The 55,546-nt window shown below is 70.9% G+C and carries 51 protein-coding genes and 3 pseudogenes (2 of these 54 running past the window's edge); 35 read left to right on the forward strand and 19 right to left on the reverse strand.

The annotated features are described in order from the left end of the window. From ACZ4UU_RS23115 to ACZ4UU_RS23130, 4 genes are all read left to right on the forward strand, one after another. Nucleotides 1–250, forward strand: partial view of a roadblock/LC7 domain-containing protein gene (locus ACZ4UU_RS23115; RefSeq protein ID WP_062722698.1) — the 3' portion only. Its footprint begins 158 nt before the window's first position; the window shows 250 of its 408 coding nt (coding positions 159–408); the start codon falls outside the window, past its left edge; the stop codon is at nt 248–250. After that, the gene (locus ACZ4UU_RS23120) at nt 247–648 is read left to right on the forward strand and encodes a DUF742 domain-containing protein (RefSeq protein WP_471905283.1); all 402 of its coding nucleotides are present in this window, start codon (nt 247–249) and stop codon (nt 646–648) included. The genes ACZ4UU_RS23115 and ACZ4UU_RS23120 overlap by 4 nt, the downstream gene beginning before the upstream one ends. Then, entirely contained in the window at nt 629–1,249 is a 621-nt protein-coding gene (locus tag ACZ4UU_RS23125; RefSeq protein WP_471905284.1) for a GTP-binding protein, read from the forward strand. The genes ACZ4UU_RS23120 and ACZ4UU_RS23125 overlap by 20 nt, the downstream gene beginning before the upstream one ends. 69 nt (nt 1,250–1,318) lie before the next feature. After that, nucleotides 1,319–2,785: a cytochrome P450 gene (locus ACZ4UU_RS23130; protein WP_471905285.1), complete on the forward strand. Its 1,467-nt coding sequence runs from the start codon at nt 1,319–1,321 to the stop codon at nt 2,783–2,785. 18 nt (nt 2,786–2,803) lie between these two features. Here the strand turns inward: ACZ4UU_RS23130 and ACZ4UU_RS23135 are convergent, their stop codons facing one another. The 5 genes from ACZ4UU_RS23135 to ACZ4UU_RS23155 form a co-directional block, all read right to left on the reverse strand. Further along, the gene (locus ACZ4UU_RS23135; protein WP_471905286.1) at nt 2,804–3,745 is read right to left on the reverse strand and encodes an RluA family pseudouridine synthase; all 942 of its coding nucleotides are present in this window, start codon (nt 3,743–3,745) and stop codon (nt 2,804–2,806) included. 149 nt (nt 3,746–3,894) lie between these two features. Then, complete coding sequence (locus ACZ4UU_RS23140; protein WP_471905287.1) at nt 3,895–4,920, reverse strand: terpene synthase family protein; 1,026 nt, start codon at nt 4,918–4,920, stop codon at nt 3,895–3,897. Between the two features lie 284 nt (nt 4,921–5,204). After that, entirely contained in the window at nt 5,205–5,420 is a 216-nt protein-coding gene (locus ACZ4UU_RS23145) for a DUF6192 family protein (RefSeq protein ID WP_471905288.1), read from the reverse strand. Nucleotides 5,421–5,882: 462 nt separating this feature from the next. Continuing rightward, nucleotides 5,883–6,728 carry a siderophore-interacting protein gene (locus tag ACZ4UU_RS23150; RefSeq protein ID WP_471905289.1) on the reverse strand — a complete coding sequence of 282 codons (846 nt, stop codon included), beginning with the start codon at nt 6,726–6,728 and terminating at the stop codon, nt 5,883–5,885. Nucleotides 6,729–6,916: 188 nt separating this feature from the next. Then, complete coding sequence (locus ACZ4UU_RS23155) at nt 6,917–7,846, reverse strand: 5'-3' exonuclease (protein WP_471905484.1); 930 nt, start codon at nt 7,844–7,846, stop codon at nt 6,917–6,919. A 190-nt stretch (nt 7,847–8,036) separates the two neighbouring features. Here ACZ4UU_RS23155 and ACZ4UU_RS23160 point away from each other — a divergent pair, with 190 nt between their 5' ends. The 4 genes from ACZ4UU_RS23160 (at nt 8,037) to ACZ4UU_RS23175 (ending at nt 13,544) form a co-directional block, all read left to right on the forward strand. Continuing rightward, nucleotides 8,037–9,125, forward strand: a complete 1,089-nt coding sequence (locus ACZ4UU_RS23160; RefSeq protein WP_471905290.1) for a quaternary amine ABC transporter ATP-binding protein — start codon at nt 8,037–8,039, stop codon at nt 9,123–9,125. After that, on the forward strand, nt 9,118–11,742 hold the full coding sequence (locus tag ACZ4UU_RS23165; RefSeq protein ID WP_471905291.1) for an ABC transporter permease/substrate binding protein: 2,625 nt from the start codon (nt 9,118–9,120) through the stop codon (nt 11,740–11,742). Before ACZ4UU_RS23160 ends, ACZ4UU_RS23165 begins: the two co-directional genes overlap by 8 nt. 513 nt (nt 11,743–12,255) lie before the next feature. Beyond that, the gene (locus ACZ4UU_RS23170) at nt 12,256–12,825 is read left to right on the forward strand and encodes a helix-turn-helix domain-containing protein (protein ID WP_471905292.1); all 570 of its coding nucleotides are present in this window, start codon (nt 12,256–12,258) and stop codon (nt 12,823–12,825) included. Then, on the forward strand, nt 12,825–13,544 hold the full coding sequence (locus ACZ4UU_RS23175; protein ID WP_471905293.1) for a helical backbone metal receptor: 720 nt from the start codon (nt 12,825–12,827) through the stop codon (nt 13,542–13,544). Before ACZ4UU_RS23170 ends, ACZ4UU_RS23175 begins: the two co-directional genes overlap by 1 nt. On the opposite strand, the gene ACZ4UU_RS23180 is transcribed toward ACZ4UU_RS23175, so the two are convergent. Next, nucleotides 13,456–14,580 (reverse strand): TDT family transporter, encoded by a 1,125-nt coding sequence (locus tag ACZ4UU_RS23180; RefSeq protein WP_471905294.1) that lies wholly within the window; start codon nt 14,578–14,580, stop codon nt 13,456–13,458. The genes ACZ4UU_RS23175 and ACZ4UU_RS23180 overlap by 89 nt on opposite strands. A 70-nt stretch (nt 14,581–14,650) precedes the next feature. On the opposite strand from ACZ4UU_RS23180, the gene ACZ4UU_RS23185 reads away from it, so the two are divergent. After that, complete coding sequence (locus ACZ4UU_RS23185; protein ID WP_471905295.1) at nt 14,651–15,574, forward strand: LysR family transcriptional regulator; 924 nt, start codon at nt 14,651–14,653, stop codon at nt 15,572–15,574. A gap of 372 nt (nt 15,575–15,946) precedes the next feature. Here the strand turns inward: ACZ4UU_RS23185 and ACZ4UU_RS23190 are convergent, their stop codons facing one another. The 3 genes from ACZ4UU_RS23190 to ACZ4UU_RS23200 all read right to left on the reverse strand — a co-directional run bounded on the left by ACZ4UU_RS23190 (nt 15,947) and on the right by ACZ4UU_RS23200 (nt 19,085). After that, nucleotides 15,947–16,618 (reverse strand): gamma-glutamyl-gamma-aminobutyrate hydrolase family protein, encoded by a 672-nt coding sequence (locus ACZ4UU_RS23190; RefSeq protein ID WP_471905485.1) that lies wholly within the window; start codon nt 16,616–16,618, stop codon nt 15,947–15,949. A gap of 37 nt (nt 16,619–16,655) precedes the next feature. After that, nucleotides 16,656–18,107, reverse strand: coding sequence for an ethanolamine permease (gene eat / locus ACZ4UU_RS23195; RefSeq protein WP_471905296.1), 1,452 nt, complete (start codon nt 18,105–18,107; stop codon nt 16,656–16,658). 195 nt (nt 18,108–18,302) lie between these two features. Then, nucleotides 18,303–19,085: a FadR/GntR family transcriptional regulator gene (locus tag ACZ4UU_RS23200; protein ID WP_471905297.1), complete on the reverse strand. Its 783-nt coding sequence runs from the start codon at nt 19,083–19,085 to the stop codon at nt 18,303–18,305. 86 nt (nt 19,086–19,171) lie between these two features. Here ACZ4UU_RS23200 and ACZ4UU_RS23205 point away from each other — a divergent pair, with 86 nt between their 5' ends. The 4 genes from ACZ4UU_RS23205 to ACZ4UU_RS23220 are packed head-to-tail and all read left to right on the forward strand — an operon-like array spanning nt 19,172 to nt 23,622. Then, a complete protein-coding gene (locus tag ACZ4UU_RS23205) occupies nt 19,172–20,542 on the forward strand; it encodes a glutamine synthetase family protein (RefSeq protein WP_471905298.1) in 1,371 nt (456 codons plus the stop codon). A gap of 8 nt (nt 20,543–20,550) precedes the next feature. Beyond that, nucleotides 20,551–21,915 (forward strand): aldehyde dehydrogenase family protein, encoded by a 1,365-nt coding sequence (locus tag ACZ4UU_RS23210; RefSeq protein WP_471905299.1) that lies wholly within the window; start codon nt 20,551–20,553, stop codon nt 21,913–21,915. Nucleotides 21,916–21,922: 7 nt separating this feature from the next. After that, nucleotides 21,923–22,705 (forward strand): 3-oxoacyl-ACP reductase, encoded by a 783-nt coding sequence (locus tag ACZ4UU_RS23215; RefSeq protein WP_471905300.1) that lies wholly within the window; start codon nt 21,923–21,925, stop codon nt 22,703–22,705. Nucleotides 22,706–22,725: 20 nt separating this feature from the next. Continuing rightward, the gene (locus tag ACZ4UU_RS23220) at nt 22,726–23,622 is read left to right on the forward strand and encodes a DUF2510 domain-containing protein (protein WP_471905301.1); all 897 of its coding nucleotides are present in this window, start codon (nt 22,726–22,728) and stop codon (nt 23,620–23,622) included. Between the two features lie 20 nt (nt 23,623–23,642). Here the strand turns inward: ACZ4UU_RS23220 and ACZ4UU_RS23225 are convergent, their stop codons facing one another. Beyond that, nucleotides 23,643–24,845 carry an amino acid deaminase/aldolase gene (locus ACZ4UU_RS23225; protein ID WP_471905302.1) on the reverse strand — a complete coding sequence of 401 codons (1,203 nt, stop codon included), beginning with the start codon at nt 24,843–24,845 and terminating at the stop codon, nt 23,643–23,645. Nucleotides 24,846–25,124: 279 nt separating this feature from the next. Between ACZ4UU_RS23225 and ACZ4UU_RS23230 the strand changes: the two genes are divergently transcribed. Both ACZ4UU_RS23230 and mycP read left to right on the forward strand, forming a co-directional pair. Then, nucleotides 25,125–26,726, forward strand: a complete 1,602-nt coding sequence (locus tag ACZ4UU_RS23230) for a hypothetical protein (protein WP_471905303.1) — start codon at nt 25,125–25,127, stop codon at nt 26,724–26,726. A 20-nt stretch (nt 26,727–26,746) separates the two neighbouring features. Beyond that, nucleotides 26,747–27,910: a type VII secretion-associated serine protease mycosin gene (mycP, locus tag ACZ4UU_RS23235; RefSeq protein ID WP_471905486.1), complete on the forward strand. Its 1,164-nt coding sequence runs from the start codon at nt 26,747–26,749 to the stop codon at nt 27,908–27,910. A gap of 18 nt (nt 27,911–27,928) precedes the next feature. Here mycP and ACZ4UU_RS23240 read toward each other — a convergent pair whose 3' ends face one another. Continuing rightward, nucleotides 27,929–28,810 (reverse strand): serine hydrolase, encoded by an 882-nt coding sequence (locus ACZ4UU_RS23240; protein ID WP_471905304.1) that lies wholly within the window; start codon nt 28,808–28,810, stop codon nt 27,929–27,931. An 88-nt stretch (nt 28,811–28,898) separates the two neighbouring features. On the opposite strand from ACZ4UU_RS23240, the gene ACZ4UU_RS23245 reads away from it, so the two are divergent. After that, nucleotides 28,899–29,630, forward strand: a complete 732-nt coding sequence (locus tag ACZ4UU_RS23245; RefSeq protein WP_471905305.1) for an SseB family protein — start codon at nt 28,899–28,901, stop codon at nt 29,628–29,630. 1 nt (nt 29,631) lies between these two features. On the opposite strand, the gene ACZ4UU_RS23250 is transcribed toward ACZ4UU_RS23245, so the two are convergent. Continuing rightward, nucleotides 29,632–29,997 carry a DUF1844 domain-containing protein gene (locus tag ACZ4UU_RS23250; RefSeq protein ID WP_383450085.1) on the reverse strand — a complete coding sequence of 122 codons (366 nt, stop codon included), beginning with the start codon at nt 29,995–29,997 and terminating at the stop codon, nt 29,632–29,634. 335 nt (nt 29,998–30,332) lie between these two features. On the opposite strand from ACZ4UU_RS23250, the pseudogene infC reads away from it, so the two are divergent. From infC to ACZ4UU_RS23300, 10 genes and pseudogenes are all read left to right on the forward strand, one after another. Beyond that, a pseudogene (gene infC / locus ACZ4UU_RS23255) lies at nt 30,333–31,014 on the forward strand (translation initiation factor IF-3). A 110-nt stretch (nt 31,015–31,124) separates the two neighbouring features. Further along, entirely contained in the window at nt 31,125–31,319 is a 195-nt protein-coding gene (rpmI, locus tag ACZ4UU_RS23260; protein WP_234762671.1) for a 50S ribosomal protein L35, read from the forward strand. Nucleotides 31,320–31,430: 111 nt separating this feature from the next. After that, on the forward strand, nt 31,431–31,814 hold the full coding sequence (gene rplT / locus ACZ4UU_RS23265) for a 50S ribosomal protein L20 (protein WP_004002577.1): 384 nt from the start codon (nt 31,431–31,433) through the stop codon (nt 31,812–31,814). Nucleotides 31,815–31,927: 113 nt separating this feature from the next. Beyond that, complete coding sequence (locus ACZ4UU_RS23270) at nt 31,928–32,776, forward strand: TrmH family RNA methyltransferase (protein ID WP_471905306.1); 849 nt, start codon at nt 31,928–31,930, stop codon at nt 32,774–32,776. Between the two features lie 53 nt (nt 32,777–32,829). Next, nucleotides 32,830–33,975 carry a sensor histidine kinase gene (locus tag ACZ4UU_RS23275; RefSeq protein ID WP_471905307.1) on the forward strand — a complete coding sequence of 382 codons (1,146 nt, stop codon included), beginning with the start codon at nt 32,830–32,832 and terminating at the stop codon, nt 33,973–33,975. A 146-nt stretch (nt 33,976–34,121) separates the two neighbouring features. Continuing rightward, entirely contained in the window at nt 34,122–35,243 is a 1,122-nt protein-coding gene (gene pheS / locus ACZ4UU_RS23280) for a phenylalanine--tRNA ligase subunit alpha (RefSeq protein WP_471905308.1), read from the forward strand. Then, nucleotides 35,243–37,756: a phenylalanine--tRNA ligase subunit beta gene (gene pheT / locus ACZ4UU_RS23285; protein WP_471905309.1), complete on the forward strand. Its 2,514-nt coding sequence runs from the start codon at nt 35,243–35,245 to the stop codon at nt 37,754–37,756. The genes pheS and pheT overlap by 1 nt, the downstream gene beginning before the upstream one ends. A gap of 225 nt (nt 37,757–37,981) precedes the next feature. Then, nucleotides 37,982–38,938, forward strand: a complete 957-nt coding sequence (locus ACZ4UU_RS23290; protein WP_471905310.1) for a PP2C family protein-serine/threonine phosphatase — start codon at nt 37,982–37,984, stop codon at nt 38,936–38,938. A 286-nt stretch (nt 38,939–39,224) separates the two neighbouring features. Further along, nucleotides 39,225–40,565 (forward strand): transcriptional regulator, encoded by a 1,341-nt coding sequence (locus ACZ4UU_RS23295; protein ID WP_471905311.1) that lies wholly within the window; start codon nt 39,225–39,227, stop codon nt 40,563–40,565. Nucleotides 40,566–40,661: 96 nt separating this feature from the next. Further along, nucleotides 40,662–41,192: an NUDIX hydrolase gene (locus ACZ4UU_RS23300; RefSeq protein ID WP_217214472.1), complete on the forward strand. Its 531-nt coding sequence runs from the start codon at nt 40,662–40,664 to the stop codon at nt 41,190–41,192. Here the strand turns inward: ACZ4UU_RS23300 and ACZ4UU_RS23305 are convergent. Both ACZ4UU_RS23305 and ACZ4UU_RS23310 read right to left on the reverse strand, forming a co-directional pair. Further along, nucleotides 41,189–41,446, reverse strand: coding sequence for a hypothetical protein (locus ACZ4UU_RS23305; protein ID WP_383450092.1), 258 nt, complete (start codon nt 41,444–41,446; stop codon nt 41,189–41,191). The genes ACZ4UU_RS23300 and ACZ4UU_RS23305 overlap by 4 nt on opposite strands. 193 nt (nt 41,447–41,639) lie before the next feature. Then, nucleotides 41,640–42,512: a 3-hydroxybutyryl-CoA dehydrogenase gene (locus tag ACZ4UU_RS23310; RefSeq protein WP_471905312.1), complete on the reverse strand. Its 873-nt coding sequence runs from the start codon at nt 42,510–42,512 to the stop codon at nt 41,640–41,642. 199 nt (nt 42,513–42,711) lie between these two features. Between ACZ4UU_RS23310 and ACZ4UU_RS23315 the strand changes: the two genes are divergently transcribed. Continuing rightward, complete coding sequence (locus ACZ4UU_RS23315) at nt 42,712–43,974, forward strand: glycoside hydrolase family 10-like protein (RefSeq protein ID WP_471905313.1); 1,263 nt, start codon at nt 42,712–42,714, stop codon at nt 43,972–43,974. A gap of 13 nt (nt 43,975–43,987) precedes the next feature. On the opposite strand, the gene ACZ4UU_RS23320 is transcribed toward ACZ4UU_RS23315, so the two are convergent. Together ACZ4UU_RS23320 and ACZ4UU_RS23325 are read right to left on the reverse strand one after the other, a co-directional pair. Next, on the reverse strand, nt 43,988–44,182 hold the full coding sequence (locus ACZ4UU_RS23320) for a DUF1918 domain-containing protein (RefSeq protein ID WP_234762681.1): 195 nt from the start codon (nt 44,180–44,182) through the stop codon (nt 43,988–43,990). A 94-nt stretch (nt 44,183–44,276) separates the two neighbouring features. Continuing rightward, complete coding sequence (locus ACZ4UU_RS23325) at nt 44,277–45,191, reverse strand: DMT family transporter (RefSeq protein WP_471905314.1); 915 nt, start codon at nt 45,189–45,191, stop codon at nt 44,277–44,279. Between ACZ4UU_RS23325 and ACZ4UU_RS23330 the strand changes: the two genes are divergently transcribed. The 3 genes from ACZ4UU_RS23330 (at nt 45,190) to ACZ4UU_RS23340 (ending at nt 47,891) form a co-directional block, all read left to right on the forward strand. Continuing rightward, nucleotides 45,190–46,653: an aminotransferase-like domain-containing protein gene (locus ACZ4UU_RS23330; protein ID WP_471905315.1), complete on the forward strand. Its 1,464-nt coding sequence runs from the start codon at nt 45,190–45,192 to the stop codon at nt 46,651–46,653. The genes ACZ4UU_RS23325 and ACZ4UU_RS23330 overlap by 2 nt on opposite strands. A 63-nt stretch (nt 46,654–46,716) precedes the next feature. After that, the gene (locus ACZ4UU_RS23335) at nt 46,717–47,157 is read left to right on the forward strand and encodes a GNAT family N-acetyltransferase (protein ID WP_471905316.1); all 441 of its coding nucleotides are present in this window, start codon (nt 46,717–46,719) and stop codon (nt 47,155–47,157) included. 140 nt (nt 47,158–47,297) lie between these two features. Then, nucleotides 47,298–47,891 carry a histidine phosphatase family protein gene (locus tag ACZ4UU_RS23340; RefSeq protein ID WP_471905317.1) on the forward strand — a complete coding sequence of 198 codons (594 nt, stop codon included), beginning with the start codon at nt 47,298–47,300 and terminating at the stop codon, nt 47,889–47,891. Here ACZ4UU_RS23340 and ACZ4UU_RS23345 read toward each other — a convergent pair. Next, a pseudogene (locus tag ACZ4UU_RS23345) lies at nt 47,873–48,354 on the reverse strand (DUF6314 family protein). The gene ACZ4UU_RS23340 and the pseudogene ACZ4UU_RS23345 sit on opposite strands and share 19 nt — an antisense overlap. Before the next feature lie 126 nt (nt 48,355–48,480). Between ACZ4UU_RS23345 and ACZ4UU_RS23350 the strand changes: the two are divergent. Next, a complete protein-coding gene (locus ACZ4UU_RS23350) occupies nt 48,481–50,961 on the forward strand; it encodes an alpha-L-arabinofuranosidase C-terminal domain-containing protein (protein ID WP_471905318.1) in 2,481 nt (826 codons plus the stop codon). Nucleotides 50,962–50,976: 15 nt separating this feature from the next. Here the strand turns inward: ACZ4UU_RS23350 and ACZ4UU_RS23355 are convergent, their stop codons facing one another. Further along, nucleotides 50,977–51,231, reverse strand: coding sequence for a hypothetical protein (locus tag ACZ4UU_RS23355; RefSeq protein WP_471905496.1), 255 nt, complete (start codon nt 51,229–51,231; stop codon nt 50,977–50,979). Between the two features lie 97 nt (nt 51,232–51,328). Next, nucleotides 51,329–51,745: pseudogene (locus tag ACZ4UU_RS23360) on the reverse strand (DUF6215 domain-containing protein); the annotation flags it as partial. Nucleotides 51,746–51,766: 21 nt separating this feature from the next. Between ACZ4UU_RS23360 and argC the strand changes: the two are divergent. The 4 genes in view from argC to ACZ4UU_RS23380 are tightly spaced (each overlapping or abutting the next) and all read left to right on the forward strand, a layout consistent with a single transcriptional unit that may run on beyond the window. Further along, nucleotides 51,767–52,795 (forward strand): N-acetyl-gamma-glutamyl-phosphate reductase, encoded by a 1,029-nt coding sequence (argC, locus tag ACZ4UU_RS23365; RefSeq protein WP_471905319.1) that lies wholly within the window; start codon nt 51,767–51,769, stop codon nt 52,793–52,795. Further along, nucleotides 52,792–53,943 carry a bifunctional glutamate N-acetyltransferase/amino-acid acetyltransferase ArgJ gene (gene argJ, locus ACZ4UU_RS23370; RefSeq protein WP_471905320.1) on the forward strand — a complete coding sequence of 384 codons (1,152 nt, stop codon included), beginning with the start codon at nt 52,792–52,794 and terminating at the stop codon, nt 53,941–53,943. Before argC ends, argJ begins: the two co-directional genes overlap by 4 nt. Continuing rightward, complete coding sequence (gene argB / locus ACZ4UU_RS23375; RefSeq protein WP_471905321.1) at nt 53,940–54,854, forward strand: acetylglutamate kinase; 915 nt, start codon at nt 53,940–53,942, stop codon at nt 54,852–54,854. Before argJ ends, argB begins: the two co-directional genes overlap by 4 nt. Further along, nucleotides 54,851–55,546, forward strand: the 5' portion of a protein-coding gene (locus tag ACZ4UU_RS23380) for an acetylornithine transaminase (RefSeq protein WP_471905322.1). It continues 501 nt past the right edge of the window; only the first 696 of its 1,197 coding nucleotides appear in the window; the start codon lies at nt 54,851–54,853; the stop codon falls past the right edge of the window. Before argB ends, ACZ4UU_RS23380 begins: the two co-directional genes overlap by 4 nt.

Below are 55,546 nucleotides of genomic sequence, written 5' to 3' on the forward strand. Positions count from 1 at the left end.
CGGGCTGCAGAGCCTGGCCAGCGCGGTCGCCACGGAGATCCCGAACAGCGACGGCAAGATGAAGATGGTCCTCATCGAGATCAACGGCGGCTACTTCTATCTGATGGCCGCCGGAGCCAACGCCTACCTCGCCGTGCTCTCCGACACGTTCGCCGAACCCGGCCGGATGAGCAACCGCATGTCCGACCTCGTCGCCCGCATCGGTGCCCATCTCACCAGTCCGCCCAGGCGTAACGGGCAGACCGTATGACTCCTCCGCAACGCCAGCGGCGAACCCCCAAGGAACAACCGCCCTCACCACCCCCCGGGCCCGGGAAGCAGAAGCACCCGGAGCGGCTCTTCGTGGTCGCCGGACCGGACGGTGGCGAGCGCGACGGCGACCTCGACCTCGTCACGTTAATCGTGGCGCGCGCCGACCCCCCGCCCTCCGCCACGCCCGAGCAGTCGGCGCTGCTCCGGCTCTGTTCCACCCCCCTGTCCGTGGCCGAGCTGTCGGCCTACCTCAACCTGCCGTTCAGCATGATGACGGTGCTGCTCACCGACATGCTGACGGCCGGACTGGTGACGGCCCGCAACCCGATCGTGCGCCAGTCCGTCGCCGACCGTTCAATCCTCGAAGCGGTGATGCATGGACTTCAAAGGCTCTGACACCGTCCCCGGCCCCCGGACCGAGGACCAGCTGCCGCACACGGCAGAGGCCGCGGTCAAGATCGTGATCGTGGGCGGCTTCGGTGTCGGCAAGACGACCATGGTCGGTTCGGTCAGCGAGATCAGGCCGCTGACCACCGAAGAGACCATGACGCAGGCGGGCATCGGCGTCGACGACAACTTCGGCTCGGAAACCAAGACGGCCACCACCGTCGCGATGGACTTCGGTCGCATCAGCATCACCGAGCAGCTCGTGCTGTACCTCTTCGGCACCCCCGGCCAGGAGCGCTTCTGGTTCCTGTGGAACGGGCTGTTCGACGGTGCGCTGGGCGCGGTCGTGCTGATCGACACCCGCCGCCTGGAGGTCAGCTTCGACGTCATGGGGCGACTGGAGGAGCGCGGCGTGCCCTTCGTGGTGGCCGTCAACACCTTCCCGGACGCGCCCCGTTACCCCGTCTCCGAACTCCGTACGGCACTCGACCTGCCCGAGGAGATCCCCATCGTCGAGTGCGACGTACGCCGCCGGGCCTCCAGCCGGGACGTCCTGATGACCCTGATGCACTTCCTGCACGCGCTGGCCATGGCGAAGGCCCCCGCCTAGCCGCACACCACCCACACCCCCCACTCACCCTCTGTACACCGGATTCACCTCAGCTTCGGAGCGACCATCGTGACGCCTGAATCCCTCTTCCCCACCGGTACGGACGACCCCACGGCCGCCCCGCCTCCCGGCTGTCCCGCGCACGGCATCGGCCCCGGCGGACTGCGCCGGCTGTACGGCCCCGGCGCGGAGGACCTGGGAGCCGTGTACGAAGAACTCCGCGCCGAGCACGGCCCCGTGGCTCCCGCACTGCTGCACGAGGACGTGCCGGTCTGGGTGGTGCTCGGCCACGCCGAGAATCTGCACATGGTGCGCACTCCTTCGCAGTACTGCCGTGACACTCGGCAGTGGAGCGCCCTGCAGGACGGCACGGTCAAGCCCGACCATCCGCTGATGCCGCATTTCGCCTGGCAGCCCGTCTGCAGTCACGCCGAGGGTGACGAGCATCTGCGGCTGCGTGGTGCGGTCAACGGCGCCGTGTCGACCATCGACCACCGGGGCATCCGCCGCTATATCAACCGTGCCACCCAGCATCTCGTCAACGAGTTCTGTGAGGAGGGCGGCGCCGAGCTGGTCAGTCAGTTCGCCGAGCACCTGCCGATGGTGGTGATGTGCGAGATCCTCGGCATGCCCGAGGAGTACAACGACCGGATCGTGCATGCCGCTCGCGACATGCCCAAGGGCACCGAGACCGCGATCGCCAGCAACGCGTACCTCATGGACGTCCTGATGCGGCTCACCGCCCGCCGCCGGGCCGATCCCAAGGACGACTTCACCAGCCACCTGATCAACCACCCGGCGCGGCTCACCGACGACGAGGTCGGCCAGCACCTGCGTATCATCCTGGTCGCCGCGTACGAGGCCACCGCGAACCTGATCGCCAACGTGCTGCGGGTGGTGCTCACCGACCCGCGGTTCCGTGCCCAGCTCAGCGGCGGTCAGATGACGGTGCCCGAGGCGGTCGAACAGTCCCTGTGGGACGAGCCGCCGTTCAGCACCGTCCTTCCCTACGTCGCCAAGCAGGACACGGAGCTGGGCCACCAGCGCATTCGGAAGAGCGACGCTCTCATCCTCGGCATCGCGCCGGGCAACGTCGATCCGCGCGTCAGGCCCGACCTCAATGCCAACATGCAGGGCAACCGCTCCCACCTGGCCTTCGGCGGCGGCTCCCACGAGTGCCCGGGGCAGGACATCGGCCGTGCCATCGCCGAGGTCGGCGTCGACGCGCTGTTGACCCGCCTGCCCGACGTCCAACTCGCCTGCGAGGAGGACGAGCTGTCTTGGCGGGCGACCATCTCGAACCGGCACCTGGTGGAACTGCCGGTGAAGTTCGCGCCCAAGCCCCAGCAGGACGTCATGGCGCTGCCCGCGCACCCGCTGGCGACGCAGCGTTCCAGCACTTGGTCGATCAGCACACCGCCGGTTTCGGTGGCTCCGGAACCCGTCACTCCACCAGCGGCTCCGCCGCCGGTCCCTGAACCGGCCGCCCGGCCGGGAGTGCTCCGGCGCATCCTACGCTGGTGGCGTGGCGAGTGAGCCGACCGGGCGTCAGGGCTACCCGGCCCACTCGCCGTAGGACGACCAGGCCCGCAGCGCACGCGGGCTGACGAACCGGTGCTCCCGCCCCGTGACCGGATCGGTGAACTCCAGCACCCGCGCCAGCAGTTGCAGCGGACGTCGGAAGTCACCGGCCGGCACGGGGTCGGTCACCACCGGGTAGAGGGGATCGCCGAGGATGGGCACCCCCAGGGCACTCATGTGCACCCTCAGCTGGTGGGTCTGCCCGGTACGAGGTGTCAGGCGGTACCGGGCACGACCGTCCCGGTGTTCCAGCAACTCGACCCGGCTGACTGCGTTGGGCTCACCCTCGACCTCACGGGCCGCAAGGACCCCGCGCTCCTTGACGATCCGGCTGCGCACGATGCGCGGGAGGTCCAGCGCCGGGTCGTGCGGGGCCACCGCCTCGTACTCCTTCGCCACCCGTCTGTCGCGGAACAGGGTCTGGTACGCGCCGCGCTCCTCCGGTCGCACGGTGAACAGCACCAGCCCGGCCGTCAGCCGGTCCAGCCGGTGCGCCGCGCCGAGCGTCGGGACACCCAGCTCCCGCCGCAGGCGCGCCAGGGCCGTTTCGGTGACATGGCTGCCGCGAGGCGTGGTGGCCAGGAAGTGGGGCTTGTCGGCCACGACCACGTGCTCGTCCTGGTAGACGACGTCGACCGCGAACGGCACCCGCGCCTCGTCGGGCAGCTCCCGGTGGAACCACACGTACATTCCTGGCGCGTACGCCATGTCCCGCGGCACCGGATGCCCGGTGGCGTCCACGATCCGCCCCGCGTCGAGCATCCCGTCGATCACCTCGGCACCCGCTGCGAGCCGTGCCACGAGATGATCCCGTACGGTCGCCCACGCGTCTCCGGCCGGCAATCGCACACGCACCGGATCGATCCCGTCGCGCTGCGGCAGTGGGGAGGGCGGGGGTGGTGTACGGCGTCTCATCAGGACCAAGCCTACGAGTCGGCACCGACGGCGAGGGACGAGGCGGGCCGCCGGAACGAGCGCTGCGGCCTTCCTGGGACGGTGCAGCGAGTCCAGGCGTGTGCACCGTCCCATGGGACAGGGTCTTTCCGGTCAGCGGCGCTGGGACGCTAGGGAGACACCGGTGTGAGGTTCGCGGGGTGGAGCTGACCGGTCAGACTCGGGCTCAGGTCGCTTGCGGTGCGTGCGGAGTAGCGGCCGTTGTTGCGGCTCCAGTCGTAGCTGCCGCGAATCCACGTGAACATCGCGGTCTCATAGCGTTGGATCTTCTCGGCCTCCGTGCCGGTGAGCCCGAGCCGGGAGCAGAACAGGGGGGTCCGCCGCGCCTGCTCGAAGAGCTGACTGACTGCCGTCTGGACCAGGGCGACGGCCAGTTTGATGGCTTCCTGCCGGGAGCAGCGGTGTTGCCGCATGAGGCAGTGCACCAGATTGGGGTCGCCTCGCGCGTCGTCGTTCTCCAGGGACATCACCTCGTTGATGAGTTTGACGGCGTCGACAGCTGCTCGGCGCATCGATTCCAGATGGCTGCTGTGCCAGATGATCTGCGGGATCTCGAAGTGCCCCACCCTTTCGGCCAGGTCGAGCGAGGGAATGAGCCCCAGGGTGCGGTGCCCTATCCTCATGCGGGTGGCAAAGTCCTGGGGGGCCCATGTACGACGGTCGATTTCCTCTGTGAGGTTTCCCGACAGGTAGTCCACCCAGTTGTGGGCGGCCCGTCGCTGCCATTCCTCGGACATGCCCCTCTTGGCTCGACGCCAGAGGTCCGCGAAGGCGCTCACCAGAGGCGCGTCGTGGCGTCCGCACCGCGCCGACGGGTGGGTGATGAGTGCGATGAGTTGCTGACACACGTCGACTGCTTCGTCGGCCTGGCGTCCCTCGGGGACATCAAACAGGTCGTCGAACAGGAAGAACCAGCCCATGGTGTCAAAGGCCAGGTCCAGGTCGTTGCCTGCGGCGTCCGGGTAGCTGTAGGCAGCAAGGTCCGCCACCGCCGAGAATGCGTAGCGACGGGCGGCACTATGTCCCAACACCAGTTTCTGTTGGCGCATCCATTCCAGATTGCGTTCCCTCGCGGCTGCCAAACCGGAGTTCAGCCGGGACGGAATGGGTAAATTGATGGTGACGTTCTGGGGCATGGCTCTCTCCCAGTTTCTGCCTCAGCATGCTTATTGGCCCAGGACGTCGGATCGTTGTCGATGCCTGGTGCCTTCGGGTGTCGCTGCCTCGGGGATCTTTGTCCGGAGGCCGATGGAAGTGAGCGGTGACCCCGGCGCGATTAGCCGACGGGCGCAGGGGACGAAGAGAGGCACGCGCACTGGCTGAGGTGCGTGCCCGCCCACGGGTACCGCCCGAGGTGGCTGGGCGGGAGCAGAGCCTTTCATGTTGCCCTCCGGGTGACGGAGTCGACCGAAACCATGAACTACGCGCTGTGCTCCATACGCTGCGACTGCGGCGTGGCTGACTTGTGTACGAAGGGGGCCCGCTGACTGAACCGGTCGAGCGGAGCCTCGTCAACCGCGTGCCGGGACGTGTCGTCGGTCGTGGCGTTCGAGACGACCGCCGAACGGCGCAGATAATCGGTGGTCACCACCGCCACGACCGCGGCGTCGGCGACGCGGTCGTGGATCTCGTCCACCTTCCAGTGCGCCTACCGGTTTAGTCAACTGTCCGAGGCTGGTTACAGCTGAACGCGAGTGACCGTTCCAGGGTGGATCCGTATCGTCGAATGATCGACCTCGGCTGGCTGGTGACCGCAGCGGCGTGTGTCCCGCGGCCGTCTCGTCGGGTCGGCGCCGGGTGCCGCTCACCGCGGGCACGCGTCACGCCCCTGCTCAGCCTGCTCGGCGGGGTGATCCCGTGTCGCGCTGCCGACCGTCGCGGCCATCGGGACACCACCCCCACGGGCCCGGGTGCGACACCCTCATGCCGTCAACTCTCCCTGACAGCCCACCTCTTCGCACCATGCGATGGTTTCCGGCCGCGGGAAAGGGTGTAAATCCCGGCGCGCGGAGCGGACGCCGGGGCCACCGGTCGCGCGGTCTCACGCCCCCTTCGCGTATCGACTTTCGCGTATCGACTGGCGTGTGTCGACGCAGGGCTACGCGGCCGGTGCCGCGCCCTCCTGCTCCGCCTCGATCCGGGCGTTCCAGTCACGCTTGGAGGCCTGCCAGCCGTCCTCGTCGTGGCCGAGCCGCCAGTAGCCCGAGATCGACAGGTCCTCGCGGGCCACGCCGCGCTCGACCCGCAGCAGTTGCCGCAGCTCCTTCACGAAGTGCGCCTCGCCGTGCACGAACGCGTGCACCCTGCCCTCGGGGAACTCCAGTGCCCGCACAGCCTCGACCAGAGCTTGGCCGACAGGTCGGGTGCCGCGGTGCAGCCAGACGACCTCGACATCGGAGTCGATCTTCTGCTCCTCCTCGGGGCCGGCGACCTCCACGAAGGCGTACGCCGTGGCGCCGTCGGGCAGCGACTCAAGAGAGCGGGCGATGGCGGGCAGCGCGCTCTCGTCGCCGACGAGCAGATGCCAGTCGGCGTCCGGGTCGGGGGCGTAGGCTCCGCCGGGGCCCATGAAGCGCACGGTCTCGCCGGGCCGGGCGCGCATCGCCCACGGTCCGGCCAGGCCCTCGTCGCCGTGCAGGACGAAGTCCAGCGTCAGCTCACGGTGCTCCGGGTCCCACGCCCGCACGGTGTAGGTCCGCGTCACCGGCCACTGCTCGCGCGGCAGCTCCTCGCGGATGCGCTCCAGGTCGAAGGGCTCGGGATAGCTGACGCCCTCGGGGGAGAACAGCATCTTCACGTAGTGGTCCGTGCAGGTGTCCGCCGCGAAGTCGGCGAGCCCCTCGCCACCGAGCACCACACGCTGCATGTGCGGGGTCAGCCGTTCGGTACGGATGACCCGCGCGGAGTGGGGCTTCCGCGGCTTGCGGGCAGGGCGTAGCGCCATCACTGGCCTCCCTCGTTCCAAGCTTAGGTTTACCTAAGTTAGCACCTCGCTTCGGAGAATGCCGCTATGACTCGTTCATGAAGGGCGCATGTCGCGCACGCAAGGTCCGAATTCCCCGCCCCGCGGTCCCCATTCACCCGCCCCGCACGCCCTTCGCGCCCGTCACGCCCTTCCTGCCCCTTCGCCCCTCACGCCCCCAGGGTCCCCAGCAGCCGCTGCAGCGACCCGCCCAGGCCCCACCGCAGCGCCAGCTCGTCCAGCCCCGCCGGATCCCGGGGCGTCCGCGGCAGCGTCGTGTCGACGTCGGGCAGCGGAACATCGCCCGCGACCCGCACCACCGTCGGCGCGACGGAGACGTACGCCCGGGACTCGTCCAGCCGCTTGCGCTGCGAGGGCGTGAGCTTCGCCTTCGGGTCGTCGACCGCCGCCATGATTCCGGCCAGGTCGCCGAACTCGGCCAGCAGCTTCGCCGCCGTCTTCTCGCCGATGCCGGGCACGCCCGGGAGGCCGTCGCTGGGGTCGCCGCGCAGCAGCGCCAGATCCGCGTACCCACGGCCGTCGACGCCGTACTTCTCGCGCAGCCACGCCTCGTCGGTGAGCTGGAGGGTGCCGACGCCCTTGAGCGGGTACAGCACGCGGACCCCGCGCGCGTCGTCCACCAGCTGGTACAGGTCGCGGTCGCCGGTGACGATGTCGACCGGGCCCTTCGCCCGCCCGGTGAAGGTGCCGATGACGTCGTCCGCCTCGTACCCCTCGACACCCACCCGCGCGATGCCCAGGGCGTCCAGGACCGCCTCGATGACCGGCACCTGCGGGGACAGCGTGTCGGGCACCTCCTCCTCGTCCGGACCCACCTCGTGCTCCTCGGCCACGCGGTGCGCCTTGTACGACGGGATCAGGTCGACCCGCCACTGGGGTCGCCAGTCGGCGTCCATGCAGGCCACCAGCGCATCGGGTCGATGGTCCTTGACCAGTCGGTCGATGAAGTCGAGGAGCCCGCGCACGGCGTTCACCGGTGTGCCGTCCGGGGCCTTCACGGAGTCCGGGACGCCGAAGTAGGCGCGGAAGTAGAGCGAGGCGGTGTCGAGGAGCATCAGTCGTCCGGTCACGCCTCGCATCATGCCGTACGGCACTGACAGCGGCTCTCGGTGTGCGACGCGTTGCGCGACGTGCTCGCGCTGTGGGCTGGACCACTTGTGCGTTTGTGGCCGGGAATCGAGGGCAGGCGCGCGCTCGGAGCGACGCGCCCGCGCACTCGACGGCGGTGCCCGTCGCTCCCTTCCTTTGCCGTCGAGACAAGAGGTACCCGTGTCATCCAGGCTTGAGGCCGAACATCTGTACAAGGTGTTCGGGAGACGACCGGACGAGGCTGTCGAACGGCTCCGCCAAGGAGCCGACCGGGAGGAGTTGCGCGCCGACGGCACCACCGCCGCCGTGATCGACGCCTCCTTCACCGTGGAACCAGGCCAGATCTTCGTCGTCATGGGCCTGTCCGGATCAGGCAAGTCCACCCTGCTGCGCATGCTCAACGGGCTCCTGGAGCCGACCGCCGGCCATGTCCGCTTCGACGGCCAGGACCTGACCGCGATCGGCGACCGCGAGCTGCGCGAGGTCCGCGCGAACAAGATCAGCATGGTCTTCCAGCACTTCGCGCTCTTCCCGCACCGCAGCGTGCTGGAGAACGCCGCCTACGGCCTGGCCGTGCAGGGCGTGCCCCGCGCCGAGCGCGAGAAGCGCGCCGGCGAGGCGCTGGCCCTGTGCGGACTGGCCGGCTGGGAGAAGTCCTGGCCCGACGAGCTGTCCGGCGGTATGCAGCAGCGGGTGGGCCTGGCCCGCGCCCTCGCCACCGACGCCGACCTGCTGCTCATGGACGAGTCCTTCAGCGCGCTCGACCCGCTGATCCGCCGGGACATGCAGGACCAGCTGCTCCAGCTCCAGCAGACCCTGAAGAAGACCATCGTCTTCATCACCCACGACCTCAACGAGGCCATGCGCCTCGGCGACCGCATCGCGGTCATGCGGGACGGCCGTATCGTCCAGACCGGCTCGGCGCAGGACATCCTCCTGCGCCCCGCCAACGACTACGTGGCCTCCTTCATCCAGGACGTCGACCGCTCCCGTGTGCTGACCGCGGCGGCCGTCATGGACGAGGACGTCGTCGGCGACGAGGTCGGCTGCGGCTGCGAGACCGCGACGACGGACACCCCGTTCACCGAGCTGTGCGCGATCAGCGCCCGCCTGACGCACCCCGTGGCGGTCCTGGACGCCGACGGGAATCTCGTCGGACGCGTCCCCCGACAACGCCTCGTCGGCCTCCTCGGCGACCAGCAGGGCGAGCCCGAGCCCTGCGACAACCCGCGCGACAGCCGCGACGGGAAGGTGATCGCCAATGCCTAGGCTCCACTTCGGCGACTGGATAGAAGACCTGGTGGGCTGGCTCCAGTCCCACCTGACCTGGCTGTTCGACCTGGTCAACACCGTGCTCGGCGGCATGTACGACGGTGTCAACGCCGTCCTCGGCGGCGGTGAGCCGCTGCTCATGGCCGGGATCCTCGCGGTGATCGCGTGCTGGCTGCGCGGTCTGCTGCCCGGTGCGCTGGCCTTCGTCGGCCTTGCCCTGATCGACTCGCTAGGCCTGTGGGACGACGCGATGGACACGCTCTCGCTCGTCCTCGTCGCCTCGGTCATCACCATCGTCCTCGCGGTGCCGCTCGGCATCTGGGCCGCCCGCAGCGAGCGGGTCGGCGCCCAGTTGCGGCCGGTGCTCGACGTCATGCAGACGATGCCGGCGTTCATCTACCTCATCCCCGGCGTCATGTTCTTCGGGGTCGGCACCACCCCCGGACTCCTCGCGACGATCATCTTCGCCATGCCCCCGGGCGTGCGCATGACCGAGCTGGGCATCCGGCAGGTGGACGGCGAGCTGATCGAGGCGGCCGAGGCCTTCGGTACCAGCCCGCGCAGCACCCTGGCCCGTGTCCAGCTGCCGCTCGCGCTGCCGACGATCATGGCCGGGGTCAACCAGGTCATCATGCTGGCCCTGTCGATGGTGGTCATCGGCGGCATGGCCGGCGCCGGCGGCCTCGGCGAGCAGGTCTACTCCGCGATCACCCAGCTCAAGGTCGGCCTGGCCGCCGAGAGCGGGGTCGCCGTGGTCATCCTCGCGATGTACCTGGACCGGATGACCGGGGCGCTGGGCCGGCGGGTCTCCCCGCTCGGCCGCCGGGCCGCGGCCAAGGCCGCCGTCGCCGCCGCGGGCCGCTTCCGGCTCGCCCACTACAAGCCGGGCGGCGCCGTGGCGGTCATCGGCGTCGTGATCCTCGCGCTCGTCGCGGGCGGCATGAACCTGGCCGGCTCCGGGAGCAGCCAGGAGGCGGCGGCCGGCACGAACGTCGGCCACGGCAAGAAGATCAACATCGGCTACATCCCCTGGGACGAGGGCACCGCCACCACGTATCTGTGGAAGGAGCTCCTGGAGCAGCGCGGCTACGAGACCGACGTCAAGCAGCTCGACCCCGGCCCGCTCTACTCGGGCGTGGCCCGCGGTGACATCGACTTCCAGACCGACGCCTGGCTGCCGACCACGCACAAGGCGTACTGGGACAAGTACAGCTCCCAGCTCGACGACATGGGTGCCTGGTACGGGCCGACGTCGTTGGAGCTGACGGTTCCGTCGTATGTGAAGGGCGTCGACTCGCTGGCCGACCTGAAGGGTCGGGGCAAGGAGTTCGGCGGGAAGATCATCGGCATTGAGGCGAGTGCCGGGATGATGGGCACGCTGAACAAGTCGGTGCTGAAGGCGTACGGCCTTGAGGGCGAGTACAAGGTGGTGTCGTCGAGTACGTCGTCGATGCTGGCGGAGCTGGACCGGTCGATCAAGAAGCGTGAGCCGGTCGTGGTGACGCTGTGGTCGCCGCACTGGGCGTACGGCAAGTACGACCTGAAGAAGCTCAAGGACCCCGAGGGCGCCTGGGGCGAGGGCGAGCAGATCCACACCGTCGCGCACAAGGGCTTCGCCGAGAAGGACCCGACCGTCGCGAAGTGGCTGAAGGACTTCAAGCTCACCGAGCAGCAGCTGACCGGCCTGGAGAACGACATCCGCGCCGCGGGCGAAGGCCACGAGCAGGACGGTGTCCGCGCCTGGCTGAAGAAGAACCCCGGCCTGGTGAACAAGCTCGCCCCGGTCGCCGGCGCCGCGAAGGCACAGGGCAAGGACGCGGGCAAGACCGTCGACATGGGCTACTTCCCGTGGGACGAGGCCATCGCCGCCACCTACCTCTGGCAGAACATCCTGGAGGACCGCGGCTACAAGCCGAACGTCAAACAGCTCGACCCCGGCCCGCTCTACACCTCGCTCGCCCAGGGGCAGATGGACGTCCAGCTGGACGGCTGGCTGCCGACCACGCACAAGGAGTACGTGGACCGCTTCAAGGGCAAGCTGGACGACCTCGGTTCCTGGTACGGGCCGACGTCGCTGGAGCTGACGGTTCCGTCGTATGTGAAGGGCGTCGACTCGCTGGCCGACCTGAAGGGTCGGGGCAAGGAGTTCGGCGGGAAGATCATCGGTATCGAGGCGAGTGCCGGGATGATGGGCACGCTGAACAAGTCGGTGCTGAAGGCGTACGGCCTTGAGGGCGAGTACAAGGTGGTGTCGTCGAGTACGTCGTCGATGCTGGCGGAGCTGGACCGGTCGATCAAGAAGCGTGAGCCGGTCGTGGTGACGCTGTGGTCGCCGCACTGGGCGTACGGCAAGTACGACCTGAAGAAGCTCAAGGACCCCGAGGGCGCCTGGGGCGAGGGCGAGCGGATCCACACGGTTGCCAAGAAGGGCTTCGGCCAGGAGTTCCCCGAACTCAGCGGCTGGCTCAAGGACTTCAAGCTGACCGAGGAACAACTCGCCTCACTGGAGGTGGAGATCCAGAAGGGCGGCGCCGGAAACGAGAAGGAGTCGGCCCGCCGTTGGATGGACGCTCACCCCGGGATCGTGGACGAGCTGGCGCCCGTGGCGGGATAGCTCCACGGGCCTTGCCGTAGACACAGGCAGGGACACGGGCACCGGGTGCGGGATTCATGCGTACGTGAATCCCGCCCCCGGTTCTGTATGCCCGGTTCCGTGTGCCATACCGCGCGCGGCCATGCGGACACCTGTCCGCGCCTACGAGAAGGATCCGGCCAACCACAGAGCGCTACGCCCCGCCCCCGGCCCTCCCCGCCTCTCCCTACCCGGCCAGGCACTCCGCCCGTACTCACCAGGGAACACGGGAAGCCGCCGCAGCATTGAAATGAACACGGGATACTGGTGTTGATCGGGGATCAGCGGTGACGCGGGGGCGGCCCACGCGTTCCGGGAGCCGATCCGGCTGGCGCGAACCCATGGGTCGTACTCCCCCTGACGTGTCGTCGATGTGACGGGCGCATGAAACGGTTTGCCGAACATGCGTAGGGTGCAGAGAACTCAACAGAAGGTGTGCGCCGGGCGACGGGCGCGAGGACAGCGGACCGACGAGCGAAGGAGGGAGCCGGAGCGATGGGCGACCACAAAGAACAGGCCCTTCGGGTGGGCGCCGCAGTGCGGCGGCGACGCCGTGCGCTGGACCTCACCCTCGCTGTCGTGTCCGAGCGCAGCGGCCTGTCCGTGCCCTTCCTGAGCCAGGTCGAGAACGACCGGGCGCGCCCCAGCCGAAGCTCCCTCGAAAAGGTCGCCGACGCGCTGCGAACGACCGCCGTCGAACTCCTCGCCGCCGCGGACCCGGCGTGCAGTGTCGACGTGGTCCGGGCCGAGACCTCCGAGCTGGCACCGGAACCACGGACGCGTTCCCTGGTGCGCGGTCACCATCAGATGCACGCCTCGGAGTTCACCGGCGACCATGACGCGGGCCGTGAATTCCAGTACCGCAACGACCAGTTGATGTACGTCGCCGACGGCGCCGTGGAGATCGAGGCCGAGGGCCGGGCCTACCGACTCGGCCGGGGCGACACCCTCTACCTGACCGGCGGCGTGCGCCACCGCTGGCGGGCGACGGTGCCGGACACTCGGGTGGTCGTCGTCGCGGTGGCCGAGCACATCGAGGCGGTCCGGGACCGGCCGGGGCGCTGATGCGCGTCGTCTCGCTCGTGCCGTCCCTGACGGAGGCCGTGGCCGTGTCGGCCCCCGGTGTCCTGGTCGGCGCGACGGACTGGTGCAGTCACCCCGCCGATCTCGACGTCACCCGCGTGGGCGGCACGAAGAACCCCAAGGTCGACCGGATCCTCGCCCTCGCCCCGGACCTGGTGCTCGCCAACGAGGAGGAGAACCGCGAACCCGACCTCTGCGCCCTCCGCGCGGCCGGCGTCGAGGTCCTGGTCACCGAGGTGCGGGACGTACCGCAGGCCTTCCGCGAACTGGAGCGCGTACTGGACGCCTGCGGTGCGCCGGCCCGCCCGCGCTGGCTGGACGAGGCGGAGGGCATCTGGTCGTCGCTGCCGGTCCAGTCCCTCCGTACGACAGCCGTGGTCCCGATCTGGCGCCGGCCCTGGATGGTGCTGGGCCGCGACACCTTCGCGGGCGACGTCCTGTCCCGCCTCGGCATCGACCATCCGTACGCCGCCCACGAGGACCGCTACCCCCGCATCCCCCTGGACGACCTCCTGGCGGCGGCCCCGGACGTCGTGGTTCTCCCCGACGAGCCGTACCGCTTCACGGCCGACGACGGCCCGGAGGCCTTCCCCGGCCTGCCCTGTGCCCTGGTCAGCGGACGGCACCTGACGTGGTACGGGCCGTCGCTGGCAGAGGCGCCACGGGTGTTGGGCGGGGCGCTGCGAGCAGCGTGCCGTTGAGCAGCCCTTGGGCGGTACGCGCGGCGGCGACGGCCCAGGCGGCGACGAGCACGCCGTACAGGCCGATGGCGAGGATCTCGTAGACGACGAGTCCGGTGTGCCGTGCCAGGGCCTCGGCGCCGGTGACGCAGGTGCCGACCGGGAAGGTGAACGCCCACCACGTCATCGCGAAGCCCATGCCGTGCCGTCGCGCGCGCAGGACGTGGGCGGTGGCGAGCCCGGACCACAGGAGGGCGAAGCCCATGACGGGAACGCCGTAGAGGACGGCGAGCAGGCCGAAGCCCTCGCTGTACGGCGGCGGGAGCACTCCGGGCGCGACGTCCGCGAACGTGCCGACGGCGGTGGTGGACTGCCCGAGCGGGCCCAGCACCAGGAACAGGGTCGGCGTGAGGGCGAGCGGGAGCGGTCCTCCCGTGATCAGGCGGGCGAAGACCAGCGGCAGCATCAGCAGCGTGGCCAGGAGGCTGAGCCCGAACATCGCGAGGCACGCGAGGAGCAGCGTCTGCCGCGCCTGCCCCGGCGGCAGATGCGGCACCAGGAGCGGGCCGAGCGCGGCGGACACCATGGGCGCCACCAGCGGCAGCAGCCACACGGGCGTGGCCTGCGACGGTTCCGCGCGATGGCGTACGGCCATGAGGTACGGGACGGCGACGGCGGCCGCCAGTCCGACGGCCGTCCCGACGCTGAACAGCACGGCGTCGAGAACGACCGCCGCCGCGCCGCCGATCCAGTCCTGGCCGACGGTGATCGCGCCGCCCCCGACGGCGAGCAACGCCATGGCCAGGCAGCCGTAGAAGGGTGCCGTGGCCGGGTCGAGGAGGTGGGCGCGGGCCTGGTCGCGGTGGTGGGTCCAGTGCAGGGCGCGGGCGGTGAGAAGGGTGAGCAGCAGGACCAGGGAGAGCGCCCAGACGGCCGTGCAGGCGGTACGCAGGCCGGGGACGTGGACCGGCAGCCCGGCTCCGGCGGTGGCGACGGCGGCGGTGCCCATGACGGCGGCGTACCAGTTGGGTCCGAGATGACGGACGGCGGTGACCATGGGATCAGCGTTGTGGCGTCTGTCAGCTCCCACCAGGGAGTTTGCCTCTATGGCGACATAAACTGGGTTTATGACTCAGTCGGCGGAGGGGCAGATTCGCGCGGGATCCCTGGCACATAGGGTCCCCGATCTCGGCGCGCTGGAGCTGTTGCTGGCGGTGGCCCGGCTCGGCAGCCTCGGTGGGGCGGCGCGTGAGCTGGGGATCACCCAGCCGGCGGCGAGCAGCCGGATCCGGTCGATGGAACGCCAGTTGGGGGTGGCGTTGGTCGACCGGTCACCGAGGGGTTCCCGGCTCACGGACGCCGGGGCGTTGGTGACGGACTGGGCGCGGCGGGTCGTGGAGGCCGCGGAGGCGTTCGACGCGGGGGCGCAGGCGTTGCGGGACCGGCGGGACTCGCGGCTGCGGGTGGCCGCGAGCATGACGATCGCCGAGTACCTGTTGCCGGGGTGGCTGCTCGCGCTGCGCGCCCAGCGACCGGACACCGCGGTGTCCCTTCTCGCCGGGAACTCGGCGGCCGTCGCGGAGCGGTTGCTGGCGGACGAGGCGGACCTGGGGTTCGTGGAGGGGGTGAGTGTGCCGACGGGGCTGGACTCCGTGGTCATCGCTCACGACAGCCTCATCGTGGTGACCGCGCCGGGGCATGTCTGGGCTCGGCGGCGGCGTCCGTTGGAGGCGTCGGAACTGGCGGTGACACCGTTGATCCTTCGGGAGAAGGGGTCGGGTACGCGGCAGGTGCTGGACGCGGCGTTGGGCGGGTTGGCCCGGCCGCTGATCGAACTGTCCTCGACCACCGCGGTGAAGGCGGCGGCCGTGGGTGGGGCGGGGCCTGCGGTTCTCAGTGAGCTCGCTGTGGGGGAGGAGCTGTCCATGCGGCGACTGGTGAGGGTGCCGTTGTCCGACGTCTCCCTGGCGCGGGACCTGCGAGCGGTGTGGCCGACGGGCCACCGCCCGGTGGGCCCGGCCCGGGACCTGCTGTCCCTGACCCGCGGCTAGTCCTTCGCCCCCGCCGCCCCTACCCGTCCCGTCCCTGGGGGCTGCGCCCCCAGACCCCCGCTGTCGGCCCTGCGGGCCTCGTCCTCAAACGCCGGACGGGCTGAAGATGCATGGGCCGGCGTAGCTCCCTGCGGGTGGGTGGGGGTTCGGGACGGCGATGGTCTCGTCCTCGAACGCCGGACGGGCTGAAAGGCCCAGCCGTCCCGGCGTAGCTCCCTGCGCGTGGGTGGGGGGTTCGGGATGGTGATGGCCTCGTCCTCGAACGCCGGACGGGCTGGAGTACTCAGCCTCTCCGGCGTTTGAGGAGCGGGGTCTGGGGCGGAGCCCCAGAAGGATGGGACGGGTAGGGGCGGCGGGGGCGGGAATCGTCTGTCAGCCGGCGGCCGCGCGCACCAGACCCCCCATCACCCGCACATCCCTCCCCATCTCCGGATGCCACTGCACCCCCAACACCCACCCCCCGGAGGCCAGTTCCACCGCCTCCACCGTCCCGTCGCCCGCGTACGCCGAAGCGACCAGACCCTCACCCAGCCGATCCACGGCCTGATGGTGGTACGTCGGCACCGAGGTCTCCTCCGGCACGAGACCGGCGTACAGACTCCCCGGCTCCGGCTTGACGGTGTGCGTGCCGAAAGCGCCGACGACCTCGGCATGCCCGTCGAGGTGCTGGACGAGCGTGCCGCCGAGGGCGACGTTCAGGAGCTGCATGCCGCGGCAGATACCGAGCAGGGGCAGGCCCGCGGCCAGCGCGGCGTCGATCAGGGCCAGCTCCCACGCGTCCCGCGCCCGCGCGGGCGGCCCGGTCCGCGGCTCCCGCTCCGCGCCGTAGCGGACCGGCTCCACATCGGGCCCGCCCGCGATGACCAGCCCGTCCAGCCGGGCGACCGCGGCCGCGGCGTGTGCCGGGTCGTCCGGCGGGAGCATCGCGGCGAGACCGCCGGCCCGCTGCACGAGCCGCGGGTAGCCCACGGGCAGCAGCGCGGCGTCCAGCTCCCAGACCCCCCACCGCACACCGGACTCCAGATAGGTGCTGACACCGATCAACGGCCTGGCCACGACGACTCCCTCACTGCTCGCTCCTTCAGTCCCGCGTCAACTCTGCCTCGGCCGCCGCCAGCGCCGCGAACTCCTCCTCCGGCGCCTTCGCCACCAGGTGTTTACGGCTGTAGAGGCCGAAGTAGGCGACCGCCACCACGTACACCACCAGCGCGATCACCGCCGCCGTCACGTCCACCAGGAACGTGGCCACCAGCGCCGCACAGGCCAGCACCAGGGCGACCGAGGAGGTCAGCACCCCGCCCGGCGTACGGTACGGCCGCGGGAGTTCGGGCTCGCGGCGGCGCAGCACGATGTGCGACAGGGACATCAGGGCGTACGAGATGGTCGCGCCGAAGACCGCGATGTTCAGCATCCGGGCGCCGTTGCCGGACACCGCCGCGAGCAGGAAGCCGATCGTGCCGGGCACCAGCAGGCCCAGGTACGGCGCCTTGCGGCTGCTGGTGAGGGAGAGGAAGCGGGGGAGGTAGCCCGCGCGGGACAGGGCGAACAGCTGGCGGGAGCCCGCGTAGATCAGGGAGAAGAAGGAGGCCACGAGGCCGGCCAGGCCCGCGTAGTTCACGATCCGGCTCAGCGTGGTCGCCTCGCCGTCCGGCTGGAGCGCCTCCACCAGCGGGTTGCCCGCCTCCTGGATCGCCGCGGAACCGCGCGCCCCGGCCGCCGCGAAGAACGTGACCACCGCGAGGACCACCAGGATGCCCATCGACCAGCGGATCGCCTTCGGCAGCGTACGGGCCGGCTCCTTGGTCTCCTCGGCGGCCAGTGGCACGCCCTCCACGCCCAGGAAGAACCACATGCCGAACGGGAACGCCGCCCAGATGCCGAGCAGGCCGAAGGGCAGCCAGGAGTTCGACCCCGCCGCCGACGCGTCGACCGGTATGTCGTCCAGCGAGCCGAAGGAGAAGTCGGGCAGCGCCGCCAGCGCGAACACGATCAGGGCCGCCACCGCGATGCCGGTGACGACGAAGCTGAAGCGCAGCGCCTCACCGACGCCCCAGAGATGAATGCCGAGGAAGATGGCGAAGCAGACCAGGTATATCGGCCAGCCGGACTCCAGGCCGAACAGGCCCAGCGACTCGACGTAGTCGCCGATGAAGATGACGATGGCGGCGGGCGCGAGGACGTACTCGATGAGGATGGCCGTACCGGTGAGGAAGCCGCCCCAGGGGCCGAGCGCCCGGCGGGCGAAACCGTAGCCACCGCCTGCCGTCGGCAGGATCGAGGACAGCTCGGCGAGCGCGAACACCATGCAGGCGTACATCGCGCCCATCAGCACCATGGCGATGGCCAGGCCCCCGAAGCCGCCTTCGGCCAGGCCGAAGTTCCAGCCCGAGTAGTCGCCGGAGACGACGTAGGCGACACCGAGACCGGTCAGCAGCACCCAGCCGGCGCTGCCGCGGCGCAGGGTCCTGCGTTGCAGATAGTCGTCCCCCTCGGGGGCGGGTGTACCGGGTGTACTGGTGGATTCCAACGACATGGACAGACTCCCCACGGGGCGGCGGACAGGAGCTCTTCCCGGGCACGGTGGGGTCGACCGAGCTCCGGTTCAATGGAGTGGATGCATACCTTTGCGGGGTCGGCGGTGGGAAGGCAATACCCGTGCGTCAATCGCCCGTAAATCCGTGCTCACTGCGAGCCGAGCCGAAACCACGCTCACCGATGGATGAAGGGCTCAGCCCAGGAAGCCCCGCAACAGCGCCGCCGTGCCCGCGCAGTGCTCGCGCATGATCTCCCGCGCGCACTCCGCGTTGCCCTCGATCACGGCTTCCACGAGGGCGGTGTGCTGGCGCTGCGAGTGCTCCAGGTTGCGGACCAGGAGCGGGATGCAGTCGAGCAGGTCGTTGACCGTCGCCCGGACGGCCGCGTACTGGGCCGTCAGCGTGGGGGAGCCGGACAGCTCGGCGAGCGTCAGATGCAGCAGGGTGTCCAGGCGGCGGTACTCGGCGAGTGGGGCGTCGTGCGTGCGCGCCAGGGCCTCGCGGAGCCGGCCGGCCTGCTCCTCGGCCAGCCCGTGCGCGGCGCACAGCCCGGCCGCACCCACCTCCAGCACCTCGCGGAAGCGCAGCGCGTCCTCGACGTCGACGTCCTTCAGGCGGCGGCGCAGCTCCTCCTCGCCGGGTGTCTCGGGGCGCGGCAGCACGAACGTGCCGCCGTAGCGTCCGCGCCGCGACTCGACCAGGCCCTGGTCCTGGAGGACCTTCAGCACCTCGCGCAGCGTCACCCGGCTGATCCCCAGCCGGTCGGCCAGTTCGCGCTCGGCCGGGAGCCGCTCGCCGCCCGGTACCAGGCCGAGCCGGACGACCTGGAGCACCTGCTCCAGGGCCTCCTCGAAACCGTTGCCCGCCCGCACCGGCCGCAGGACCGACGTCAGCCGGTCGTCGGCCCCTGTCGCCCCCGGCGTCCCCGACGCCCCGGACGTCCCGGCCGCCCCGTGTCCCGTGCCCGCCTGCGACATATGGCCGTACCCCCTTCCCAAGCAATGGTCATCAGTCATACCTTATGGCTCCCGGCTGACCGAAGTAGCCGAATGGAGGCTCTCCCGTGGCAGACCGCACACCCCCGCTGAGCGTCGAGGAGCTGCACGCCCTCGTCGCGAGCGGTGAGATCGACACTGTCGTCCTGGCCTTCCCCGATATGCAAGGGCGGCTCCAGGGCAAGCGGTTCGCCGCCCGCTTCTTCCTCGACGAGGTGCTCCACCACGGCACCGAGGGCTGCAACTACCTCCTTGCCGTCGACACCGAGATGAACACCGTCGACGGCTACGAGATGTCCTCCTGGGACCGCGGCTACGGCGACTTCGCCATGCACCCCGACCTGGCCACCCTCCGCCGCGTCCCCTGGAACGCCGGCACGGCCATGCTCGTCGCCGACCTGGCCTGGGAGGACGGCTCGCCCGTGGTCGCCGCGCCCCGCCAGATCCTGCGCCGCCAGCTGGAGCGCCTCGCAGAGCTCGGGTACACGGCCAAGGTCGGCACGGAACTCGAGTTCATCGTCTTCAAGGACACCTACGAGCAGGCCTGGGACGCGGGCTACCGCGGGCTGACCCCGGCCAACCAGTACAACATCGACTACTCGGTGCTGGGCACCGGACGGATCGAGCCCCTGCTGCGCCGTATCCGCAACGAGATGGCGGGCGCCGGGCTCACCGTCGAGTCGGCCAAGGGCGAGTGCAACCCGGGCCAGCACGAGATCGCCTTCAAGTACGACGACGCCCTGGTCACCTGCGACCAGCACGCCATCTACAAGACCGGCACCAAGGAGATCGCCGCCCAGGAGGGCGTCTCGATCACCTTCATGGCCAAGTACAACGAGCGCGAGGGCAACTCCTGCCACATCCACCTCTCCCTCGCGGACGACGCCGGCAACAGCGTCATGGCGGGCACCTCCGACGACCCCGGCGGCATGTCCGAGGTCATGCGGCACTTCCTCGCGGGCCAGCTGGCCGCCCTGCGGGACTTCTCGCTCCTCTACGCCCCCAACATCAACTCCTACAAGCGGTTCCAGCCCGGCTCCTTCGCCCCGACCGCCGTCGCCTGGGGCCGCGACAACCGCACCTGCGCCCTGCGCGTCGTCGGCCACGGCCGCTCCCTGCGCTTCGAGAACCGGCTCCCCGGCGGCGACGTCAACCCGCACCTCGCCGTCGCCGGACTGGTCGCCGCGGGCCTGTACGGCATCGAGCAGAAGCTGGAGCTGCCCGATCCCTGCCCCGGCAACGCCTACGCCGCCGACTTCGAGCACGTCCCCACCACGCTCCGCGAGGCCGCCGAGCTCTGGGAGAACAGCCCGATCGCCAAGGCCGCCTTCGGCGACGAGGTCGTCGCCCACTACCGCAACATGGCGCGCGTCGAACTGGACGCCTTCGACGCCGCGGTGACCGACTGGGAGCTGCGCCGCTCCTTCGAACGCATGTGAGGCCCTTCTTGTCCGACCAGCTCCAGGTACTCAATCCGGCCACCGAAGAAGTCGTCGCCACCGTCCCCGCCGCCACCGCGGCCGACGTCGACGCCGCCGTCGTACGGGCCACGAAGGCGCAGTCCGCGTGGGCCGCCCTCGCACCCGGCGAACGCGCCCGGCTGCTGCGCCGGTTCGCCGTCGCCGTCGACGAACACCTCGAAGAACTCGCCCGGTTGGAGGTCCGCGAGGCCGGGCACACCGTCGGCAACGCCCGCTGGGAGGCGGGCAACGTCCGCGATCTGCTCGACTACGCGGCCGGGGGAGTGGAGCGGCTCACGGGCCACCAGATCCCGGTGCCCGGCGGCCTGAACGTCACGATCCTCGAACCGCTCGGCGTCGTCGGCGTCATCGCCCCCTGGAACTTCCCGATGCCGATCGCCGCCTGGGGCACCGCCCCCGCACTCGCGGCCGGCAACGCGGTCCTCCTCAAGCCCGCCGAGACGACCCCGCTGACCGCCCTGCGGCTGGCGGAGCTGGCCCTGGAGGCGGGGCTTCCCGAGGGGCTGTTCCAGGTGCTGCCCGGCCACGGGCCCGTCGCGGGCAACGCGCTCGTCGAGCACCCCGGCGTCGCGAAGATCGTCTTCACCGGGTCGACGACCGTGGGCAAACAGGTGTTGGCCAAGGGCTCAGCGCTGCTCAAGCGCGTCACCCTCGAACTCGGCGGCAAGAGCCCCAACATCGTCTTCGCCGACGCCGACCTCGAAGCCGCCGCGGCGGCAGCCCCCATGTCCTTCCTCGACAACTCCGGCCAGGACTGCTGCGCCCGCACCCGCATCCTCGTCCAGCGCTCCGCCCACGACCGCTTCCTCGACCTGCTCGCCCCCGCCATCGAGGCGGTGACGGTCGGCGACCCGGCCGACGAGAACACCGACATGGGCCCGCTGATCTCCAAGTCCCAGCTGGACCGGGTGCGTTCGTACGTCGACCAGGGCGCCGAGGGCATCCGCGGCAAGGCTCCCGAAGGCCCCGGCTTCTGGTTCCCGCCGACCGTCCTCACCGGTGTCGACTCACGCGCGCGCGTGGCCGTCGAGGAGGTCTTCGGCCCCGTGGCCGTGGTCCTCCCGTTCGACGACGAGGCCGACGCGATCCGGCTGGCCAACGCCACCGACTACGGCCTCTCCGGCTCCGTCTGGACCCGGGACGTCGGCCGCGCCCTGCGCGTCTCCCAGGCCGTCCGGGCCGGCAACCTGTCCGTCAACTCCCACTCCAGCGTCCGCTACTGGACCCCCTTCGGCGGCTTCAAGCAGTCCGGCATCGGCCGCGAACTGGGCCCGGACGCCCTGACCGCCTTCACCGAAACCAAGAACGTCTTCATCAGCACGGAGGCCTGAGCCGCTCATGACCGAAGAGAACATCTGCCGTCGCCTCGTCGGCCGTACCGCCGTCATCACCGGAGCCGGCAGCGGCATCGGCCTCGCCACCGCCCGCCGCCTCGCCTCCGAGGGTGCCCACGTCGTCTGCGGCGACGTCGACGAACAGCGCGGCAAGGCCGCCGCCGAGGAGGTCGGCGGGACCTTCGTCAAGGTCGACGTCACCGACGCCGAGCAGGTCGAGGCGCTGTTCAGGACGGCGTACGACACCTACGGCAGCGTCGACATCGCCTTCAACAACGCCGGCATCTCGCCGCCCGACGACGACTCCATCCTGGAGACCGGCCTGGAGGCCTGGAAGCGCGTCCAGGAGGTCAACCTGACCTCGGTCTACCTGTGCTGCAAGGCCGCCATCCCCTACATGCGGCAGCAGGGCAAGGGCTCCATCATCAACACGGCGTCCTTCGTGGCCAGGATGGGCGCCGCCACGTCCCAGATCTCGTACACGGCCTCCAAGGGCGGCGTCCTCGCCATGTCCCGTGAACTCGGCGTGCAGTTCGCCCGCGACGGAATCCGGGTCAACGCCCTGTGCCCGGGACCGGTCAACACCCCGCTCCTCCAGGAACTGTTCGCCAAGGACCCCGAGCGCGCCGCCCGCCGCCTGGTCCACATCCCGGTCGGCCGTTTCGCCGAGGCCGAGGAGATCGCCGCCGCCGTCGCCTTCCTGGCCAGCGACGACTCCTCCTTCGTCAACGCCACCGACTTCCTGGTCGACGGCGGAATCTCCGGGGCGTACGTCACACCGCTGTAGGCCGCCCTACAGTGGCCGGGATGAGCAGCACGCCACCACCCGGCTGGTACCGCGACCCCAAGGCCCCGCATCTGGAGCGCTGGTGGGACGGAACGGCCTGGACCGAGCACCGGCGCGCTCCCGAACCCTCGGGACCGCCGGTGCCGGGGCCGCCGTTCGCCGGTGACGCGGCCGGGCGGCGGTCCAGGATCGTCGCCCTCACCGCCGCCGGCGCCGTCCTGGTCACCGCCGTCGTCACCGGCACACTCGTGCTCGGCGATGACGACGGCGCGGAGGTGACCACCGCACCCACGCTCGCGGCCTCGGAGCCCACGTCCCACGAGCCGACCCCCGACACACCGACCCCGACGCCCACTCCGTCGCAGTCCACCTCGGAGCCCTCCGCCGACGACCCGGCCGTCGTCGTGGACCAGCTCAACGGCATCACCCTGCCGCTGCTCACCGGCTGGGTCAGACCGCGCAGCCCCGCCGAGGCCGACGTCCTCATGACCACCGACGGCACCTACGACTGCCCGGCCGACTTCGGCCTCTGCCGACACGGCAAGGTCATCTCCCGCACGGCGAGCGCGGACGACGGGACATCCCCCGAGACCCTCGCCAAGGCCGACATCCAGGACGCGGCCGACGACGCCTACGGCCGCGACAGGGTCGGCCGACGCCCCTTCGGCGGCATCAAGTCCCACCAGGTCGTCAAGTCCGGCCCGGCACAGGTGGCGGGCCGCGCCGGGTACTTCGTGCGCTGGCGGGTCAGGACGGCCGAGGGACCGGGCGGTTACGTCCAGTCGCTGGCCTTCCCGTCCCGCGTCGGCACCGAGGCACCGGTCATCGTCCGCTACGTCTTCGACGCGGGCGAGGACGGGCCGCCGCTGACCGACATGGACCGCCTGACCGAGGGCATCCGGTCCACGTCGGACTGAGCGACGCGAGGAAAAACCCCCTAGAGGAACGTGAGCCCCTCGCCCCGATACGTCGGTACGGCCCCCGTCACCGCGTCGCCCTCGACGAGATGCAGCGTGTCGAACCGCTCGCACAGTTCACCGGCCTTGGCATGCCGGAACCACACCTTGTCGCCGAGCAGCAGATCGTCGGCCGGGGAGCCCATCAGCGGCGTCTGCACCTCGCCGGGCCCCTCCTGGGGGTCGTACCGCAGCCCCTCCGGCAGATACGGCACCGGCAGCCGGTCCACTCCCGCCGCACCCGAGGCCGGATACCCGCCCCCGAGGACGGTCACCACCCCCACCCCCGGCCGGCGCACGACGGGCAGGGCGAACAGCGCGGCCGGACGCCCGCTGAACGACGTGTAGTTGTCGAACAGCCGCGGCACATACAGCCCCGACCCGGCCCCGATCTCCGTCACGCAGTCCTCGGCGGCGGTGAACTGCACACTGCCCGTCCCGCCGCCGTTGACGAACTCGAGACCCGGCGCCACCGCCCGCACGGCCCGCACCACCGCGGCCCGCCGCTCGGCCAGCTCCCGGCGGGCGGCGGCCTGCATCAGCCGCACGGCACGCGACCGCAACGGCCGCCCGGCCAGGGAGTCCCCGACCCCGGCGATGTGTCCCTCGTACGCCATGATCCCGACCACCTCGAACCCCGGCCGCCGGGCGACGAACCGGGCCATGTCGGCGACCTGCGCGGGGGAGTGCAGCGGCGAACGCCGGGCGCCGACGCGCACCCGCCCGCCGAGCAGCTTCAGCGAGGTGTCCAACTCCAGGCAGACCCGCACCACTTCCCGCCCGCCGTCCCGGGCCTCGTCGATGAGCCGGAGCTGGGCCGGGTCGTCGATCATCACGGTGACGGCGGAGGCGAGCTTGGGATCACCGGTCAGCTCGGCGAAAGCGGCCTTGTCGGCGGAGGGATAGGCGAGCAGGACGTCGTCGAACCCGGATCGCGCCAGCCACAGGGACTCGGCGAGGGTGAACGACATGATCCCAGCGAACCCGTCCTTGGCGAGCACCCGTTCCAGCAGGGCCCGGCAGCGTACGGACTTGCTGGCGACGCGGATCGGCTTCCCGCCGGCCCGGCGGACCAGGTCGTCCGCGTTGGCGTCGAAGGCGTCCAGGTCCACGATCGCGAGAGGGGCGTCGAGATGGGCGGTGGCCCGGTCGTAACGGGCCCGGTCGGCGGCGCGCGCAGTCATGAACGAAGCCTGCCATGCAGGATTACCGCAGGGTAGGGGGATGTTCCGGGCAGATGCACACGGGGTCCCGGACTGGTTCCCGTTCGCCCAGGATCAACCCGTAGAGTGACGCGCACGCATGTGGGGAGCGTTCCCGGGCGCGTACTCGCCGGGATGACGCCTCTTCCGTGCGGGTATGCGTGCCTGGTCGGACGAAGTCCGCGCCGGGCCGGGGCAGGGAACACGGAACGACGGCCCGCGTACGGGATCGGGCCCGGGACATGAGGAAACGGGGGGTGCATGAGCACGGAAGCGCGGCGCGCCCCCATCCCCCCACGCCCGGCGACACCCCCGCCCCCTTCCGCCCCGCCCCGTCCGACGACGCCGCCGCCGAGACCGGCGGACCCGCCCACGGCCGACGACGCCGCGCAGCCGCTCCCCGACCCGAACGTCCCGGCGGCAGACGGCACTGCCACGGCCCCGCCCCCGCCAAGCGCCTCCGCCCGCTTCCCGGACACACCGCCGACGGCGGGGTTCGCGGAAAGCGCCGGATCGTTGCGCCGCGAGACCCCCGGCCCAGCCGCACCGGGCGCCACCCCGCCCCGCCGCACGGGCGCCCCCGCCGAGACCGCGGCGGAGACCACCTTCCGCCTGCGCCCCATCAAGGCGGACCCTCCCCGCGAGTCCGGCAACCGCCCGCCGGGCACACCGCCACAACCGGGCTCAGGCCCGGCCCAGGGCTCCGCCGGCCTGCCCAGGCAGTCGGACTCCGGGCCCGCGCGGCGTCCTGCCGGTACGCCCCCGCAGCCGCCCACCGGATCCCCCCAGGGCGCCGTCGGCATGCCCCCGAAGCCGCCCAGCCACTCCGGCACCCCCGCCTCCGCCCCGCTGCCCCCACAGCGCCCCATGCCCGAGCCCTCCACCGCAGGCGGCTCGGCAGGCCGTGGGTACGCCGCCCCGGCCGACCCGTCCCGTGGCGCCGAGCGTTCCACCGGCGGCCACGGGCCCAACGGGTTCGCCCCGGACCCGTCCTTCTCCTGGAGCGCCCCGATGGCGCCCGGCGGAGCCCCCGGGGCCGGGCGGCCCGTCGTCTCGTTCGGGCAGCCCGAGGGATTCGGCGAGCAGACGCGCCCGCGGCCGCTGGGCGTGCGGATCCACCCCCGGCTCGCCGCGGCGGCCGCCTGTGTCGTGCTCGGGGTGGGACTCATCGGCGGGGCCGTGACCGGGAGTTGGCTGATCGGCGACTCGGGAGACGGCGACGCGCAGGACACCTTCGTCGCGGCCGGAAGCCTGTGGCACAGCATCCCCGTCGACCGGCTGTTCCCGCCCACCGTGACCGGGCAGGGCGCGGGCCCCGGCGGCGCCGACCGGATCTGGACGCGGATCGCCGTCGCCCCGGACACCGGCTGCGCGAGCGCCTTCGACCCGCTGCTGCGCAAGGCCCTCGCCCCCGTCGGCTGCGAACGCCTCCTGCGCGCCACTTACACCGACGCCACCCGCAGCTACGTCACCACCGTCGGCCTGCTCTTCACCACGGCCGACTCCGCCGCGATGCGCTCGTTCGACACCAGCTTCACCAAAGAGGGCCTCGACCGCCGCACGGACCTGATGCCCCGCCCCTACGCGGCGAAGGGCACCCTGGCCGCCGGATTCGGCGACGAGCAGCGTGCCTCCTGGACCGTCTCCGTCCTCACCGACGCCCCTGTCGTCGTCTACGCCGTCTCCGGCTGGGCCGACGGCCGCGCCGTCGACGAGCCCGAGCCCGCCGAGGAGGCCATGGAATCGGGCGCCACCACGTCCGTCGCCCAAGCCGGCCTCGGCCACGAGGCGAAGGGTCTCGCCGACCGCGTCGAACGCGCCCTGCGCAAGAACGTCGGCCCGTCCACGGAGCAGTCGTCGTGACCAGTGCTGTGAAGACATTCATGACCCGGCGGACCGGCCCCCTCGCCGTCCTCCTCGGCGCCTGCCTCGCCGTCCTGCCGTCCACCGCCGCGCACGCCGACTCCATACGCGCCCAGCAGTGGACCCTGGACGCCATGCGCACCGAGGACGCCTGGCAGACCACCAAGGGCAAGGGCATCACCGTCGCCGTCCTCGACACGGGCGTCGAGGCCGACCACCCCGACCTCGTCGGCAACGTCCTCGAAGGCAAGGACATGGTCGGCTTCGGAGCCGAGCGCGGCGACCGCGCCTGGGCCCGGCACGGCACCGCGATGGCCGGCATCATCGCCGGCCACGGACACGGCGCCGGCGGCAGTGAGGGGGTCATGGGCATCGCCCCCGAGGCGAAGATCCTCCCCGTCCGCGTCATCCTCGAGGACGGCGACCGCTCCCGCGCCAGGGCCCGCAGCACCCGCGGCAACGCCCTCGCCGAAGGCATCCGCTGGGCCGCCGACCACGGCGCCGACGTCATCAACCTCTCCCTCGGCGACGACTCCAAGTCCGCCCACCCCGAAGCCGGCGAGGACGAGGCTGTCCAGTACGCCCTGAAGAAGGGCGCCGTCGTCGTCGCCTCGGCCGGAAACGGCGGCGAGAAGGGCGACCACATCTCTTTCCCGGCCGCCTACCCGGGCGTCATCGCCGTGACCGCCGTCGACAAGTTCGGGACCCGCGCCGTCTTCTCCACCCGCCGCTGGTACGCCACGGTCAGCGCCCCCGGCGTCGACGTCGTCATCGCGGATCCCGACCACAAGTACTACAAGGGCTGGGGCACGAGTGCCGCGGCCGCCTTCGTCTCCGGCGCGGTGGCCCTGGTCAAGGCCGCCCACCCCGGCCTGACCCCGGCCCAGATCAAGAAGCTCCTGGAGGACACGGCACGCAACGCCCCGGCCGACGGCCGCGACGACTCCCGTGGCTACGGCTTCATCGACCCGGCCGCGGCCATCGAGAAGGCCTCCCACATGAAACGGGAGAACCTTGAGCCGGCGGGGTACGGCGAGGAGTACTTCGGCTCGGGCCCCGACGCCGCCAAGTCCGATGACGACACGACGAGTTGGACCGCCCCGCTCGCGGGCGGCGCCGGCGGCCTCCTGCTGGTCTGGGCGGTCGTCCTGTGGCGCGGCCGCCGCGAACGCCACGATTGCTAGCAACCGGCACCGGACCGCCTAAGACGCGCCCGCAGCGGCCGCGGCCGAGGAACCGGGCGAGGAAGCAGACGCGGTCGCGGACGGGGCTTCCTCGGCGAACACCGACACCGCCGCCACCGCCGCCGCCTCGACCAGCGCGATCCCGTCCGCCTGCGTCGCGTTGCCGTCCGACAGCACGGCCAGCAGACAGTCCCGGCCGTCGACCGTGACCCGCCCGACGCTGTTGGTGTCCCACAACCCCGTCGCCGTACGCGGCAGCCACCCGTTCTTCAACGCCCACCCGGACCCGTCGCCCGCCGCCGACACCCCCCACCGCTGACCCACCGCGATCCGCCCCATCAGCCCGCTCAGATACGCCCGCGAGTCCTCGTTCAGCTCCGATGCCTCCCCGAACACCTGCCGCAACAGCCGGATCTGGTCGTCCGCGGTGGTCTGCGTCAGCCCCCACAGCATCCCGTCACCGCCCTCGGTCCCCGTGAGTCCGAGACGCGCGTTCGCGGCGTCCAGCCCTTCGGCCTGCCCGATGGCCCGCCACAGCTCCGACGCGGAGGCGTTGTCGCTGTCCTCGATCATCGCGGTCGCGTACGCCTTCTCCGCCACCGTCAGCTCCCGCCCCGCGTCCTGCGCCTGGAGCAGCAGCGCCGCCAGGATGTCGACCTTGACGATGCTCGCCGTGTCGAAGGCCCCGTCCCCGTACGAGGCACCCGCACCGGACGCCGGGGCCAGCACGGCCACCGACACCTCGACGCCCTCGGGGACGTCCACCGCCTCCATGGCCTTGGCCAGCAGCTCGTCGTGGTCCACCGCCGGACGCGCCGCAGACTCCACCGAAACCTCCTCGCTCACCGGCGGCGTCACCGCCGCCGCCGACGATACGGCGCTCGTCCCCTGGGACTCCATGCCGCGATCGTCGGGGCGGCAACGCCTCACAGCCCGGTTTCCGGGCCCGCACAAGCGCGGCGGCATCCCCCCGATAGGGTCGGTGACCGTGGCGAACAAGAACATTCCCGACTCTCCCTTCTCCGACGACGACGGCTCCGCCTCCCCCCGGCTGAGCGCCGCGCTCGCCGCCTGGGCCGAGGACCGCACCGCCGAGGGCCCGGTCCTGGCGGCGCTCAAGGAGGCCCGGCTGCTCGTCCCCGTCGTGGCCGTGCTCGGCGAGGTCGAGGAGGACGAGAACGGGCTGCGCCACGAGAAGACCAGCGACATGGCCGTACCGACACTGAAGGCCGGCGACCGTGTCGCCCTGCCCGCCTTCACGTCCACCGAGTCGCTCGCCCGCTGGGATCCGGCGGCCCGCCCCGTCGCAGTCCCCCTGCACCAGGCCCTCCAGGCCGCCGCGCACGAGAAGGCGGACACGCTCGTGCTGGACCTGGCCGGTCCGGTGCCGTACGAGCTGACGGGCCGCGCGCTGCTCGCGCTGGCCGAGGGCCGGACCACGACCGACCCGCTCGCCGACCCGGCAGTCCGGGAGGCCGTGCGGGCAGCCGTGGCCGCCGAGCCCGCCGTGCTCAGCGCCCACCTCGGGCCCGGACAGGCCGACGGCACCCTCGCCCTCGTACTCGACGAGTCCGCCGCACCCGCCAAGGCCGCCCGCTCGGTCGCCGAGCGGCTCGCCGCCGACGAAACGCTGAGGGCCCGCCTGGTGCGCGGCCTCGACCTGGCACTGCTGCCGGCCGAGGCGACGCCTCCGGGCGAGCCCCTGTACGTGCGCGGATGAACTAGCCGTAGACCGGGCCGGTGTACTTCTCGCCCGGTCCCTGACCCGGCTCGTCCGGGACGATCGACGCCTCACGGAAGGCCAGCTGCAGCGACTTCAGGCCGTCGCGCAGCGGCGCCGCGTGGAAGGAGCTGATCTCGGTCGTGCTCGCGTCCAGCAGACCGGCGAGGGCGTGCACCAGCTTGCGGGCCTCGTCCAGGTCCTTGTGCTTGTCGCCCTCCTCGGTCAGACCGAGCTTCACGGCGGCCGCGCTCATCAGGTTGACGGCGACCGTCACGATCACCTCGACGGCGGGGACCTCGGCGATGTCGCGGGTCATCTCGTCGAAGTCGGGAGCCTCGGAAGACTCAGCAGGGGTGTCACTCATGTCCCACACGATAGGCCCCGGTGCAAGCCGATTAGCACCACCCCCGGCTAGCTGCTAACCTTGTGTAACGACCGGCTGGACAGCTACTGCCCAGCCCACAAGTGGAGGCTCCGACTTCCCACCTGACCGTCCCCCGGGACGGCGGGTCACCCCGGTCAGGCGGCCACCATCGTTCCGTACGGACGATGGAGTCGCCCGAAAGCGCGCCCCGCGATCATCGCGCGGTGCTCCGGCAGTGTTTGGAGCCCCGCCTGTGATCGTCCGGGGCATTTTTTGTGCTTCGGCGCGGTTAGGTCTACGGAAAAGAGACATACGCGGCTGTCCGCCAGACCGCCGTGTGGTGCTAACCGAGGAGGATCCATCAGCGCCGAGCCCCGCATCAACGACCGGATTCGCGTTCCCGAGGTGCGACTTGTCGGTCCCAGTGGCGAGCAGGTGGGCATCGTCCCGCTGGCCAAGGCACTGGAGCTTGCGCAGGAGTACGACCTGGACCTGGTCGAGGTCGCGGCGAACGCCCGTCCGCCCGTGTGCAAGCTCATGGACTACGGGAAGTTCAAGTACGAGTCGGCCATGAAGGCCCGTGAGGCGCGCAAGAACCAGGCGCACACGGTCATCAAGGAGATGAAGCTCCGGCCGAAGATCGACCCGCACGACTATGACACCAAGAAGGGTCACGTCGTCCGGTTCCTCAAGCAGGGCGACAAGGTCAAGATCACGATCATGTTCCGTGGTCGCGAGCAGTCCCGGCCCGAGCTGGGCTACCGACTGCTGCAGCGTCTCGCGGAGGACGTCCAGGACCTCGGTTTCGTCGAGTCGAACCCGAAGCAGGACGGCCGGAACATGATCATGGTTCTCGGTCCGCACAAGAAGAAGACCGAGGCGATGGCCGAGGCTCGCCAGGCGCAGGAAGCCCGCAAGGCGGATGCGAAGGCCAACCCCGGCAAGTCGCAGAACGCCGCGGACTCCGAGAACGGCGTGGAGACCGAGGCACCTGCCGAGGCTTCCGCCGAGGCGTGATCCCGGGGGACGCGAGTCCCCAGGACGTAACCGATACAAGAGCGACGTTCCACAGTGCCCGGTTTCACGACCGGGCACCGGAACGCCACCGACGAGGAGAGAACGGCGCTATGCCGAAGAACAAGTCGCACAGCGGTGCCAGCAAGCGCTTCAAGATCACCGGCTCCGGCAAGGTGCTCCGTGAGCGCGCCGGCAAGCGCCACTACCTCGAGCACAAGCCGTCGACCTTGACGCGCCGCCTCACCGGCAACGCCGAGATGGCCCCGGGCGACGCCAAGAAGATCAAGAAGCTTCTCGGCAAGTGACGTACCCGGCGGTTGATCTTCTGATCGATCCGCGCCGTACGTCTGGACCGGGACCCAATCGTTTCCGGGCCGTGTGAGTCCAACCGCGGCCCCGCTACAAGGAGTTAAAAAGTGGCACGCGTCAAGCGGGCAGTGAACGCCCACAAGAAGCGCCGGGCGATCCTCGAGCAGGCCTCCGGCTACCGCGGTCAGCGTTCGCGCCTGTACCGCAAGGCCAAGGAGCAGGTCACCCACTCGCTGGTCTACAACTACAACGACCGCAAGAAGCGCAAGGGTGACTTCCGCCAGCTGTGGATCCAGCGCATCAACGCCGCTGCCCGCGCCAACGGCATCACGTACAACCGCTTCATCCAGGGTCTGAAGGCCGCGAACGTCGAGGTCGACCGCAAGATCCTGGCCGAGCTGGCCGTCAACGACGCGGGCGCCTTCGCGGCGCTGGTCGAGGTCGCGCAGAAGGCGCTGCCGAGCGACGTCAACGCTCCGAAGGCGGCGTGACGCTGCGCTGGCTCTGAGCCGACGTAACTGAAGGACCCGCAGGCTTCATGGCTTGCGGGTCCTGTTGTTGGTGGCACCCGGAATCGCCGAACCGAACTGCTGAAGGAACAGACATGCCCCCGGCCAGCCCCGAGCTGATCTCCCCCCGTTCCCCCCGTGTCTCCGCCGCCCGGCGGCTCGGTAAGCGGAACTTCCGGGGCAAGGAGCGGCTGTTCCTGGCCGAGGGGCCGCAGGCTGTGCGGGAGGCGGCCGGGCACGCGGACACCCTGGTGGAGCTGTTCGCCACGCTGGACGCCGCGGAGCGGTACGCCGACATCATCGGGGAGGCCCGTGCGGCCGGCGCGCGGGTGCACCTGGCCGCGGAGCAGGTGATCGCCGACATCTCCACCACCGTCACCCCGCAGGGGCTCGTCGGTGTCTGCCGGTTCATCGATACCCCGTTCGAGGAGATCCTCGCCGCCCGGCCCAGGCTCGTGGCCGTCCTCGCCCATGTGCGGGACCCCGGGAACGCCGGGACCGTGCTGCGGTGCGCCGATGCCGCCGGTGCCGAGGCCGTCGTCCTCACCGATGCTTCCGTGGACCTGTACAACCCGAAGGCGGTCCGGGCCTCGGTGGGCTCCCTGTTCCACCTGCCGGTCGCCGTGGGCGTGCCCGTCGAGCGGGCCGTGGCCGGACTGAAGGACGCCGGGGTGCGGATTCTCGCCGCCGATGGTGCCGGGACCGACGACCTCGACGACGAGCTCGACAAGGGCACCATGGGCGGGCCGACCGCCTGGGTGTTCGGGAACGAGGCCTGGGGGCTTCCGGAGGAGACCCGCGCGCTGGCCGACGCCGTCGTGCGCGTCCCGATCCACGGGAAGGCCGAGAGCCTGAACCTCGCCACCGCCGCCGCCGTATGTCTCTATGCGTCGGCCCGTGCACAGCGCGCCTCCGGAGGGTGCCGCACCGTCACCGAGAGCTAGTAGGGTGACCAGCTCGGGGGCCCCAAAGCCGTCGTGAGAGGTGGGGTACGGGGATGAGTGTCGGCACGAGCAGCGCGCCGGGGGCACGGGAGGTGCGGCGGCCGTCCGCGTCCCGGCCCGGTGATCTCGCCGAGCTCGGAATCGATCCCGACGACCTGCCCGACGGCCTCGTCGTCGCCGACGAGCAGGGGCACGTCGTCTGCTTCAACGCCGCCGCCGAGCGCATCACCGCCGTCCGTGCCGCCGACGCCCTCGGGCAGCGGCTGGAGAAGGCCCTGCCGTTAGAGGACCTGGAGGGGCGGCGCTGGTGGCAGGTGACCGACCCGTACGGCGGGCTGGCGATCAGGCGCAGGCAGCCGGAGCGGAATCTTCTGCTTCCTGGCGGACGCGAGGTCCTCGTCTCCGTGCGGTACGTCAGGACCGAGGCCACCGGGCCCGTCCACCGCGTCGTCGTCTCGCTGCGCGACACCGAGGCCCGTCGCCGCACCGAGCGCAGCCACGCCGAGCTGATCGCCACCGTCGCGCACGAGCTGCGCTCCCCGCTCACCTCCGTCAAGGGCTTCACGGCCACGCTGCTGGCCAAGTGGGCACGGTTCACCGACGACCAGAAGCGGCTGATGCTGGAGACCGTCGACGCCGACGCCGACCGGGTCACCCGGCTCATCGCCGAGCTGCTCGACATCTCGCGGATCGACAGCGGTCGGCTGGAGGTGCGGCGCCAGCCCGTCGACATCGGCGCGGCCGTCGGGCGGCACATCCAGGCCTACGTCGCCGCCGGGCAGCCCGCCGACCGGTTCCTGCTGCGTCTGGAGCAGCCGCTGCCCGATCTGTGGGCCGACCCCGACAAGATCGACCAGGTGCTCAGCAACCTCATCGAAAATGCCGTGCGGCACGGCGACGGAACGGTCACCATTGACATCACGGCCACGGCGTCCCCGCGCGAAGGGGAAGGCCATGAGAGTGCAGCCACGTCGGTCACGGTGAGCGACGAGGGGCCCGGCATCCCGGAGGAGTCCATGAACCGCGTCTTCACCCGCTTCTGGCGGGGCAGCAAGCGCGGTGGCACGGGCCTCGGGCTCTACATCGTCAAGGGCATCGTCGAGGCACACGGCGGCGCCGTCGAGGTCGGCCGCGCCCCCGGCGGCGGCGCACAGTTCCGATTTACGTTGCCCGTGGCGGCCCCGGCGTATCTCACCTGAGACCCGGACCGAGCCCCACGGGCGCATTCGCTTACCCCGACCCCGTTAGACTCGGCCATTGGCACCTTTGCGTCCAAAACCAGAGACGGATCGTCTCCAGGTCGAGACGGGGCACTTCAGCCAGCCAATCGGAAGCACGGGAAGAGATGTCGGCACCGAATAAGTCGTACGACCCTGTCGAGGTCGAGGCGTTGAAACCGGAAGAGATCGAGCGCATGCGGGACGAGGCGCTCGCCGCCTTCGCCGCCGCGGACTCCCTCGACGCGCTCCAGGAGGCCAAGGTCGCCCACACCGGCGGCACGTCCCCGCTGGCGCTCGCCAACCGGGAGATCGGCGCCCTGCCCCCGCACGCCAAGGCGGAGGCCGGCAAGCGCGTCGGCCAGGCCCGCGGCGCCGTGAGCAAGGCCCTCGCCGCCCGCCAGGCCGAGCTGGAGGCCGAGCGCGACCAGCGGGTGCTGGTCGAGGAGGCCGTGGACGTCACACTGCCGTACGACCGCGTACCGGCCGGCGCCCGCCACCCGCTCACCACCCTGTCCGAGCGCATCGAGGACATCTTCGTGGCCATGGGCTACGAGGTCGCCGAGGGCCCGCAGGTCGAGGCCGAGTGGTTCAACTTCGACGCCCTCAACATCGGCCCGGACCACCCGGCCCGCGGCGAGGCCGACACGTTCTTCGTGCAGGGCCCCGACGGCGGCACCGAGTCCGGTGTCGTGCTGCGCACCCACACCTCGCCCGTGCAGATCCGCTCCCTGCTCGACCGCGAGCTGCCGGTCTACGTGATCTGCCCCGGCCGGGTGTACCGCACCGACGAGCTGGACGCCACGCACACCCCGGTCTTCCACCAGGTCGAGCTGCTCGCCGTGGACGAGGGCCTGACCATGGCCGACCTCAAGGGAACCCTGGACCACATGGTCCAGTCCCTGTTCGGCGAGGGCATGAAGACCCGGCTGCGGCCGAACTTCTTCCCGTTCACCGAGCCGTCCGCCGAGATGGACATGGTGTGCTACGTCTGCCGCGGCGAGTCCGTCGGCAACCCCGACCGGCCCTGCCGTACCTGCTCCTCCGAGGGCTGGATCGAGCTCGGTGGCTGCGGCATGGTCAACCCGCGGGTGCTCACCGCCTGCGGCGTCGACCCGGAGAAGTACAGCGGCTTCGCCTTCGGGTTCGGCATCGAGCGGATGCTGATGTTCCGCCACAACGTCGAGGACATGCGAGACATGGTCGAGGGTGACGTCCGGTTCACCCGGCCGTTCGGGATGGAGATCTGATGCGGGTCCCGCTTTCTTGGCTGCGGGAGTACGTCGACCTGCCGGCCACCGAAACCGGCCGTGACGTCCAGGCCAAGCTCATTTCGGCCGGTCTTGAGGTCGAGAGCGTCGAGCACCTCGGCGCCGACCTCAAGGGCCCGCTCGTCGTCGGCCAGGTGCTGACCATCGAGGAGCTGACGGAGTTCAAGAAGCCGATCCGCTTCTGCACCGTCGACGTCGGCCAGGCCAACGGCACCGGCGAGCCCCAGGAGCTCATCTGCGGCGCCCGGAACTTCCAGGTCGGCGACAAGGTCGTGGTCGTCCTCCCCGGCGCCGTGCTGCCCGGCGGCTTCTCGATCGCCGCGCGCAAGACCTACGGCCGCGTCTCGCACGGCATGATCTGCTCCACCAGCGAGCTGGGCATGGGCGACGACGGCACCCACGGCATCATCGTGCTGCCGCCGGAGACCGAGGTCGGCAAGGACGCCATCGAGCTGCTTGAGCTGGTCGACGAGGTCCTGGACATCGCCGTCACCGCCAACCGCGGCGACTGCCTGTCCATCCGCGGCGTCGCCCGCGAGACGGCCATCGCCTACGGCCGTCCGCTGCGCGATCCCGCGCTGCTGGACGTGCCCGGCCCGAACGCCTTCGGCTACCCGGTGCAGGTCTCGGACCCGATGGGCTGCGACCGCTTCACCGCCCGCACGGTGACCGGCCTGAGCCCCGAGGCCCGCTCCCCGATCTGGCTGCAGCGCCGTCTGCAGAAGGTCGGCATGCGCCCGATCTCGCTCGCCGTCGACGTCACCAACTACGTGATGATGGAGCTCGGCCAGCCGCTGCACGCCTACGACCGCAACCTGGTCCAGGGCACCATCGGCGTACGGCGGGCGGAGGAGGGCGAGAAGCTCGTCACCCTCGACGGCGTCGAGCGTGAGCTGCACGCCGAGGACCTCGTCATCACCGACGAGCGCGGCCCCATCGGCCTCGCCGGCGTCATGGGCGGCGCCAACACGGAGATCGCCGACCACGACGACCTGGAGAACGCCTCCACCGAGGTCGTCATCGAGGCCGCCCACTTCGACCAGGTCGCCATCGCGCGTACCGCTCGCCGCCACAAGCTCTCCTCCGAGGCGTCCCGCCGCTTCGAGCGCGGCGTCGACCCGGCTGCCGCCGCGGCTGCCGCCCAGCGCACGGTCGACCTGCTGGTGCTGCTCGCGGGCGGCACCGCCGAGGCCGGCGTCACCGAGGTCGTCACGCCGTCCGCGCCGCACACCATCACCGTCCCGGCCGACCACCCGGACAAGGTCGCGGGCGTCGAGTACGGCCGCGAGACCGTCGTACGGCGACTCCAGCAGATCGGCTGCGACGTGTACGGGCAGGACGAGCTGATCGTCACCGTGCCGTCCTGGCGGCCCGACCTGCTGGAGCCGAACGACCTCGCCGAAGAGGTCATCCGCCTGGAGGGCTACGAGAACCTGCCCTCCACCCTGCCCAAGCCGCCGTCCGGCCGAGGCCTCACCCACCGCCAGCGGCTGCACCGCAGGGTCGGCCGCGCGCTGGCCGGCGCGGGCTACGTCGAGGCACCGAACTACCCCTTCGTCAGCGAGCAGGTCTTCGACCAGCTCGGTCTGGCCGCCGGCGACCCGGCCCGCCGCGTCGTCAAGCTGGTCAACCCGCTCAACGACGAGGAGCCCGCGCTCCGCACATCGCTGCTGCCCGGTCTGCTCGGCGCGCTGCGCCGCAACGACGGGCGGGGCTCGCACGATCTGGCGCTGTTCGAGACCGGCCTGGTCTTCCAGCCGCGCGAGGAGCAGCGCGTCGCCGGGCACCTGCCCGTCGACCGCCGCCCGACCGACGAGGAGATCGCCGCGCTGGACGCCGTGCTGCCCGAGCAGCCGCGCCACGTCGCCGTCGTGCTCGCCGGGGCGCTGGAGCAGGCCGGCTGGTGGGGCAAGGGCCGTCCGGCCGACTGGGCCGACGCGGTCGAGGCGGCGCGTGCCGTCGCGCGGGAGGCCGGGGCCGAGCTGATCGTGCGGGCCGGGCAGTACGGGCCGTGGCACCCGGGGCGGTGCGCCGAGCTTGCGATCGCCGTCGACGGCGCGGAGCGCGTCATCGGGCATGCCGGTGAGCTGCACCCGCGGGTGCTCAAGGCGCTGGGGCTGCCCGCGCGCACCTGTGCGATGGAGCTGGACCTGGACGCCCTGGAGCAGGTCGGTGACGGTGCGCCGCAGGCGCCGAGCATCTCCACGTTCCCGGTGGCCACGCAGGATGTCGCCCTCGTCGTCGACAAGCCGGTACCGGCCGCGGAGGTCGAGGCGGCGTTGCGGGACGGGGCGGGTGAACTTCTCGAGGGGATCCGGCTGTTCGACGTGTACGTCAATGACGAGCAGCTCGGGGACGGGAAGAAGTCGCTGGCGTATGCGTTGCGCTTCCGCGCGGGTGACCGGACGCTGACCGTCGACGAGGCTTCGGCGGCTCGGGACGCTGCGGTGGCCCTCGCGGGCGAGCGTACGGGGGCGGTGCTGCGGGGTTAGTTCGCCCAAGCGGTGGGGGACTGCGGTGGTTCGGCGGCTGCGGCGTGTTCGTGGTTGCTCGCGCAGTTCCCCGCGCCCCTGAAGGGGCGCCTTATGGTCACCTCACTCAATAGGGTGACTTCTCTGGGTGATCTGGTACTTCCGGGTCATCCCTCGACAGAATCGGACCGGCCTTTCGGGGTCGGTCCGTTCTGCGCTGTCAGGGCCTATTGGGGGGCCATCGGCATGTTCCGCATCAAGGGTCGGGGTCCCCGCAAGGTGCTCACGGTCGTCACCGGCGCCGTGTTCTTCGCCCTCGGTACAGGGCTGATCGTGTATGTCCGGCAGGCGCTGTTGCGTGAGCTGCGGCAGGTCCGCAAGGTCGCCGGTGCCGCGCAGAGTGCGTTGCTGCGGACGCTGCCCTCGCGCGTCGACGGGCTGAACGTCGCCGCCGCCCAGCTCTCCGCCGACCGCAGTGCCTGTGTCGGGGGCGACCTGTACGAGGTCATCGCCACCGAGCACGGTGTACGGGCGGTCATGGGCGACGTCCGCGGCCATGGCATCGCCGCCATCGGTACGGTGGCAGCGGTCCTCGGCAGCTTCCGCGAGGCGGTCCACGACGAACCCGACCTGAGCCGGGTGCTCGGCAGACTGGACCGGGCCCTGGCCCGGCACCTGCGCGAACGGGTGCGTGACGACCCGGTCTCCGAGGAGTTCGTCACCGTACTGCTGCTGGAGATCGGCCGGGACGGCGAGATGACCGCCCTCAACTGCGGTCACCCCTGGCCGTATCTGCTGAGCGGCACGACCGTGGAGCCGCTCGCCCGCGCCGACCCCCTCCCACCCCTGGGGCTCTTCCCGCTCCCCACCGAACTGCCCGCGTTGAGTTGCGGCACCTTGGAGCCCGGCGACTCCCTGGTCCTGTATACGGACGGCGTCGAGGATGCGAGGGACGCGAGCGGCCGGTTCTTTTCGCTCCAGGCGGCCCTCGTCGGCGCCGTACGAGACTCCCCGATCACTCCCCAGACGATCCTGCGCACCGTCTTCACAGCCGTTCTCCGCCACACAAGGGGCAGGCAGTCGGACGACATAGCGCTACTGGTTCTACGGAACGATCGAACGAGGGTCGACTGTAGTTCCCTGGGGGCGCGGGGAACTGCGCGACCGACCACGACGAACCCGCAGCCGACCAACTACCCGTAGCGCACCGGCCCTTGGTCGCCCGGCGTGGCCAGCGCGGCGCCGGAGTCGCCGTCCGCCCCGCCACGGAGTGTCGGGCAGGCAGCTGGGCGGACGGCGCGGATGCGGGCCGCCGCACTGTACGAGGGGGAGCCGGCGGCCCGGCCGGCCTCTTGCGAGGCATTTCAGTCAACCGGTCGGAAACTCTCCGCAACAGCGCGCGCACGCTGCGGATTCGAGCACTCCGTTCACACCCCGTGTGAAGCGGTTCGCACTACTCTGACGGCACCGAGCCACCCGGGGGGCCTACATGCAGCCCAACACTCTGCTCGACGCGATCCTGGACGAGGCCGGGATCTCGCACGCGGGGCTGGCCGCACACGTGAACCAGGCGGGGCGGGCGCGCGGCCTGGCGCTCAGATACGAACACACCGCCGTCGCCCGGTGGTTGAAGGGGCAGCGGCCGCGCGGCCAGGTACCCGACCTGATCTGCGAGGTGCTCGCCGGCCGACTGCACCGTACCGTCACGCTCGACGACATCGGTCTCGGCGTGCCCGGTGAGCAGTCCGCCGCGCACACCACCTCGCTGTCCGGCTTCGTCGAGCGGGCCACCGCGCTGTGGCGCTCCGACGAGCAGCAGCGGCCGCACATCCTGGGGGCGCCTGCGGTCACCGGTACGCCCGCCGTCATGCCCGTGTGGGAGTGGGAGAACCCACCCGAGGACGTCGATGTGTCACGCGGGGGGCGGCACCGGGTCACCCCCGCCGACCTGGAGATGCTGCGTGCCGCCCGTACCCACTACGAGCAGATGTACCGCAAGGCGGGCGGCATAGCGACCCGCACCCGGATCGTCGGCTTCCTCAACTCCGAAGCCGCTCCGCTGCTGCGCGGCAGCTACACCGACGCCACCGGCCGTCAACTCCACCGGGCGACGGGAGGGCTGGTGGCGATCGCGGGTATCTGTGCCTACGACTCAGACGCGCACGGTCTCGCGCAGCGCTATTTTCATCAGGCGCTGCGGCTGGCAAAGGCGAGTGGGGACCGGGGGCTCGGGGCGTATGTGATCGCGCTGCTGGTCAACCAGGCGTTGTTCATGCGGGAGTTCCGGCAGGCCGTCGCCTTCGCGGAGGCCGCGCTGCGGGCCGCCGGCAAGCACATCACCCCGGCCCTCGCCTCCGACCTGTACGCGATGCAGGCGAAGGCGTACGCCCACCTCGGCGACGGCACGAGCGCCCTGTCCTGCATCCGTCGTGCCGAGCAGGCCGCCGAACGCATCCGGCGCGGATACGAACCCGACGAGACCGGCTATGTCCAGCCGGGGCTGGTCAACGTCCAGGTGGCGGAGGCGCTGCTCAGCCTCGGGGAGCTGGTGGCGGCCGGGGAGCACGCCGCGGCCGCCGTGGACAATCCGGCGCACGACCGGGGCCGGGTGCACCGGCTGGCGATGCTCAGCACGATCGAACTCCGTCAGGGCAACGCGGACAAGGCTGTGGCCATCGCGGTGCAGATGGCCGAGCAGGCACGGGGAATGGAGTCCCAGCGCCTGCGCGACAGACTTCGGGCGGTGCGCGAACACCTGGTGCGCAGCGGCTGCGCGGGCACGGCCGAGGCCGCCGAACTCATCGACGGCGCACTGCGCGTACCGCTCTAGGCCGGTACAAGTCGGTACAGGCCGGTACTCGAACAGCGACACCTGCATAGTCCCTGCTGCGATATTGCCACTTACTCGACGGAAGGTGGCAGAACCGTGCAGTGGACGAAACAGAACGAACAAACTGTGTATGAAAACCGCTGGTTCACCGTCAACCTGGCAGACGTGGAGCTGCCGGACGGCCGGCACCTGGACCACTTCCTCATACGGCTGCGGCCGGTCGCCGTGGCCACGGTGGTCAACGAGGCCAATGAAGTCCTCCTCCTGTGGCGCCACCGTTTCATCACCGACAGCTGGGGGTGGGAACTCGCGGCGGGCGTCGTCGAGGACGGCGAGGACATCGTCCGCGCGGCCGCCAGGGAGCTCGAGGAGGAGACCGGGTGGCGGCCGGGACCCCTGCACCACCTCATGAGCGTGGAGCCCTCCAACGGGCTCACCGACGCCCGGCACCACATCTACTGGGCCGACGAGGGCGAGTACGTCGGACATCCCGTGGACGACTACGAGTCGGACCGCCGGGAGTGGGTTCCGCTCAAGCTCGTCCCCGACATGGTCGCCCGTGGGGAGGTCCCGGCCGCCAACATGGCGGCCGCGTTACTGATGCTGCACCATCTCAGGCTCGGCTAGTGCCCCACGGCCTGCCAGATCGCCACGACGAGGGCACCCACGGCGGTGAGGGCGGCGACCGCGGGCAGCGGCCAGCGCGCGTGTTCCAGTGTGTTGATCCGGGTGTTCAGCTCGTCGAGTTCCTTGGCGGTCTCCTCGGTGCGGTGCGTGAGCAGAGCCAGCCCGCCCTCCACGCGGGCGTAGGCGACGTCGAGGCGACGTCGTAACTCTGCGAGTTCTCCCTGTACGACCGGATGCTCGGGATCGACGGTCACGAGTCCGCTCCTTTCCGTAGTGGTCTCACATCCCTTGCATGCGCAGGGAAAGTGAACTCGCCTGGTGGACGCGTGGGGAGAGTGTGCGACGGGCATATGCGGGCCCGGCGCGCACACGGTGTGTGAATGACGCGGGCCCGGCACCTTCGCGGTGCCGGGCCCGTGCGGTTGGCCGGAATCTGACCGTCTGTAATCAGCCGTAGGTGTAGAAGCCGGAGTTCGTCTTGCGGCCGAGCCGGCCCGCGTCGACCATGCGCTGGAGCAGCGGGGGAGCGGCGTACAGCGGCTCCTTGTACTCGTCGTACATGCTCTGCGCCACGGAGGCCACCGTGTCCAGGCCGATCAGGTCGGACAGCTTCAGCGGGCCCATCGGGTGGGCGCAGCCGAGTTCCATGCCGTTGTCGATGTCCTCGCGGCTGGCGATGCCCGACTCGAACATCCGGATCGCGGAGAGCAGATACGGGATCAGCAGCGCGTTCACCACGAAGCCGGACCGGTCCTGGGCGCGGATCGCGTGCTTGCCCAGCAGCTTCTCGGCGAAGGTCTGGGCGCGGGCGATCGTGCCCTCGGAGGTGGTGAGCGCCGGGATCAGCTCGACGAGCTTCTGCACCGGGGCCGGGTTGAAGAAGTGCACGCCGATGACCTGGTCGGGGCGCGAGGTGGCGACCGCCAGCTTCACCAGCGGGATCGAGGAGGTGTTGGAGGCGAGGATCGCGTCAGGCCGGGTCACGACCTGGTCGAGGACCTGGAAGATCTCGGTCTTCACCTGCTCGTTCTCGACGACGGCCTCGATCACCAGGTCACGGTCGGCGAACTCGCCGAGGTCCGTGGTGAAGGACAGCCGGGCCTGCGTGGCGTCCAGCTCCTCGTCGCTGATCTTGCCGCGCTCGGCGGCCTTGGCCAGGGAGGTGAACAGCCGGGTGCGGCCGATCTCCAGGGCCTCGCCGGTGGTCTCGGCGACCTTCACGTCCAGCCCGGCGCGGGCGCACACCTCGGCGATGCCCGCTCCCATCTGGCCGCAGCCCACCACGCCGACGCGTGCAATATCTCCGGAGATGCCGGTCACATCGTCCCCTTCGCTGATCCACGACTGCGGCAGGTCCGCCGTTGTTCGGCGCCTGCTCCAAACCTGCACGTTACCTTCGGCGAAGCTTGATCGATCGTTCGGGTGCCTCATGAAAGGCTGTCGCCGGGACAGGTCCGCAACGCGCTGATCTGTCATGGGGTGGGCCATTGACCACGGCACACACGGAGGTACGAAGAAGATGCTGCACCGGAAGTCCCGGATGTCACGGCGGGCGTTCACGGTGACCGCCCTGTCGGCGCTCGTGGCGTCAGGCGGCGCGATGGCCGCCGGTTCCGCCATGGCGGACGGAAAGGGCCGGAACCGGCGGCGGGCCACCCGCGAGATGCGCGGCGTGTGGATCGCGACCGTGGCCAACCGGGACTGGCCCTCCAAGCAGGGCCTGACCGCGGACGAGCAGCGCGCCGAGCTGATCGCCCACCTCGACGCGGCCGTGGAGTCCCGCCTGAACACCGTGGTCTTCCAGGTACGGCCCACGGCCGACGCCCTGTGGCCCTCGCCGTACGAGCCGTGGTCGCAGGTCCTCACCGGCACCCAGGGCGAGGACCCCGGCTGGGACCCGCTCGGCACGGCCGTCGAGGAGGCCCACGCCCGCGGTCTGCAACTGCACGCCTGGTTCAACCCGTACCGCATCGCCAACCACACCGACCTCGGCAAGCTGGCCGCGTCCCACCCCGCCCGGGAGCACGAGGACTGGGTGGTGACGTACGGCGGCAAGCTCTACTACAACCCGGGGCTGCCCGAGGTCCGCGAGTTCGTGCGGAAGGCGATGCTCGACGCGGTGGAGAAGTACGAGATCGACGCCGTCCACTTCGACGACTACTTCTACCCGTATCCGGTGGCCGGCCAGACCTTCGACGACGACGAGGCCTACGACCGCTACGGCGGCGACTTCTCGGTGCGGGCCGACTGGCGGCGCGACAACATCGACAAGCTGGTCACGGAGATGGCGGCCGGTATCCGGAAGATCCGGACCGGCACGGAGTTCGGCATCAGCCCGTTCGGCGTGTGGCGCAACGCCGGCACCGACCCGCTCGGCTCCGACACCCGGGGCGGGGTGCAGACGTACGACGATCTGTACGCGGACACCCGCAAGTGGGTCCGAGAGGGCTGGATCGACTACATCTGCCCGCAGCTGTACTGGAACATCGGCTTCGCCGCCGCCGACTACGCCAAGCTCGTGCCCTGGTGGTCGGAGGTCGCGCGGGGCAGCAGGACCAAGCTGTACGTCGGTGAGGCGCTGTACAAGGCCGGGGACCCGGCGCAGCCCGCCGCCTGGCAGGAACCGGCCGAGCTGTCCCGGCATCTCACGCTGACCAAGGAGCACGCGGAGGTCTGCGGGCACGTCTACTTCGCGGCGAAGGACGTCGCGACCGACCGGATCGGGGCCATGGCACGGGTCGTCGCCGACCACTACGGGCAGCCGGCGATTCCCCCGCGCTGAACGGCTCGCCGAGCTATTTGATCGTGTCCCTGTGACGGATCTCGGTGTCGGGGCCGGGGGAGCACAGGCCCTCGTGCCCGTCCTCGAAGCGGACGCGGTACGGAGGATTGCCCTCCTGGCCCAGGACTTCGACGATCTCGCCGACCTTGTCGTGTTGCCCGACCACCCTGCCGTGCTGGACAAGCTGGTCGCCCACGGTTGCACGCATCTGTCGGTCCTCCTCACCAAGTGTGGGAGCAGCGGTCCGTGGCCTTGAGTCTACGGCGTGGAGCGGTGGTTGGAAGTGGGTCGCCAGGGCCCGCTCAGCCACGCGCCCGCTGGGTCACGGCGATGCACACCAGCACCGCCGCGGCCGTCAGCGGGGCGGCCACTGTCAGGTGCTCGCCCAGCAGCAGCACCGACCACACCAGTGTGAGCAGCGGCTGGGCCAACTGCAACTGGCTGGCCTTCGGGATGCCGATCGCGGCCATGCCCCGGTACCAGACGACCAGACCGAGGAACTGCGAACCCGCCGCGACCCAGAGCAGTCCGGTGACGCCGTGCCAGGTCAGCTGGACGGGCTCGTACGACAGCGCCACGGCGGCGGCCGGCACGCTCAGCGGCAGACACAGCACCAGCGCCCAGCCCACCACCTGCCAGCCCGGCATGACCCGGGCCAGCCGGCCGCCCTCGGTGTAGCCGGCCGCGCACACCAGCAGCGCCCCGAAGAGATACAGGTCGGCGGTGGTCAGGGTGCCGCCGCTCTGCTGCACGGTGAAGGCGACGACCGCGGCGGCGCCCACGAGGGCGGCGATCCAGAAGGTGCGCGACGGGCGGGCGCCGACGCGCAGGGCCGAGAACAGCGCGGTGGTGAGCGGGAGCAGACCGACCACGACCGCCGCGTGCGCGGTGGTGGAGGTCTGCAGCGCCAGCGTGGTCAGGAGCGGGAAGCCGAAGACCACTCCGGCGGCGACCACCGCGAGGCCCGCCCAGTGCCGGCGACCGGGAAGCGGCACTCGCAACGCCAGCAGGCAGCCGCCCGCGATCAGCGCGGCCAGCACGCTGCGCACCGCGACCAGGGACCAGGGGCCGAAGCCCTCCAGACCCCAGGCGGTGGCAGGGAAGGTGAGGGAGAAGGCCGCGACACCGAGAGCGGCCTGGAGGGTGCCGGTAGAGGTGCCGGGCCGACCACTGACCGCTATCCCAGTCGGGGCGATAGCGCTACTCTGTGTTCTCATGCAAGAGCGTAGCAGCGTGGCTGAACTGGCGGAACAGCTCCGAAGGGAGCTCGACCGCTACTCTCCCGGTGGAAAGCTCCCGTCGAGCCGGTCGCTCGTCGAGCGGTTCCGGGTGAGTCCGGTGACCGTCTCGCGCGCCCTCGCGCGGCTCACCGCCGAGGGGCTGGTGGTGACCCGGCCCGGCGCGGGCGCCTTCCGCGCCCCGCAGCGCACCCCGCTCGTGGCGGCGGGCGACACCTCCTGGCAGGAGGTCGCCCTCAGCGCCGACAGTGCCGCCGACGTCGTACCGCGCACCGTGGACGCTTCCGGTGTCACGGTCTGTCTCGCCACTCCGCCGCCCGGAGTGATCGAGTTCAGCGGCGGCTATCCCCACCCCTCGCTCCAGCCCGAGAAGGCCATGGCCGCGGCGCTGTCCCGGGCCGGCCGCCGACCCGGCGCCTGGGGCCGGCCGCCGCTGGACGGACTGCCCGAGCTGCGCGAGTGGTTCGCCCGCGAGATCGGCGGCACCGTCACCGCCGCCGAGGTGCTGATCGCGGCGGGCGGCCAGTCCGCGCTGACCACCGCGCTGCGCGCACTGGCCCCGCCCGGCGCGCCGGTGCTGGTCGAATCGCCCACCTACCCCGGCATGCTGGCCATCGCCCGCGCGGCCGGACTGCGCCCGGTGCCCGTACCGGTGGACTCGGACGGAGTGAAGCCGGCCCTGCTCGCCGACGCCTTCCGCGCCACCGGCGCCCGTGTCTTCGTCTGCCAGCCGCTCTTCCAGAACCCCACCGGCGCGGTCCTCGCCCCCGAGCGCCGCCCGGAGGTGCTGCGCATCGCGCGCGAGGCCGGTGCCTTCGTCGTGGAGGACGACTTCGTACGGCGTCTGGTGCACGAGGACGCGGGTCCGCTGCCGCGTCCGCTCGCCGCCGACGACCCCGACGGTGTCGTCGTCCATGTCTGCTCGCTCACCAAGGCGACCTCGCCCAGCTTCCGGGTCGGCGCGCTCACCGCGCGCGGTCCGGTGCTGGAACGGCTGCGCGCCATCCAGGTCGTCGACACCTTCTTCGTGTCCCGCCCGCTCCAGGAGGCGGCCCTGGAACTCGTCGGCTCGCCCGCCTGGCCCCGCCATCTGCGGACCCTGTCCGCCGAACTCAGGGCCCGCCGTGACGTCATGACCGCGGGCCTGCGGCTGCACCTGCCCGAACTCTCCCTTCCGCACGTCCCGTCCGGCGGCTACCACCTCTGGCTCCGCCTGCCCGACGGCACCGACGAAGCGGCCCTGACCGCGGCCGCCCTGCGCACCGGCGTCGCGATCACCCCCGGCCGCCCCTACTTCAGCGCGGAGCCCCCGGCGGGGCATCTGCGGTTGAGCTTCGCGGCGGTGGCCGGGACGGGGGAGATCGTGGAGGGGGTGCGGCGACTGCGGGCGTCGTGGGACGAGGCGCTCCAACCACGGGGCGGCGCGGCGGCGGGGCACTGACGACCGCCCGCCCACCGGGAAAAGCGCTCGACGCCCGGCATCCCGGCCTGCGAACGTCGGCGCATGACCGACGCCACCCCCCTGCCCCAGACCGACGGCTACGAGATCTCGACCGACGCCCGGCGCATCGACGCCGAGCGGGTGCACCGGTGGCTGTCCACCGACGCGTACTGGGCGATCGGGCGGCCGCGGGAGAAGCAGGACCGGGCGATCGAGGGTTCGCTGAACTTCGGGGTGTACGACACGGTTTCGGGGGAGCAGGTGGCGTATGCCCGGGTCATCACGGACCGGGTGACCTTCGCGTGGCTGTGTGACGTGTACGTCGACCCTTCGGTGCGCGGCAAGGGCATCGGGACGTCGCTCGTCGGGGCGGTGCGCGAGCACCTGCGGCCGTACGGGCTGCGGCGGATGCTGCTCGCGACGCACGACGCGCACGGGGTCTACGAGAAGCTCGGGTTCAAGGTGCTGGAGCACCCGGACCAATGGATGGCGCTCTACTTCTAGTTGCGTACTTGAACATCCAACAGCCGTTTTCCAGTGACTTGTCCGCCTGGTCCTGACCCCGCAGTAAGCTTTCGTCCACCCTCGGTGACGCCTGCACAAAGCCTCTTGACCTGCGTACTTCCGCGACACACCATCGCCGCATGTCGCTTCGGGTCACGTTCGTCGCCGCCGCGCGCAGCTCCCCGCTGCTCGCCGAGCGCTTCGAGGACGACCGGCCGCTGGACCAGGCCGGCTGGGACGAGGTGCAGCGTGTCGCGCGCGACCTGCTGCCGCTGGCGGCGGCCGAGCTGCGCTACTGCTCGCCGACCCCGCGCAGCCGCGCCACCGGCGACGCCCTCGGCTACGCGCCGCTGGTCCAACTCGCCCTGCGCGATTGCGGCATGGGCCGCTGGCGCGGGCTCACGCTGGGCGAGGCGATGGCCCGGGAACCGGACGCGGTGGACGCCTGGCTCGCCGACCCGCGCGGCACACCGCACGGCGGGGAGTCCCTGCTCGCGTTCATCGGCCGGGTCGGCGGCTGGCTCGACACGCGGCCCGTGGAGGACGGCGGCCGGATCGTCGCCGTGGCCGAACCGTCCGTGATCCGGGCCGCCCTGGTCTACGCCCTGAAGGCACCCCCCGCCACGTACTGGAACATCGACGTACGCCCCCTGTCGACCACCACCGTGACCGGTCACGCGGGCCGCTGGAACCTCCGCTTCGACGGGGCGCCGACTCAGCCCTCGCGGGCGTAGTCCGTGGTGAGGACGAGGTCCTTCGCCGGACCCCGTACCCGCCACACGGTCCGCCAGTGGTTCTCGTCCCGGACGGTGAACTCGCCCCGGTAGAGGTCGGCCGAGCACGGGTGGTCGGTGACGTGACGGCCGGTCGTCAGGTTCAGGTCGTGGAAGAAGCGGCCGTCGGCGAAGTGGACGTCCGCCGTTCCCGGTGAACCGCCCGGCAGGAAGCGCAGGGTGCGCTCGGCGGGGCGCGCGACTCCACCCCACAGGAAAGTGCCGGTCTCCTGGTGCAGGAGGCCGGAGTCGTCGTCCCGTCCGAATACCGTCGTACCGGAGAACTCCCCCTCCTCTCCGCTCGCCAGATCCCGCACCGACCGCCCGACCCTCCCCCACGCTCGAATCGAGCTCACGCGGGGGCACCCCCATCGCTCCCGGTCAGATAGGTCAGCGCATCCGGTACTGGCCAGAACTCGCCCATCCGCTCCTCGCTTCCGACACTTTCGGTACCGCGCGACCCGTTGACGCTATGGATCCCCCTCCCTATCTTGCCGTTCGAAGTGCTGATCAGCGTTTGATATTTCGAACATCGAGCCGCGGAGTATCCATGCCACGCAATGCCAGCCGCTGGAGATTCGGCCTCGCAGCCACCGCCTTCCTGGTGGCAGCCGGTCTCATCCCGTCGCCCGCCCACGCCGAGGACGTCACCGACTACGCGATCACCGTCGACCCGACCGCCAAGGGTGCGGCGATCGACGACACGATGTACGGCGTCTTCTTCGAGGACATCAACCGGGCCGCGGACGGCGGACTGTACGCCGAGCTCGTGCAGAACCGGTCCTTCGAGTACTCCACCGCCGACAACGGCTCGTACACGCCCCTGACGTCCTGGACGGTCGGCGGTACGGCCCGGGTCGTGAACGACACCGGCCGCCTCAACGAGAGCAACCGCAACTACCTGTCCCTGGACGCCGGTTCGACCGTGACGAACACCGGATACAACACCGGCATCCGGGTCGAGCAGGGCAAGAAGTACGACTTCTCCGTGTGGGCCCGTGCCGAGAGCGGCAGCACGCTCACGATCTCCCTCAAGGACGCCGCCGGCACGCTGGCCACCGCCCGGCAGGTCGCCGTGAAGGGCGGCTGGGCCAAGTACAAGGCCACCTTCACCGCCACCCGCACCAGCAACCGCGGCCGCCTCACCGTGGCCGCGACCGCCGCCGCCGCGCTCGACGAGGTCTCGCTGTTCCCGCGCGACACCTACAAGAACCAGCCGAACGGCCTGCGCAAGGACCTCGCCGAGAAGATCGCCGCCCTGAAGCCGGGCTTCGTGCGCTTCCCCGGCGGCTGCCTGGTCAACACCGGCTCGATGGAGGACTACAGCGAGGCCTCGAACTGGCAGCGCAAGCGCAGCTACCAGTGGAAGGACACCATAGGCCCGGTCGAGCAGCGCGCCACCAACGCCAACTTCTGGGGCTACAACCAGAGTTACGGCCTCGGCTACTACGAGTACTTCCGCTTCTCCGAGGACATCGGCGCCATGCCGCTGCCCGTCGTCCCCGCCCTGGTGACCGGGTGCGGCCAGAACAAGGCCACCGACAACGAGGCGCTGCTCAAGCGGCACATCCAGGACACCCTCGACCTCATCGAGTTCGCAGGCGGCCCGGCGACCTCCAAGTGGGGCAAGGTCCGCGCGCAGATGGGCCACCCCAAGCCCTTCCGGCTGACCCACATCGGGGTCGGCAACGAGGAGAACCTCCCCAAGGAGTTCTTCGCCCGCTTCGAGCAGTTCCGGGCCGCCATCAAGGCCAAGTACCCGGACATCACCGTCATCTCCAACTCCGGCCCGGACGACGCCGGCACGACCTTCGACACCGCGTGGCAGCTCAACCGCGAGGGCAAGGTCGACATGGTCGACGAGCACTACTACAACAGCCCGAACTGGTTCCTCCAGAACAACGACCGCTACGACTCCTACGACAGGAACGGCCCCAAGGTCTTCCTCGGCGAGTACGCCTCCCAGGGCAACGCCTGGAAGAACGGCCTCTCCGAAGCCGCCTTCATGACCGGTCTGGAGCGCAACGCGGACGTCGTCAAGCTCGCCTCCTACGCCCCGCTGCTCGCCAACGAGGACTACGTCCAGTGGCGGCCGGACATGATCTGGTTCAACAACCGGGCCTCCTGGAACTCGGCCAACTACGAGGTCCAGCGGCTGTTCATGAACAACGTCGGCGACCGCGTGGTCCCGTCCAGGGCCACCACCACCCCGAACGTCAGCGGCCCCATCACCGGTGCCGTCGGCCTGTCCACGTGGGCGACCAGCGCCGCGTACGACGACGTCAAGGTCACCTCGGCGGACGGCTCGACGCTGTTCGGCGACGACTTCTCCGGTGACGCCTCGAAGTGGACGCACAGCGGTGCGGGCAGCTGGAGCATCCAGGACGGCCAGTACGTCCAGACCGACGCCGCCGCCGAGAACACCATGGTCACGGCGGGCGACCCGGCCTGGAAGGACTACGACCTGCATGTGAAGGCCACCAAGAAGTCCGGCAAGGAGGGCTTCCTCGTCGCCTTCGGCGTCAAGGACACCGGCAACTACTACTGGTGGAACCTGGGCGGCTGGAACAACACCCAGTCGGCGATCGAGCAGGCCGTCGACGGCGGCAAGGGCACCCTGATGACCAAGCCCGGGTCGATCGAGACGGGCCGCGCCTACGACATCGACATCAAGGTGCGCGGCCGCCAGGTGACCCTGCTCCTCGACGGCAAGGAGTGGGGCAGCTTCACCGACGACAAGCCGGCCGAGCCGTTCCGCCAGGTCGTCACCAAGGACGCCAGGACCGGTGACCTGATCGTCAAGGTCGTCAACGCCCAGTCCGCCGAGGCCCGCACGGCCGTCGACCTCGGCGGCGCCAAGGTCGCCTCCACCGCCCGTGTGACCACGCTGGCCGCCGACCAGGACGCGGTGAACACCGAGACGGACACGCCGGTGACCCCGGTGACGTCCACCTTCCGGGGCGTGGCCGCGAAGTTCACGTACACCTTCCCGGCGAACTCCGTCACCTTCCTGCGGATCAAGCAGAGGTAGGAGCGCCCGAGACGCTCAGCTGCCGGCGGCCCACCCCGGGACCGTCGGCAGCACCTTCTCGGCGACCCGGAGCAGTACGGCGCCGTCCGGCACCATGCCGTCCGCACGCCACAGGGTCACGTCGTAGGAGCCGCCGCCGTCCTTCACGTCCTGGGCCACCATGACGGAGCGCAGCGGGACGCCGGTGCCGGTCTCGGCGTCGCCGCCGTCGAGACGGAAGTTGATCCTGATGGTGCGGTTCGAGTACAGCACCGCCGGCCGGCCCAGCACCGTGCGCTGCGTCTCGTCCCATCCCAGTACGTCGGTACGACGCGGTGACGGGGAGGTCGTCGTACGTCGCCGAGAGCGTCACGGTGTAGGTGTCGAACTCGACCTCCGCGGTGGGCATCGGGATCTTCTCGGCCCCGTCGAGTCCGGCGGAGCCGTCGTTGCCGAAGGCGGTCTTCGCGGTCTCCGTCGGCGTGCCCAGCAGCTCGGCGAGGTCGGGTCGCAGCAGCGCCTCGCACAGCTGCTTTCCGCTCACCCGGCCGGTCGGCTTGCCGGGCTCCTTCTCGTCGGAGCAGCTGCCACGGCCGCGAAGGCCTGCCCCCACGCGTTGTGGCCCTTCTCGGGCGAGCCGATCTTTTCGGTCATGTCCCCCACCTGCCGTGATCCCCTGATACGCGCCCGGGGACACTAGCTCATGGACATGACACGAACAAAGGCGGCTTCCGTGCCCTGTCTCCCGGTCGGCGGCCGACGCCCGGCCAAGATTGCATAAACCTGCGGCGAAACGTATAGTCATGCCATCTAGGAGGAGGATTCCATGGCGGTACGTGCGGCAGTGGCCGGAGCGAGCGGATACGCGGGCGGGGAACTGCTGCGTCTGCTCCTGGCGCACCCCGATGTCGAGATCGGGGCCCTGACCGGCAACTCGAACGCGGGACAGCGGCTCGGCGCGCTCCAGCCGCACCTGCTGCCCCTCGCCGACCGCATACTCCAGGCGACGACCCCCGAGGTCCTCGCCGGACACGACGTCGTCTTCCTCGCCCTGCCTCACGGGCAGTCGGCGGCCGTCGCCGAGCAGCTCGGCCCGGACGTGCTCGTCGTCGACATGGGGGCCGACTTCCGGCTGAAGGACGCGGCCGACTGGGAGACCTTCTACGGCTCCCCGCACGCCGGCACCTGGCCCTACGGCCTCCCCGAACTGCCGGGTGGCCGCGCCGCGCTGGAGGGGTCCAAGCGCATCGCGGTACCCGGCTGCTACCCGACCGCCGTCTCACTCGCCCTCTTCCCGGCCTACGCCGCCGGCCTCGCCGAGCCCGACGCCGTGATCGTCGCCGCCTCCGGCACCTCCGGCGCGGGCAAGGCACCCAAGCCCCATCTGCTGGGCAGCGAGGTCATGGGCTCCATGACGCCGTACGGCGTCGGCGGCGGCCACCGGCACACCCCCGAGATGATCCAGAACCTCAGCGGCGCGGCGGGCGAGCGGGTGTCCGTCTCCTTCACACCGACCCTCGCCCCGATGCCCCGCGGCATCCTCGCCACGTGCAGCGCGAACGCCCGCCCCGGCGTCACCGCGGACTCCGTGCGCGCCGCCTACGACAAGGCCTTCGCCGACGAGCCCTTCGTCCACCTCCTTCCGGAGGGACAGTGGCCCGCCACGGCGTCCGTCTACGGTTCGAACGCCGTTCAGGTGCAGGTCGCGTACGACGCCGCCGCGAACCGCATCATCGCGATCAGCGCCATCGACAACCTGACCAAGGGCACCGCCGGCGGTGCCGTCCAGAGCATGAACCTCGCCCTGGGTCTCGCCGAGACCACCGGACTGACGACGATCGGAGTTGCGCCGTGAGCGTGACGGCAGCAAAGGGATTCACGGCGGCGGGCATCGCCGCCGGGATCAAGGAGAACGGCAACCCGGACCTGGCCCTCGTGGTCAACACCGGGCCCCGCCGCGCCGCCGCCGGTGTCTTCACGTCCAACCGTGTGAAGGCCGCGCCCGTACTGTGGTCCGAGCAGGTCCTGAAGAGCGGGCAGGTCTCCGCGGTCGTCCTCAACTCCGGTGGCGCCAACGCCTGCACGGGGCCCAAGGGCTTCCAGGACACCCACGCGACCGCCGAGAAAGCCGCCGAGGTCCTCGGACGAGGCGCCGTCGAGATCGCCGTCTGCTCCACCGGCCTCATCGGCGTCCTCCTCCCCATGGACAAGCTCCTCCCGGGCGTCGAGACCGCCGCCGCGCAGCTCTCCGAGCACGGCGGCGAGAGGGCCGCCATCGCCATCAAGACCACCGACACCGTCCACAAGACGTCCGTCGTGACCAAGGACGGCTGGACCGTCGGCGGCATGGCGAAGGGCGCGGGCATGCTCGCCCCCGGCCTCGCCACCATGCTGGTCGTCCTCACCACCGACGCCGCCGTCGACAACGACGTACTGGACAAGGCCCTGCGCGCCGCCACCAAGGTCACCTTCGACCGCGTCGACTCCGACGGCTGCATGTCCACCAACGACACCGTGCTGCTGCTCGCCTCCGGCGCCGCCGAAGTCACCCCGGAGTACGAGGAGTTCGCCGCAGCGGTACGGCAGGTCTGCGACGACCTCGGCCAGCAGCTGATCCGGGACGCCGAGGGCGCCAGCAAGGACATCAAGGTCGAGGTCATCAACGCCGCGACCGAGGACGACGCCGTCGAGGTGGGCCGCTCCATCGCCCGCAACAACCTCCTCAAGTGCGCCATCCACGGCGAGGACCCCAACTGGGGCCGCGTGCTCTCCGCCATCGGCACGACAACCGCGGCCTTCGAACCCGACCAGCTCAACGTCGCCATCAACGGCGTCTGGGTGTGCAAGAACGGCGGCGTGGGCGAGGACCGCGAGAAGGTCGACATGCGCTACCGCGAGGTGCACGTCGTCGCCGACCTCGCGGCCGGCACCGAGACCGCCACCATCTGGACCAACGACCTCACCGCCGACTACGTCCACGAGAACAGCGCGTACTCGTCATGACCAACTCACCCGCGCGCAAGCACACCGCGCTCCCCAAGGCCCAGATCCTCATCGAGGCGCTGCCCTGGCTGGTCCGGCACAACGGCAAGACCGTCGTCATCAAGTTCGGCGGCAACGCCATGATCGACGAGGACCTGAAGGCCGCCTTCGCCCAGGACGTCGTCTTCCTGCACCACGCCGGCCTCAAGCCGGTCGTCGTGCACGGCGGCGGCCCGCAGATCAGCGCCGCCCTCGACAAGCACGGCATCGTCAGCGAGTTCAAGGCCGGTCTCCGGGTCACCACCGAGGACGCCATGGACGTCGTACGGATGGTGCTGGCCGGGCAGGTACAGCGCGAGCTGGTCAACCTGCTCAACCAGCACGGCCCGCTCGCCGTCGGCCTGACCGGCGAGGACGCGCACACCATCTCCGCCACCAGGCACCAGCCCGAGATCGACGGCGAGCTGGTCGACATCGGGCGGGTCGGCGAGATCACCGGCATCGACACGGGCGCGATCGAGGCCCTGCTGGCCGACGGCCGGATCCCGGTCGTCTCCTCGATCGCCCGTTCCGAGGACGACGGACATGTCTACAACGTCAATGCTGATACGGCGGCTGCGGCACTCGCTGCTGCTCTGGGCGCCGAAACCCTCATGGTCCTCACGGACGTCGAGGGCCTCTACGAGGACTGGCCCAACTCCGACGAGGTGATCAGCCGCCTCACCGCTTCCCAACTGGAGAAGCTGTTGCCGGAGTTGAGCTCCGGCATGGTGCCCAAGATGGAGGGCTGTCTGCACGCCGTGCGCAACGGCGTCCAGACCGCCCGCGTCATCGACGGCCGGGTCCAGCACTCGATCCTGCTGGAGATCTTCACCGATGAAGGCATCGGCACGATGGTCGTGCCGGACGCGCAAGAGGGGGATGCGGAATGACCGGGACCGCGACCAACGCAGAGTACGCCCAGCGGTGGCAGGGCTCGCTCATGAACAACTACGGCACCCCGCGACTCCCTCTCGTACGCGGTGAAGGCCTCAAGGTCTGGGACGCCGACGGCAAGCAGTACCTCGACTTCGTCGGCGGCATCGCGACCAACGCGCTCGGCCACGCCCACCCGGCGATCGTCGAGGCCGTGAGCAAGCAGATCGCGTCCCTCGGTCACATCTCCAACTTCTTCATGGCCGAGCCGACCATCGCCCTCGCCGAACGGCTCCTGGAGCTCTTCGGCCGGGACGGCAGGGTCTTCTTCTGCAACTCCGGCGCGGAGGCCAACGAGGCCGCCTTCAAGATCGGGCGGCTGACCGGGCGCACCCACGTCGTCGCCACCGAGGGCGGCTTCCACGGCCGCACCATGGGCGCCCTCGCGATGACCGGCCAGCCCGGCAAGCGGGAGCCGTTCCTGCCGCTGCCCGGTGACGTCACGCATGTGCCGTTCGGTGACGCGCAGGCACTGGCCGCCGCCGTCACCGAGGAGACGGCCCTGGTGATCATCGAGCCCATCCAGGGCGAGCTCGGGGTCGTCGTGCCGCCGGCCGGCTATCTGAAGGCCGCGCGGGCGATCACCGCCGCCAGCGGGGCGCTGCTCGTCCTCGACGAGGTGCAGACCGGCGTCGGCCGTACCGGGCAC

This window comes from Streptomyces sp. NPDC028907 (genome assembly GCF_055564995.1).

Bases quoted from the DNA above. Each gene is read 5' to 3' on its own strand.
- ACZ4UU_RS23135 (WP_471905286.1), bottom strand. From the start codon at position 3,745: ATGAGACGCCGTACACCACCCCCGCCCTCCCCACTGCCGCAGCGCGAC.
- ACZ4UU_RS23180 (WP_471905294.1), bottom strand. From the start codon at position 14,580: ATGGTCACCGCCGTCCGTCATCTCGGACCCAACTGGTACGCCGCCGTC.
- ACZ4UU_RS23140 (WP_471905287.1), bottom strand. From the start codon at position 4,920: ATGCCCCAGAACGTCACCATCAATTTACCCATTCCGTCCCGGCTGAAC.
- ACZ4UU_RS23340 (WP_471905317.1), top strand. From the start codon at position 47,298: ATGTCGCTTCGGGTCACGTTCGTCGCCGCCGCGCGCAGCTCCCCGCTG.
- ACZ4UU_RS23230 (WP_471905303.1), top strand. From the start codon at position 25,125: ATGAGCACGGAAGCGCGGCGCGCCCCCATCCCCCCACGCCCGGCGACA.
- ACZ4UU_RS23175 (WP_471905293.1), top strand. From the start codon at position 12,825: ATGCGCGTCGTCTCGCTCGTGCCGTCCCTGACGGAGGCCGTGGCCGTG.
- ACZ4UU_RS23165 (WP_471905291.1), top strand. From the start codon at position 9,118: ATGCCTAGGCTCCACTTCGGCGACTGGATAGAAGACCTGGTGGGCTGG.
- ACZ4UU_RS23225 (WP_471905302.1), bottom strand. From the start codon at position 24,845: ATGACTGCGCGCGCCGCCGACCGGGCCCGTTACGACCGGGCCACCGCC.
- mycP (WP_471905486.1), top strand. From the start codon at position 26,747: ATGACCCGGCGGACCGGCCCCCTCGCCGTCCTCCTCGGCGCCTGCCTC.
- ACZ4UU_RS23170 (WP_471905292.1), top strand. From the start codon at position 12,256: ATGGGCGACCACAAAGAACAGGCCCTTCGGGTGGGCGCCGCAGTGCGG.
- argC (WP_471905319.1), top strand. From the start codon at position 51,767: ATGGCGGTACGTGCGGCAGTGGCCGGAGCGAGCGGATACGCGGGCGGG.
- ACZ4UU_RS23125 (WP_471905284.1), top strand. From the start codon at position 629: ATGGACTTCAAAGGCTCTGACACCGTCCCCGGCCCCCGGACCGAGGAC.
- ACZ4UU_RS23325 (WP_471905314.1), bottom strand. From the start codon at position 45,191: ATGAGAACACAGAGTAGCGCTATCGCCCCGACTGGGATAGCGGTCAGT.
- pheT (WP_471905309.1), top strand. From the start codon at position 35,243: ATGCGGGTCCCGCTTTCTTGGCTGCGGGAGTACGTCGACCTGCCGGCC.
- ACZ4UU_RS23220 (WP_471905301.1), top strand. From the start codon at position 22,726: ATGAGCAGCACGCCACCACCCGGCTGGTACCGCGACCCCAAGGCCCCG.
- ACZ4UU_RS23250 (WP_383450085.1), bottom strand. From the start codon at position 29,997: ATGAGTGACACCCCTGCTGAGTCTTCCGAGGCTCCCGACTTCGACGAG.
- ACZ4UU_RS23120 (WP_471905283.1), top strand. From the start codon at position 247: ATGACTCCTCCGCAACGCCAGCGGCGAACCCCCAAGGAACAACCGCCC.
- pheS (WP_471905308.1), top strand. From the start codon at position 34,122: ATGTCGGCACCGAATAAGTCGTACGACCCTGTCGAGGTCGAGGCGTTG.
- ACZ4UU_RS23270 (WP_471905306.1), top strand. From the start codon at position 31,928: ATGCCCCCGGCCAGCCCCGAGCTGATCTCCCCCCGTTCCCCCCGTGTC.
- argB (WP_471905321.1), top strand. From the start codon at position 53,940: ATGACCAACTCACCCGCGCGCAAGCACACCGCGCTCCCCAAGGCCCAG.
- eat (WP_471905296.1), bottom strand. From the start codon at position 18,107: ATGTCGTTGGAATCCACCAGTACACCCGGTACACCCGCCCCCGAGGGG.
- ACZ4UU_RS23350 (WP_471905318.1), top strand. From the start codon at position 48,481: ATGCCACGCAATGCCAGCCGCTGGAGATTCGGCCTCGCAGCCACCGCC.
- rpmI (WP_234762671.1), top strand. From the start codon at position 31,125: ATGCCGAAGAACAAGTCGCACAGCGGTGCCAGCAAGCGCTTCAAGATC.
- ACZ4UU_RS23155 (WP_471905484.1), bottom strand. From the start codon at position 7,846: ATGCGAGGCGTGACCGGACGACTGATGCTCCTCGACACCGCCTCGCTC.
- ACZ4UU_RS23215 (WP_471905300.1), top strand. From the start codon at position 21,923: ATGACCGAAGAGAACATCTGCCGTCGCCTCGTCGGCCGTACCGCCGTC.
- ACZ4UU_RS23320 (WP_234762681.1), bottom strand. From the start codon at position 44,182: ATGCGTGCAACCGTGGGCGACCAGCTTGTCCAGCACGGCAGGGTGGTC.
- ACZ4UU_RS23330 (WP_471905315.1), top strand. From the start codon at position 45,190: ATGCAAGAGCGTAGCAGCGTGGCTGAACTGGCGGAACAGCTCCGAAGG.
- ACZ4UU_RS23150 (WP_471905289.1), bottom strand. From the start codon at position 6,728: ATGGCGCTACGCCCTGCCCGCAAGCCGCGGAAGCCCCACTCCGCGCGG.
- ACZ4UU_RS23315 (WP_471905313.1), top strand. From the start codon at position 42,712: ATGCTGCACCGGAAGTCCCGGATGTCACGGCGGGCGTTCACGGTGACC.
- ACZ4UU_RS23200 (WP_471905297.1), bottom strand. From the start codon at position 19,085: ATGTCGCAGGCGGGCACGGGACACGGGGCGGCCGGGACGTCCGGGGCG.
- ACZ4UU_RS23295 (WP_471905311.1), top strand. From the start codon at position 39,225: ATGCAGCCCAACACTCTGCTCGACGCGATCCTGGACGAGGCCGGGATC.
- ACZ4UU_RS23290 (WP_471905310.1), top strand. From the start codon at position 37,982: ATGTTCCGCATCAAGGGTCGGGGTCCCCGCAAGGTGCTCACGGTCGTC.
- ACZ4UU_RS23335 (WP_471905316.1), top strand. From the start codon at position 46,717: ATGACCGACGCCACCCCCCTGCCCCAGACCGACGGCTACGAGATCTCG.
- ACZ4UU_RS23275 (WP_471905307.1), top strand. From the start codon at position 32,830: ATGAGTGTCGGCACGAGCAGCGCGCCGGGGGCACGGGAGGTGCGGCGG.
- ACZ4UU_RS23240 (WP_471905304.1), bottom strand. From the start codon at position 28,810: ATGGAGTCCCAGGGGACGAGCGCCGTATCGTCGGCGGCGGCGGTGACG.
- ACZ4UU_RS23185 (WP_471905295.1), top strand. From the start codon at position 14,651: ATGACTCAGTCGGCGGAGGGGCAGATTCGCGCGGGATCCCTGGCACAT.